We start from the raw sequence: 57,671 nt of genomic DNA, 5'->3' as shown, positions 1-57,671 counted from the left end.
AGGCGACGATGGATCGGCAGTTGGCCGTCTATGACGCCACCGCCCATCGGCTCTACGATCCGCGCACGGCGATCCCCGTTCGGGTCACCGTCGGCGACGGCACGACGTTGCCGTATCTGACCGAGGCGCTCACCCGGGCCCTGCTCGACACCGACGACGCGCGCGGCGCGTATCTGATCGCGCAACTGCCCGGCCGCTATCTGCACGCGGTGCGCGGCGCCCGCGGTGGCTGGGATCTGGAATCCCGGGCGGAGGGGGACCCGGAGTCCGTCGGGGGATACGAGGCGCTTCCCGAGGCGGACAGCCGGGTGGCTTCGGTGGACGGTGTCGAGGCGGCGAGCGCGGCGGTCTGGCAGTGGGTTTGCGACGGCGACTGGCGGTCGGTGGCCGACTGGCAGAGCGTCGACTCCGCGGAGTGACACGGCCGAGGGTGACTCCCCCGGGAGTGACACTTCCGGGGGCTGCAGCGCCGGGAGTGACACATTCGGCAGGCGCACGGACCCGCGTGGCGCGGCCGGGAGCGGCACGGCCGGGGGTCGGGGACGGCGGCGCGCGCGATTCGCTGCCCGCTGGTCGCCGACCGGGTACCGCATACTCGGCAGCGACACTCGAGCGGATGGCGGACGGGAGACCACGGTGACGGATCGGGCCGATCGAAAGCGGTCGGACCGAATACTGACCGTGCCGAATGTGCTGTCGGCTATCCGGCTGCTCGGCGTGCCGCTGTTCGCCTACCTGCTGCTGGTGGTGCACGCCGATGGCTGGGCGCTGATCGTCCTGGTCGTCGGGGGCGCGACCGACTGGCTCGACGGCAAGCTCGCCCGCCTGCTCGACCAGTACTCGACCCTCGGGGCGATCCTCGACCCGCTGATCGACCGCATCTACCTGGTCTCGGTGCTGCTCTGCTTCGCGGCGCGAGAACTGTTGCCCTGGTGGCTGGTTGTCCTGCTGCTGGCCCGCGAGGCGCTGCTGGCGATCTCCCTGGGCGCCTACCGGCGACGCGGCCTCGCGCCGCCCGAGGTGATCTACATCGGCAAGGCGGCGACCTTCGCGTTGATGGCGGCCCTGCCGATGCTGCTGTTCGCCACCCTCGATCCGGTTGTCCGGAATATGCCGGAATTCGGCGGAATCGGCCTGGTCGAGGCGGTGGCACTGGCGTTGGTGTGGTGGGGGACCGCGCTCTATCTGTGGTCCGGCGGGCTCTATCTCTGGCAGGCGATTCGGGTGGCGCGCGGCGCACCGGTGCCCTAACGCTTGCCGCTGCCCCGGGCGAGGCAATACGCTCGCCCCGTCCTGCCATATCCGGGTTCGAGAGGATCGATTCGACGGTGAGCGACACACATATTCCGGAAGACCTGCGATATACGGCCGAGCACGAGTGGGTCCGCGTGGTCGAGACGACCACGATCCGGCTCGGTATCACCGATTTCGCCCAGGAGCAGTTGGGCGACATCGTCTTTGTCGATCTTCCGGACGTGGAGGACACCCTGGCGGCCGGCGACAGCTTCGCCGAGGTCGAGTCCACCAAGAGCGTCTCGGACATCTACGCCCCCGTCGCCGGACGCGTCGTGGCGATCAACGATGCGCTCGGCGAAAACCCCGAGCTGGTGAACTCCGACCCGTATGGTCAGGGGTGGTTGATCGAGATCGCCGTGGACGACCAGGCGGCGCTGGCCGAGGGTGAGGGTTTGCTCGACGCGGACGAGTACCTGGCGGTCGTCGAGAGCGCCTGAGCGGCCGCCGGACGGCCGTTCGGGAGGATCGGTGGATGAGGCGCGCCGGGAGGGGCGTCGATTCGCCGACCGTGAACGGGTAGGTTGTGCATCCGTGGCGCCTAGGCCACCGATGGAGCATGTGGGGCGGCCGACGGGCGCACTGCGGGCGTTCAATGTCCGCCAGTGGGTGCACGAGCGGCGCGCCGCAAGGTACGGTCGAATTGGCTCGGTATGGGCAGTTCCGCAGGCCGATCGGTCGGATGATCGTCTCGGAATGTCACGGGCGGGATATTGCTCGCCGACCCGTCGCGGCTCCGGCCGGACGTCGCGTGGCGGGCGAAGGATCCAGGAGGAGAAAAACGTGAGCGACAACGGCAACGACGGCGGATTCGGGGAGTCCCCGGTGGAGACCACTTCGGTCTTTCGCGCGGATTTCCTGAGTGAGCTGGACACCCCGACCAGCGGGCGCCATGCGGACGCCCAGGTCTCCGGTGTCGAAGGTTTGCCTGCCGGCTCCGCATTGCTGGTGGTCAAGCGCGGCCCGAATGCCGGATCGCGCTTCCTGCTCGACCAGCCCACGACGTCCGCCGGCCGGCACCCGGACAGCGACATCTTTCTCGACGACGTGACCGTCAGCCGCCGGCATGCCGAATTCCGGCAGAGCGAGGACGACTTCCAGGTCGTCGACGTGGGCAGCCTCAACGGCACCTATGTCAACCGTGAGCCCGTCGACGCGGCGGTGCTCAGCAACGGTGACGAGGTACAGATCGGCAAGTTCCGGCTCGTCTTCCTGACCGGCCCGCGGGCGGCGTCCGGCGGTGCGCAGGTGGGTGACGCGGCGGGTGCCGGTGGCCAGTGAGCACCGGTAGGGCATGACGGCAGGTAGGCCATGACGGCGGTCGGGCAGCCGGCGCACGGTGCCGGTATGTCCATCGGGACGGTCCTCGATCGGCTGCGCCCGGATTTCCCCGATGTCACCATCTCCAAGATCCGCTTTCTCGAGGCCGAGGGTTTGATTCGGCCGCAGCGGACGGCATCGGGGTACCGGCGTTTCACGATCGCGGACTACGAGCGGTTGCGCTTCGTGCTGACCGCACAGCGCGATCAGTACCTGCCGCTGAAGGTGATCAAGGAACAGCTCGAGGCGGTCGACCGGGGCGCCGCGACGGTGGGTCGCATCGACGGCGCGTCGCGACCCCGCCCGATGGCGGTCGCGCCCGGCGCGGTGTCGCCGGACGAGTTCCGGTCGGATCCCCAGGTGCGGTTGGCGCGGGCGGACGTCTGCGAGCAGGCGGAGATCGACGACGCCTTCCTGACCGAGCTGACCAAGGCCGGACTGATCGTGGCCGGCGCGGCCGGATTCTTCGATCCGGACGCGGTCACGATCGCCCGCACCGCCAAGGCGATGACGTCGTTCGGGCTGGAGGTGCGGCATCTGCGGGCCTTCAAACTCGCCGCCGACCGGGAGGCCGGTCTGATCGGTCAGATCGTCGGACCGGTCGCCAAGAGCCGCGACGCCGGTGCCCGCGACCGGGCGGAGGAACTGGTGCGCGAACTCGCGGCATTGTCGGTAACCCTGCACACCGCGCTGGTGAAGGCGTCGGTGCGCGGTTCGATGGATCGATGATCCGCTCGATCGGTTGTTCGGTCGGTGTCGGATATGTGGGACCGTGAGTCGACTCGAGGATCGCTGACTCGGACGAGTAAGGGGCCGCAGTCACAAACCTCAAATAGACTCGAACGGGTGAGACCTCGGCCTGCTGCCGGGGTGCGGGTCGGCTCGGTCGTTTGGGAGGCATCATGAGCGAGATGCGGGTGATCGGGATCCGAATCGAACAGCGCAATCAGCCGGTGCTGCTGCTCCGGGAAGCCGATGGTGGCCGCTATCTGCCGATTTGGATCGGTCAGACCGAGGCCACCGCCATCGCCCTGGAACAGCAGGGCTTTCAAGCGCCGCGGCCGTTGACCCACGACCTGTTCAAGGACGTGCTCGCCGCACTGGGACATACCCTCGTCGAGGTGCGCATCGTCGATCTGCGCGAGGGCACCTTCTACGCGGACCTGGTGTTCGATCAGAACGTCCGGGTATCCGCCCGCCCCTCCGATTCGGTGGCGATCGCACTGCGCGTCGGCGTGCCGATCTACGCGGAGGAACGCGTCCTCGCCGAGGCCGGGCTCGTGATGCCCGACGAGAGCGAGGACGAGGTCGAGAAGTTCAAGGAGTTTCTCGAGTCGGTCTCGCCGGACGATTTCCGCGCGACCGACGGATAAACCTGACCCTGAAGTTGAGGTTGAGGCTTTTGGGCGTGGCGCGTTGACCACGCCCCGTTCGACTCATAGCGTTCGTCCCGACGGAACAACACGTCGGCGGGAACGGCACGCGGTGGTGGGGATCGGCGTATCCTCATAACCGGTGACTACCCCGTGACGTGCAGGCAGTCGCCCGACCAGGGGACATGCGCACCGAAACGGTCGAGAGGATATGGCAGTGGCCGATGAGCCGCGGGGACCGGAACCCATTCAGCCCGGGCTCTTTCCGGACGACACGCTGCCCGATGACCTGATGGGCTACCGCGGTCCGGGTGCCTGCCAGATCGCCGGCATCACCTACCGCCAGCTCGACTACTGGGCCCGCACCGGTCTCGTCGTTCCCTCGATTCGCGGCGCCGCCGGTTCCGGCAGCCAGCGGCTGTACTCCTTCAAGGACGTCCTGGTCCTCAAGATCGTCAAGCGTCTCCTCGACACCGGTATCTCCCTGCAGAACATCCGCGTCGCCGTCGATCACCTGCGCGGGCGCGGGGTGGAGAACCTCGCCGGCATCACCCTCGCCTCCGACGGCACCACCGTCTACGAATGCACCTCCGCCGAGGAGATGGTCGACCTGCTGCAGGGCGGCCAGGGGGTCTTCGCCATCGCGATCAGCGGCGCCATGCGCGAGCTGACCGGATCGATCTCCCAGTTCCCCGCCGAGCGCGCCGACGGCGGCCGCAGCGAGGACGCGCCGGAGGACGAATTGGCCTCCCGCCGCCGCAACCGCGTGCGGCGCACGGGATAATTCGCCCGAACGGCTCACGGGCCGCATCGAGCGCCGTACGGCACGCCCGGAAGCGGGCGGACGAGCGCACCGATCGCCCTGCGCCTAATATGGGCACCGCGTCGACGTCGTGCGGGAGAGCTTCGTAGCGATCGTCCGGTTACCGCCGGAGGTCGCCTCGAGCGCCGAAGGAGCAACACCTCTCCGTCAAACTCTCAGGCACCCGGACCGTACGAGCACCGACGCCTCTGAAAAGCGGTGCCGCGGCCGAGAGCGTGCTCGACCGGATCCGGCGCCCGCCCAAGGGGAAATGTGGACCCCACCCGGTCCGCGGAATCTCTCAGGCGCCCTGCGTTTCGGGCAACGACAGAGGGGGAGGGCCACTTCGGCGCGCCCGCGGCGCACCGCCGTCACCCGATGGAGATTGTCGTGTCCCACGAGTACACCTTTGCCGATCGTCATATCGGTCCGTCCGAGGACCAGACCCGACGCCTGCTCGAGGTGATCGGGGTCGCCGACCTCGACGCCCTTGCTCGCGCGGCAGTCCCGGCGGGGATCCTCGACGATCCGGCCGATCCCGCCGACCCGGCCGAGGCGCTGCCGCCGGCGATCGGCGAGGCGGAGGCGCTCGCCGAACTGGCCGCCCTGGCGGCGCGCAATACGGTGCGCACCTCGATGATCGGGCTCGGCTATCACGACACGATCGTCCCGTCGGTCATCCTGCGCAATGTCTTCGAGAACCCGGCCTGGTACACCGCCTACACCCCGTACCAGCCGGAGATCAGCCAGGGACGCCTCGAGGCGCTGCTGAACTTCCAGACGATGGTCGCCGACCTGACCGGCCTGCCGGTCGCCAACGCGTCATTGCTCGACGAGGCGACCGCCGCGGCCGAGGCGATGGCCCTGCTGCGCCGCGCCGGCAAGTCGAAGTCCGATGTGTTGCTGATCGACGCCGACCTGCTGCCGCAGACCAAGGCGGTCGTCGCGACCCGGGCGCAGCCGCTCGGCGTCGAACTGGTCGAGTTCGACGCGGCCGGCCCGCTGCCCGATATCGCCTACTTCGGCGTCCTGCTGCAGTACCCGGGCGCGTCGGGCCGGATCGTCGATCCCGGCCCGATCATCGAGCAGGCGCACGCCGCGGGCGCCCTGGTCGCCGTCGGCGCCGACATCCTCGCGCTGACCGTACTGACCCCGCCCGGCGCGCTCGGCGCCGACGCCTGCTTCGGCACCACCCAGCGATTCGGAACCCCGATGGGCTTCGGAGGTCCGCACGCCGGCTACCTGTCGGTCGGTGACAAGGCCTCCCGCCAGCTGCCCGGGCGGTTGGTCGGCGTCTCGGTCGACGCGGACGGCTCGGTCGCCTACCGGCTCGCCCTGCAGACCCGCGAGCAGCACATCCGCCGGGAGAAGGCCACCAGCAATATCTGTACCGCCCAGGTGCTGCCGGCGATCCTCTCGGCGATGTACGCGACGTACCACGGCCCGGACGGTCTGCGCGCGATCGCCGAACGCGTCGCCGGACACGCGGCCCGCCTGGCCCGCGAACTGCCCGCGGTCGGCGCGACCGTCGTGCACGACCGCTTCTTCGACACCGTGTTCGCCGCCGCGCCCGGCCGCGCCGACGCCGTGGTCGCCGCCGCGCGCGCCCGCAATATCCTGCTGCGGCCCGTGGACGCCGATCACGTCGGCATCGCCTGCGACGAGGTGACCGCCGCCGCGGATATCGACGCGGTGCTGGCCGCCTTCGCCGAGTCCGCCGACACTGCCCCGGCGGCCGGCGCCGACCCTGCGGGCGAGGTCGGCCTGCCCGCGGCGCTGGTGCGCGGCGACGACTACCTGACCCACCCGGTCTTCCACCGCCATCGCACTGAGACGACGATGATGCGCTATCTGCGTGCCCTCGCCGACAAGGACATCGCGTTGGACCGCAGCATGATTCCGCTCGGCTCCTGCACGATGAAGCTCAACGCCGCCACCGAGATGGAGCCGGTCACCTGGCCCGGATTCTCCCGGCTGCATCCGCTGGCCCCCGCGGAGGACACCGCGGGCATCCGGGCGCTGATCGCCGACCTCGAGCGGTACCTGGCGATCATCACCGGCTACGACGCGGTCAGCCTGCAGCCCAACGCGGGCAGCCAGGGCGAGCTGGCCGGCCTGATGGCGATCGCCGCCTACCACCGCGGTCGCGGCGACACCGCACGCGACGTCTGCCTGATCCCGTCGAGCGCGCACGGCACCAACGCCGCCTCCGCCGTCATGGCCGGCATGCGGGTCGTCGTGGTCGCCTGCCGCCCCGACGGTGATGTCGACCCCGACGACCTCGCCGCGAAGATCGAGGCGAACCGGGACCGCCTGTCGGCGCTGATGGTCACCTACCCGTCGACCCACGGGGTCTACGAGGAAGCGATCGGCGAGGTCTGCGCGGCGGTCCACGACGCCGGCGGCCAGGTGTACATCGACGGGGCGAACCTCAATGCCCTGGTAGGGCTGGCGCGGCCGGGTCGCTTCGGCGGCGATGTCAGCCACCTCAACCTGCACAAGACCTTCTGCATCCCGCACGGTGGCGGCGGCCCCGGCGTCGGGCCGGTCGCGGTGCGCGAACACCTGCGCGCCTACCTGCCGGGCGATCCGATGGCCGACGACGGCACCGGGGTCGGCCCGGTGGCCGGCGCCCGCTGGGGCAGCGCCTCGATCCTGCCGATCACCTGGGCGTACATCCGGATGATGGGCGCGGACGGTCTGCGGCGGGCCACGCTTACCGCGATCGCGTCGGCCAACTACATCGCCCGCCGGCTCGACGAGCACTACCCGGTGCTCTACACCGGCCCCGGCGGCATGGTCGCCCACGAGTGCATCATCGACGTGCGGCCGCTGACCAAGGCGACCGGCGTGACGGTCGACGACATCGCGAAGCGCTTGGCCGACTACGGTTTCCACGCGCCGACGATGAGCTTCCCGGTCGCCGGGACGCTGATGATCGAGCCGACCGAGAGCGAGGACCTCGCCGAGATCGACGCGTTCTGCGATGCGCTGATCGCCATCCGCCGCGAGGTCGACCGGGTGGCGGCCGGCGACTGGCCGATCGAGGACAGCCCGCTGCGCAATGCCCCGCATACCGCGCATTGCCTCGTCGAGGAGTGGACGTACCCCTACGACCGGGCGACCGCGGTCTACCCGGGCGGAACCGGGCGCCCCAAGATCTGGCCGTCCGTGCGGCGCATCGACGGCGCCCGCGGCGACCGGAACCTGATGTGCTCCTGCCCGCCGATCGAGTCGTTCGCCTGAACCGGGCGCGGTGCGCCGGTCGCCCCGGCGCACCGCCCGCGGGCTCAGAACATCGTGGTGAGCAGATTGGGTAGCTCGAAACCGGCTGCGGTGCCGAGCTGTTCGGTGCGGCCACCGGTCGCGGCGGTCAGTCGACCCCACTCCGCGGTGTCGGGCCCGGAGCCGATCAGGATCGCGTCAACCTGAACCGGTTCAGCCGGATCGATCGCCGCCGCCAACTGGGTGGTCGCGGTGGTCGGTGACAGCGTGCCGTCGGCGTTGGGGGCCACGGAGATCACGACGACCCGATTCGGCATATCGGCCACCCGATCGGCGACCGCCGTGCGGTACCGGTTGATCAGGGTGGCGTAGGCATCGGCGGTGGTCGTGATCCCCGTATCGGACGATCCGGTCTGCGGCCACGCTTCCAGGGCGGTGAGGATGCGGTCGCGGTGGGTTGCCGAACCCTCGGTGCCCGGCGAGGACAGCGTGGCGGCCGGGATGGTCAGCTGATACGGCAGCGGGGTGGCGTCGGTGCGCCCGAAGGTGACCAGCCCGACCCGGGTGCCGTCCGGGAGCCGTTGCAGCACATCGCCGATCGCGGCGCCGACTGCATCCCGAATCGTGTCGGTGCCCGCGGCGCCCGTTCCGGAGACCGCTGCGGCGGTCGGCGGGGAGATGTCGACCAGCAGGGTGGTCGTCGAGACGCCGATCGGTTGGGCGAACGCGGAGGCGACCAGATCGGCCACCGCGGGCGAGTCGGCGGCCCGCGCACCGGGGATCTCCTCCACCGGTACGAAGCCCGCCGAGCGGATCGTGTCCGCTCCGGTGTCGCGCGCGTAGTTGAGCAGTTCCCCGGCGATCGCGATCACGGAATCGTCGGCGCCGGAGGGGGTCTGGAGAACGACCGCCGGATAGTCGGCGACCGGAGCGGCCCCGACCGGGGTGATCGCCTCGAGGTCGGGCCGCAGGCCGATCTGCTGGGCGGTGGCGAAGGTGGCGAAGGTGACGGCGGTCGGCGAGCCGGCCACCGCGTCGAGGGCCGCGGCGGTATCCGCCGGGGCGGGGGAGTCGCCGCGCACCGACGCCGCACCGATATTCGCCAGGACCCGCACCGCCGCCGGCGAGGTCATGTCGGTCTCCGCCGGGGCCGCCGCCCCCAGGCCGAGGGCGTCGGCGACCATCGCCGAACCGGCGGCGGTGGTCGCCGCCCCGACCGGCAGCAGCGGGATGGGCGCGTCGGCCTGGCCCAACAGGCCGGGCAGCGCGCCCCACGTCGGATTGGCGGCGCGCAGCGCGTCCGCGGCCGCACCGCTCGCCGCCACGACCACCGGACTGGCCGCAAACGATCGCGGCGTCGACGCGGCCCGGTCGGCGACCCGCGCGGCGGCGGCCGAGTCCGGGGCGATCCACAGATCGGGGGCCGCCGCCGGGTCGACACCGGTGATCGCCGCGGTGGCCGTCGCCGCGTCCACGGCGTCGACCTGCACCCGCACGCACCGATCCCGGATCACCGGATCGGTCGCGTCGAAGCTGTCGGCAATCTGTCGCACGGTATCGGCGATCGTCGGATCGGCGGCGACGCGCAGCGTCGTGTCACCCTCGACACAACGCTGCGCGGCCTCGGTGCCCTGCTCGGCGGAGGCGTCGCGCAGACGCATCCAGCCGAAGACGAGCACCACCAGCACCACCACCGATACCGCGGCGATCAGTACGCCGCGGCTGACACCGCGCGGCCCCGCCTGCGCGCGGCGGTGTGTCCCCATGCGGCTCGCCGCCTCTCGATCGGTCGGGTTCGATCAGGCGCCGGCGGAGGCCGCAGCCTTCTGCTTGAACTCGCGACGACGACGGTGCAGGATCGGCTCGGTATAGCCGTTCGGCTGCTCGCCGCCCAGCAGGACCAGATCCTTCGCGGCCTGCCAGGCGATGTTGGTGTCGAAATCCGGTGCCATCGGGCGGTATTCCGGGTCGCCGGCGTTCTGCGCGTCGACGACGGGCGCCATCCGCTCCAGAGCCTCGATGACCTGCTCCTCGGTGATGATCCCGTGCCGCAACCAGTTCGCGAGCAGCTGGCTCGAGATCCGCAGCGTCGCACGGTCCTCCATCAGCGCGACATCGTGGATGTCCGGCACCTTGGAACAGCCGACGCCGTGGTCGATCCAGCGGACCACGTAGCCGAGGATCGACTGGCTGTTGTTGTCCAGCTCGGACTTGATGTCCTCCTCCGACCAGGTCGCCGTCGGATCGAGCGGGATCTCGAGGATGTCGCCGAGGGTGTCCTTCGCCTCGGTCGCCAGCTCCTTCTGCCGCGCGAAGACATCCACCTCGTGGTAGTGCAGCGCGTGCAGGGTGGCGGCGGTCGGCGAGGGGACCCAGGCGGTGTTCGCGCCGGCCCGCGGATGGACGATCTTCTGCTCGAGCATGTCGTGCATCAGATCCGGCATCGCCCACATGCCCTTGCCGATCTGGGCGTGGCCGCTGAAGCCGGCCGCCAGACCGTCGTCGACGTTGTGGGTCTCGTAGGCGGGCAGCCAGCGCTGCGCCTTCATCGCGCCCTTGCGGACCATCGGCCCGGCGACCATCGAGGTGTGGATCTCGTCGCCGGTGCGGTCGAGGAAGCCGGTGTTGATGAACACGACCCGCTCGGCGGCATTGCGGATCGAGCGGGCCAGGTTGACCGTGGTGCGCCGCTCCTCGTCCATGATGCCGACCTTGAGCGTATTGGCGGGCAGGCCGAGGACCTGCTCGACGCGGGCGAAGAGGTCGACGGTGAAGGCGACCTCGTCGGGGCCGTGCATCTTCGGCTTGACGATGTACATCGAGCCGGTCCGGCTGTTGCGCAGCGCGCCCAGCTCACGGATGTCGTGCAGCGAGCCCAGGCCGGTGACGAAGGCGTCGAGGATGCCCTCGGGGATCTCGTTGCCGTCGGCGTCGAGCACCGCGTCGGTGGTCATCAGGTGGCCGACATTGCGGATGAACAGCAGCGAGCGGCCCGGCAGCACCAGCGTGGAGCCGTCGACGGCGGTGTACTCCCGATCCGGGTTCATCGTGCGGGTGAAGGTGCGCCCGCCCTTGCTGACCTCCTCGGTCAGGTCGCCGCGCATCAGGCCGAGCCAGTTGCCGTAGCCGAGGACCTTGTCCTCCGCGTCGACGGCGGCGACCGAGTCCTCGAGGTCCATGATCGTGGTGACGGCGGACTCGAGCAGCACGTCCTGAACGCCGGCCGAGTCGGACGAGCCGATGGCGCCGGCGCGATCGATCTGGATCTCCAGATGCAGGCCGTTCTGGACCAGCAGCACCGCGGACGGCTCGGCGGGATCACCGATGTAGCCGACGAGGGCGGCGGGATCGGCGAGTCCGGTCGCGGTACCCCCCTTGAGGGTGGCGGTCAGGGCGCCGTCGGCGATCGCGTAGGCGGTGACGTCGGCGTGCGAGCCGCCGGCGAGCGGGACCGTCTTGTCGAGGAAGTCCTTGGCGAAGGTGATCACCTTGTCGCCGCGGACGCTGTTGTAGCCGGGGCCCTTCTCGGCGCCGTCGGTCTCGGGGATCGCGTCCGTGCCGTAGAGGGCGTCGTAGAGCGATCCCCAGCGGGCGTTGACGGCGTTGATCGCGAACCGGGCGTTGAGGATCGGCACCACCAGCTGTGGGCCCGCGATCGTCGCGATCTCCGGATCGACGTTCTCGGTCGCGATCGTGAACGCCTCGGGGGCGTCCTGCAGGTAGCCGATCTCCCGCAGGTACTTGCGGTACTCCGCGCGGTCGTAGCCGGTGCCGGGGTGCTCGGCGTGCCAGGCGTCGAGCTTGCCCTGCAACTCGTCGCGCTCGGCGAGCAACTCCTTGTTGCGCGGCGCGAGGTCGCTCAGGGCGTCGGCGAGTCCGGTCCAGAACTGCTCCGGTTCCACCCCGGTCCCGGGTGCGGCCTTCTCGGCGACGAAATCGACGAGTAGCGGATCGATTTGAAGACCGGCAATCCGGACGCGCTCTGTCATCGGTGTCCAACTCCCTCTCTGGAATGCGCTGCTCAGCGTCGAGCCCGCGGGGCGACCTCGACCACAATCGATGTTACCGATTGGTAGTTGTCGGCTCGCGCAGGTATACGCCGGCGGACCGATCCGCCCGCCCGCGTGCCCCTGCTCGTCGCCTATCAGTCTCCGTTGCGATGCATGCCGTCACGGACGGTTCCGACAAATTCCTCGACCACGTCCTCGAGCGCGACGATGCCGACGGTGACCGGCGGACCGGGCTGCGAGGTGTCGACCACCTCACCGAGATGGCTGCGCCGGCGCCGCAGGATCGTCAGGGCGGTATCGAGCGGCATCGTGACGTTCACCCGCGGCAGGGTGCGCACCTCGGTGAGCGGGATGACCTGCTCGGGGCCGGTGTCGTCGTCCGCGATCAGCGGCAAAACGTCCTTGACGTGCAGATATCCCACCAGGGCCCCATGGTCGTTGCGCACCGGGTAGCGCGAATACCCCGTCTCGGCCACCGCCTCCTCGATCGAGCCGAGCGTGGGGCCGGCAGCGCCCGCCGGGACCGAGCGCATCTGATCGATCGGGATCAGCACGTCGGCGACGTTGCGGTCGCCGGTCTCGAGCGCCTGGGTCAGCCGGCGCTGCTCGTCCTCGTCGATCAAGCCCTCGGACCGCGACTCGACGATCATCGCGGAGATCTCGTCGGCGGAGAAGGCGGTGTCGAGCTCGTCCTTCGGTTCGATCCGCAACATGCGCATCAGCACATTGGCGCACCAGTTGTAGAACCAGATCAACGGCTTGGCGATGCGCAACCACACCAGGTGGATCGGCACCAGGATCATGCCGGTGCGCTCCGGACCGGCCAACGCGATGTTCTTGGGGACCATCTCGCCGATCAGGATGTGCAGCACGACGACCAGGCTCAGCGCGATCGCGAAGGAGATCGGGTGCAGCAGCGATTCCGGGATGCCGATCGCCTCGAACGGGACCTCCAGCAGGTGGGCCACCGCGGGTTCGCCGACCCGGCCGAGCAGGATCGAACAGATCGTGATGCCCAATTGGGCCGCGGCGAGCATCAACGACAGGTGTCGCCCGGCCTCGATGACGGTCTGCGCGCGCCGCCGTCCCTGGGCGACCAGCGCCTCGAGCCGGTCGCGGCGGGCGGAGATCAGGGCGAACTCGGCGCCCACGAAGAAGGCGTTCGCCAGCAGCAGCACCACGGTCAGCAGGGCGCCGAAGAGATCACCGCTCATCGCTTCACCCGCCGATGCGAAAGATCGACCGGGGGCAGCGGCGCTTCCTCGGGCAGATCGCCGTCGGCCGCGTGCGGGCCCTCGTCGGCGTCCAGCCGATCCCGTTGGCGCTCCATCCGATCGATCAGATACGGCGGCATCGAGATCAGGTGGACCCGGTCGATCCGCCGACCGTCCATCGCCTCGACCCGGGCGAGCCACCCGCTGCCGACCGTCGTCTCGATGTCGCCGGAGTGATCCGGCAGTCGAGCCCAGTCACCGGGGTCCGGGATGCGACCCAGCAATTCGAGGACCAGGCCACCGATGGTCTCGTAGTCGCCCTCCGGGGCGTGGTAGCCGGTCGCGCTGTCGATCTCGTCGATCCGCAGCAGGCCCGAGCAGAGCCAACCCTCCTCGGTGCGCTCGACGTCGACCGACCCCCGGTCGTGTTCGTCGCGCACGTCGCCGACGATCTCCTCGATCAAATCCTCCATGGTGACCAGGCCCGCGGTGCCGCCGTACTCGTCGACCACCAGCGCGATCTGCATGCCGTCGGTGCGGATGCGCTCGAGGACGTCGTCGCCGTCCAGGCTGGCGGGGACGATCGGGACGGTACGGGCCAGGGTGCGCACCGAGGTGGTCGACCGCTCGGCCGCGGGCACCAACAGCGCGTCCTTGACGTGCGCGACCCCGACGGTGTCGTCGAGGTCCCCGTCGACGACCGGGAACCGGGAGAAGCCGGTCTCGACGGCGGTCGCGATCAGGTCGGCGACCGTGTCGTCGACGTCGAGCTGGGCGATCGTCGATCGCGGGGTCATCAGGTCCTCCGCGGTGCGGTCACCGAACGCCAGAGACCGGCCGACCAGGGTGGCGGTCGCCTGGTCGAGGGAGCCGCTCTCCGCCGACGAGCGCACCAGCGCGCCGAGTTCGCTGGGGGAGCGCGCCGACCGCAATTCCTCGGTCGGCTCGACCCCCAGTCGGCGCACCATCCAGTTCGCGCTGCCGTTGAGGCCGTTGATCAGCCAGCGGAAGACGATCGCGAAGACCATCTGCAGCGGCGCGGCGGCGCGCGCGGTCGCCCACGGATGGGCGATCGCGATGTTCTTGGGCAGCAGCTCGCCGAAGACCATCGACAGCGAGGTCGCGATGAACAGCGCCGCCGCCAGCGACCACCAGGTCGCCGCGCTCTCGCCGACACCGATGCCGGTCAGCAGCGGCATCATGAACTGCGCGAGAACGGGTTCGGCGATGTAACCGGTCAGCAACGTCGTGATCGTGATGCCGAGCTGGGCGGCCGACAGCTGGAACGACAGCGTGCGATGCGCGTCGAGAACCAGCCGGGAGCGGCGGTCGCCCTCGCGGGCGCGGGACTCGACGGTGCTGCGCTCCAGGGCGGTCAGGGAGAACTCGGCCGCGACGAAGACCGCGGTACCGGCGGTCAGCGCCACGAAGCCGAGCAGGCCGAGAAGGGGTCCGACCACGCTCATCGAGAGCCCTCCCGATCGGAGGCGGGTCGGCGCGGTCCGAGGGGGCCGGGTCGCGGACCCGGCCCCGGTTGAGACCCGTCGGGGGAGCCGTCGCCGTCGGTTTCGCCGGATGTCGCGATCACCGTCGGCGTCGGCGAGTGGGGTGCCTCGGGCACCGGTATGACTACGGGTGCCGTCGGCACCGGGATCCCTCCTGGTAGGTCCGCCGGAGGATCAACGATCACCCACCCGACGGGAAAGACGCTCGAACCCCGGCATCCTCGCCGGGTTCGTTATGAACCGAAACTGTACCGGCGCAACGGCGCGTCGGCGATGTGACGCCCGTTTGGCGGACGCCGCGCCGGGTCACCACCCGGCGGGCAGCGGCCGTCCCTCGGCGAAGCCGGCAGGCGACTGGATCCCGAGCACCGCCTTGGCGTGCAGTTCCGCCGGGGTACGTGCGCCGGCATAGCTACAGGTGGACCGCACACCGCCGCAGATGTGGTCGATCAGGTCCTCGACGCCGGGACGTTCCGGGTCCAGCCGCATCCGCGAGCTCGAGATGCCCTCCTCGAAGAGGCCCTTGCGGGCGCGGTCGAAGGGGTTGTCGCCGGCGACCCGCGCGGCGACCGCCCGCTTGGAGGCCATGCCGAAGCTCTCCTTGTAGCGGTTGCCGGCGGCGTCGACGTGCAGATCGCCGGGCGACTCGTAGGTGCCGGCGAACCAGGAGCCGATCATGACGTTCGCCGCGCCGGCGGCGAGTGCGAGCGCGACATCGCGCGGATGCCGGACGCCGCCGTCGGCCCAGACGTGCTTGCCGAGGGCGCGGGCGGCGGCGGAACACTCCGCGACCGCCGAGAACTGCGGCCGGCCGACGCCGGTCATCATCCGGGTGGTGCACATCGCACCCGGTCCGACACCGACCTTGACGATGTCGGCGCCCGCCTCGATCAGGTCCCGGGTGCCCTCGGCGGAGACGACATTGCCCGCGGCGATCGGCACGCCGAGGTCGAGAGCGGCGATCGCGCGCAGCGCCTCGAGCATCTTGGTCTGATGGCCGTGCGCGGTGTCGACCACCAACATGTCCGCGCCGAGCCGGACGATCTCCTTGGCCTTGCCCTCGACGTCGCCGTTGATGCCGACCGCCGCCGCGACGCGCAACCGGCCGTCGGCGTCGAGCGCCGGACGGTACAGGCCCGCGCGCAGCGCGCCGGTGCGGGTGAGCACCCCGGCGAGCGAGCCGTCCGGGTGGGTGAGGACCGCGAGCTGCTCGTGCCGCTCGGTCAGCAGATCGAAGACCTCGCGGGGGCCGGTTTCCACCGGCGCGCTGACGAACTCGTCATCGGCGACATCGGTCACCCGGGCGAAGCGGTCGACCCCGACGCAGTCGTTCTCGGTGACCAGGCCGATCGGCTTGCCGTCGCGCACCACCACCGCGGCGCCGTGCGCCCGCTTCGGGATCAACGCGAGCGCATCGGTGACCGACGCGTCCGGGTCGAGGATCACCGGGGTCTCGGCGACGAGGTGACGACTCTTGACGAAGGCGACGGTCTCACCGACCACCGATGTCGGCAGGTCCTGGGGGATGACCACCAGGCCGCCGCGTCGGGCCACCGTCTCGGCCATCCGCCGACCGGCGACCGCGGTCATATTGGCCACCACGATCGGGATCGTCGTGCCCGAGGCGTCCTCGGTGGTCAGATCGACGTCGAACCGCGAGGAGACATCGGTCCGATTCGGGACGAGGAAGACGTCGTCGTACGTCAGGTCGTATGCGGGTCCCTCGGAACCCCCGTGACCCGGGAGAAAACGCACCCGCTCATACCTCCACTTCGGTGCGGTCGCCGCTCCACAGGGTGTGGAAGTGGCCCGAGCGGTCCACCCGCTCGTAGGTGTGCGCACCGAAGTAGTCCCGAAGACCCTGGATGAGGGCCGCGGGCAGACGTTCGGTCCGCAACCCGTCATAGTAGGACAAGCTGGACGCGAACGCCGGGATCGGGATTCCCCTGCAGGTGGCGGCCACGACGACCCGACGCCAGGCCTCGACGGAGCGCTCGACCTCGCCGCGGAAGTACGGGTCGAGAACCAGCGACGGCAGGTCCGGATCGGCGGCGTAGGCGTCCTTGATGCGGTCGAGGAAACGCGCCCGGATGATGCACCCGCCGCGCCAGATCGTCGCGAGCGCACCGGGCTGGACATCCCAGCCGTATTCGTCGCTGCCGGCGGAGATCTGGTCGAAGCCCTGCGCGTAGGCGATCACCTTGGACGCGTAGAGGGCGCTGCGGACGTCCTCGATGAAGGCGGTCCGATCGACCGGCGGAGCCTCGATGGTGCCGGCGACCAGTCCCTGCGCGGCCGCGCGCTGATCGCGGGCCCCGGAGAGCGCCCGGGCGAAGACCGCCTCGCCGATGCCGGTGACCGGCACCCCGAGATCGAGCGCCGACTTGACCGTCCAGCGGCCGGTGCCCTTCTGCTCGGCCGAGTCGACGATTACGTCGACCAGCGGCTTGCCGGTCTCCGCGTCGACCTGCGCGAGGACCTCGGCGGTGATCTCGACCAGGTAGGACTCGAGGTCGCCGGCGTTCCACTCGCGGAAGACGTCGGCGATCTCGGCGGGCTCGAGGCCCAGGACCGTGCGCAGGAGCTGGTACGCCTCCGCGATCAGCTGCATATCGGCGTACTCGATGCCGTTGTGCACCATCTTGACGAAGTGTCCGGACCCATCGGGGCCGATGTGCGTACAGCAGGGGGTGCCGTCGACCTGGGCGGAGATCTTCTCGAGCATCGGGCCGAGGGCCCGGTAGGACTCGGCGGGGCCGCCGGGCATGATCGCCGGGCCGTTGAGCGCACCCTCCTCGCCGCCGGAGATGCCGGCGCCGACGAAGTGCAGTCCGCGCTTGGCGAGGGCGGCCTCGCGGCGGATGGTGTCGGTGTACAGGGCGTTGCCACCGTCGATGATGATGTCGCCCGGATCCATGGCGGCGGCGAGTTCCTCGATGACCGCGTCGGTCGCCTCGCCCGCCTTGACCATGATCAGCACGCGGCGGGGAGACTCGAGCGCCTCGATGAACTCGGGAACGGTCTCGGTGCGGATGAATTCTCCCTCGCCACCGTGTTCGGCGAGCAGGGCGTCGGTCCGGCCGACCGATCTGTTGTGCAGCGCGACGACGAACCCGTTGCGGGCGAAGTTGCGCGCGATATTCGATCCCATGACCGCAAGGCCGGTGACGCCGATCTGTGCCTTGGCGGCGGACGTATTGCTCGTCGAAGAAGTCACCCGTACAGCTTCCCCTACCGGGGCGCCCCGGGGAAGCGCTCGAGGGCAGAAGCAGCCGGGGGATAGGCGGTCGGGGTCGGTGCCGTGAGGGCGATCAGTGCAGACGCTGCAGTTCGTGCAGCCAGGGGATCGCGACGTAGACGGTCGGCAGGACCAGGATGGCGGCGGCGGCGATCAGGGTGGTGATCGCGACGGTGCGCGACCGTTGCGTCTCGCCGAGGCGCCGGACCCGTGCGAGGGTCCCGGTGGCGCCGGCGGCGAGCGCACCCTTCGGGGCATGTGAGCCGGAACAGTGCACCAGGGCGCGGGCGAGGGGGAGCGGCCCGGTCACCCGTACGGCCGAATCGTCGGCGACCATCTCGACCAGCAGGGCGACCGCGCCCAGGGCCGAGCCGCTGCGCACCACGCGCGGAAACGCCTCGTAGACGGCGGTGAAGGCCTCGATCAACAGGTCGTGGCGCGCCCGCAGGTGGCTGCGTTCGTGGCGGAGGATCGCGTCGACCTCTTCGGCGGTCAAGGCGTGCAGGGTGCCCTCGCTGACGACGACCCGGCGGCGCAGGCCCGGCAGGCAGTAGGCCATCGGCTCGCCGGTCTCGATCACCCGCAGGTCGTGCGGCAGATCGTCGGTGCGATAGGTGCACTTGCCGTCGAGCAGGTCGACCAGGTCACGGTGATGGGCGCGCCGGCGGCGGGTCCGTACGACCACCCGGCAGGTGCTGAAGATCAGCCGGGCGCCGATCAGCAGGGTGACCGCGAAGACGGTGACCGCCGCGTACCAGAGCGGGGCGGGGATGTCCGCGGGCGTACTGGGTATCCGTCGGCCGTCGCGGGTGGTCATCAGGACGCTGGCGATCGCCAGCCCGCAGCTGAATGCGGAAAGCACGGCGGCGAGGGCGATCGATTGCCAGAGCACGAGAGCGGCGGCGGGGGCGCGGAAGGTCCAGCGGGCGTTCGCGAGAACGGCGGGCACCGGGCCGGCCAGGAGCAGAGCGACAACGCCGAATACGAGTGCGGTGATGGCAGATCACGTCCCCTCGGCATCGATGCCCGTCAGTCGTCGCGAGCGGCCTCTCCGTCGGCCTCGCGAGATTCCAGGGCTGCGAGGGCCTCACGCAGAGCTGCGGCCTCATCGGGTCCCACTCGTTCGACGAAGTGGACCAATGCCGCCGCCCGGCCCTCGGACCGGTCCGCTTGCTTCAGCGCGTCGACCATCAAGGAAGCGACAAGTTCTTCACGCTGATGTACGGGAGTGTACCGATGCGCGCGATCGTCGCGCTGCTGAACCACCAGACGTTTCTTGGCCAGGCGCTGCAGTACCGTCATCACCGTCGTGTACGCCAACTCCCGTTCACGTGAGAGTGCGTCGTGTACCTGACGAACGGTCTGAGGCTCGGTGGAGGACCACAGGTGCTCCATTACCGCACGTTCGAGTTCTCCAAGGCCTGCCATCCCACCGATTCTACGTCGGGTCCGACAATGAAGCGTACTACTCGTTGTAGTATATGAGGGTGACCTACGCCACTACCCGTTCGGGTGGTCTTGGCGGGGGTCGGCCCCGATCCGGGCCGGTGATTCGGGCCGTTGGTCCGCCTCGTTCCGGAGACCCGGGACACGCGGCCCGTCCGGTAGTGGCGTCCACGGCGGCGATTACTACAGTGACGTCCGTGCGGGTCACAAGGTCACTCGACCGAGCTGCGGAATCCGAAACGATCGCCCACGAATCGCCGCGGGGATCGGCCGCGGCGAAGGAAGCGGCAGGTCAGCGATGACACGGCTGGCGGAACTCGGCCTCCTGAGTGGCTGGCTGCCGTGGACGCTGATCGCGCTCGCGGTCCTCGCCGGACTCTGGCTGCTCGTCGTGCGGGATCGCCGTTTCCTGCTCCGGGTGCTGCCGATCGCGCTTGCGGTGACGATCGTGCTGATCGCGGCGAGCTATGTGCTGATCGAATACGTCCTGCGGCCGTTCCCGGACCACACGTCGGTGTGGATCTACGTCCTGGTCGGTGTGGGCATCCTCACGCTCCTGCTGGCGATCATGCGGGTGGTGCGGTCCGAGCACCGGCTGCGCACGATCCCGGTTGCGCTGATCGCCGTTGTCCTCGTGGTGCTGGCGGTCGGCAATTCGATCAACGGGCTGTTCGCCTTCTATCCGACGGTCGGGACCGCGGTCGGTGTCAAGGACTACCGCGAGATCGACCTGGCCGATGTGCCGGGATCGCAGGCCTCGCCGGTGACCGGAAGTCCGCTCAGTTCGGTCTGGCGGGCGCCGAGCGGGATGCCGAGTGACGGGGTGATCACCACGGCGACGATTCCGGGCACCGCGTCGAACTTCACGACGCGACCGGCCGAGATATACCTGCCGCCGGCCTACTTCGCCGATCCGCGGCCGTTGTTGCCGGTGCTGGTGCTGCTGGCCGGGCAGCCGGGCGCGCCGATCGACTGGGTGGTCGGCGGCAAGCTCGCCGAGACGGCGAACGCCTGGGCGGCTCAGCACAACGGCCTGGCCCCGGTGATCGTCGTCGCCGATGGCACCGGCTCGGCGGTGGCCAATCCGCTGTGCGTCGACTCGCCCAAGGGGAACGCCGCGACCTACCTGACGGTGGACGTCCCGACCTGGATCAAGCAGAACCTGCAGGTGTCGGCGGATCCGAAGCAGTGGGCGATCGGGGGCTTGTCCTACGGCGGGACCTGCGCTCTGCAGTTGGCGACCACGCATCCGGAACTCTTCCCGTCCTTCCTGGACTTCTCCGGACAGCTCGAGCCGACCGCGGGCCATGCGGATACGACCCTGCAGGACTACTTCAACGGTGACGCCGCGGCGTTTGCCGCGATCAACCCGCTCGACATCATGGCGGCGCGCCAATTCCCGAACACCGCCGGCCGATTTGTTGTCGGCGCCGACGACCGGGCCTACCGCGACGATCTCTACAAGGTTTTCCAGGCCGCCCAAGCCGCCGGGATGAACGTCACCTTCGACGAGGTGCCCGGCTCGCACTCCTACCAGGTCTGGTCGGTGGCGTTGCGGGAGAACATGGACTGGCTGGGCACTCGACTGGGGCTGACACCGTGACCGACATACAGAGCATCGAAGCCCGCGAGCGGGCCGGGATCCGTCGCGGGCTCGCCGTCCTGCGCGGCTGGTCGCGGGCGCTGCCCACCGGCGCCGCGCGCGCCCCGGTTACCGCGGCGCTGACGCTGATCATGCTGAGCTTCGGCGCGCTGACGCATACCGGGGTACTCACCGACGACCCGCTGCGCGCCTTCGGGCTCGGCGTCCGGTCGATCCCCGACGGACATTGGTGGGCCGTTCTGACCTCGGGTCTGCTCGAGGGCAATGTCATCGGCTACGTGATCGCCGCGGTGCTCCTGGCGGCGGTGGCGGTCCCGGTCGAGAACCGGCTCGGTTCGCGACGATTCCTGATCGCCTTCCTGGTCTGCCAAATCGCGGGCGCCTTGATAGCGGTCGGTATCGCCTCGCTGTTGGCCGGGTTCGACAGCGCCTGGGGCGCGCACCTGCACGTCGGTATCGCGCTGGGCATCGGCCCGTGGGTCTGTGGCGTGCTGATGGTCGCGACCGCGCGGATGTCGACCCTGTGGCGTCGCCGCATCCGGGTGACCCTGCTGACCCTGCTGCTGGTGCTCGCCCTCTTCAGTGGCCATCTCCAGGATCTCGAACGACTGGTCGCCGCCGTGGTCGGCGTCTTCCTCGGCCCGGTGCTGATCGGCAGATCGCCGCGCGGCGCCCGGCTGACCGGGACCCGCCGCGAGTCGCGGGTCCTCGTGGCGCTGGTCGTCGTCGCGGCGTCGATCGGCCCGGTCCTGGCGGCGATGTCGCCCACCGCGGTCGGGCCCCTGGCGATCCTGCGGGATCTGGTGGTCGACCACGTCTCGGTGGACGAGGTCCGCGACCTGTGCGCCGTCGACTCCAACTCGTCGGAATGCCGCCGCGGGTTGATCGAACTGCGGCTCGGTGGTGTCGGGCCGCTGCTGCTGTCGTTGATGCCGACGCTGCTGCTGCTTGCGCTCGCGGACGGGTTGCGGCGGGGGAGACGTTTCGCCTGGTGGGCGACGGTCGTGGTGCAGATCGTGCTGCTGGTGGTCGGGCTGGCCGAATTCGTCGAGCGGATCGGCCACGAGACCAATCTGTTCTCGATCACCCGTCAGGTCGCGCCCTTCCTGCTGCCGGCGATGGTGCTGATCATGCTGATGTGGTTCCGGCGGTCCTTCGCCGTCGAGGCGCCACCGGGCACCTACCGGCGCAGCGGGCGGCAGATCACGCTCGCGGCCCTGGTCGCGATGGCGGTCTACGTGGTCGGCGGATTGATCGTCCGCAATGGCTTCGAGCCGCCCGCGCGGGCGGTCGACCTGCTGGTCGACGCCCCGCAGCGGTTGGTACCGCCGATGGTCCTGCAATGGTCGGTCCCGCGGATCGTGCCGGACTCCGCCGCGGCGACCCTGCTCTACGAATGGGTCGGCATCGCGTTCTGGCTCTTTGTCGTGGTCGTCGTCCACCGCACCTTCCTGCGCCCGGCGCTCGGCCCGGAGACCGCGGCGGCCGAGCGGGCGCGCCGGATGCTGATCACCGGAACCGGTGGACCGCTGTCCTGGATGACCACCTGGCGCGGCAACCGGTACTGGTTCACACCGGACGGCCGCGGCTACGTCGCCTTCCGCGTCATCGGTGGTGTCGCGCTGACCGCCGGAGATCCGGTCGGACCTCCCGAACGGCTGCGCGAGTCGCTGGTGCAGTTCGCGGAGTACGCTGCGGGCCACGGCTGGACGCCCTGCTTCTACAGCGTCGCCGAGGAATCGGCGCGGATCGCCGAGGACGTCGGTTGGACGGCGATCCGGGTGGCCGAGGAGACCGTCCTGGAATTGGGCTCGCTCGCCTTCACCGGCAAGAAGTTCCAGGACATCCGGACCGCGCTCAACCGCGCCGCCAAGAGCAACATCACCGCCGAATGGGTCCGCTTCGGGGAGGCCTCGCCGGAGTTGCGCAACCAGATCGTCGTGCTCTCCGAGGAGTGGGTGGCCGACAAGGGGCTGCCCGAGATGGGTTTCACACTCGGCGGACTCGAACAACTCGACGATCCCGAGGTGCGCTGCCTGGTCGCGATCGACGCCGAGGGTGGTGTTCACGGCGTCACCTCGTGGCTGCCGGTCTTCCGGGACGGGCAGGTGATCGGGTGGACGCTCGACTTCATGCGTCGCAGCTCGGAGGGGTTCCGATCGTCGATGGAATTCCTGATCGCCTCGGCGGCCCGGGATCTGGAGGCCGAGGGCTGCGAATTCGTCAGCCTCTCCGGCGCGCCGCTGGCCACCGCGGTCTCCGACGACGCCCCGGAACGGGAACGGCAATTCGTCGCGACCGTCGGGCGGCTGCTCGACGTGGTCGGCCGCACCCTCGAACCGGTCTACGGGTTCCGCTCACTGCTGGCGTTCAAGGCCAAGTTCCAGCCGGACTATCGCCCGATGTTCCTGATCTTCCCCGATGAGGCCGCCCTGCCGAGTATCGGCAACGCGGTCTCTCGTGCCTACCTGCCGGAGGTGACGGCCCGCCAGGGTCTGGGCTTCCTGCGCGCGATGCTCGCCGCCCGGCGGAAATAACCGGAGCCGATACCGACGGAGGGCAACGACACGGGAGGGGAACGACACGAGGGCACCCTTATCGCCGTGGTGCCTTAGTTAGGTTATCCTACCCATATGCTCACACAGGTCACTCGGCGATGACGGCGGCAGCATCGGCGATCCACGAGATTCCGACGGACGCCCTGCTGCGGGCCGACCCGATCCTGCGGGCCGGCCGGCGGGATACCTTCGCCGACGTCATGGAGCGGTTGCGCCGACTCGATCTCGACCATCCGCGCGTCTATGCGATCGCCGATATGGCCGGACAGGGACGTCGGCGCTGGTGGGCACTCGGCGGTCCGCGGGCCTCGGAACGGATCGAGGCGATGATCGACCGGGCCGAAGAGGACCATCCGGATCGCCGGGTGGCCGCCCAGCAGGTGGCCGGGGCCTGTGTCCACGCGATCGTCGGACGGGTGGCGACCTCGGTCGTGCTCGACGGCGTCGCCTGGGATCCGGGCATCGACAACCTGTGGATGCACTTCGACAGCGATGTGGCGATCGACTGGGTCGGCGTGGCCGATCCGACGTTGCGGGTCGTCTCCGGCGGGCGTTACCGGCCGCGGCCGGGGGAGTACCCATCGTCGGGCGGCGAAGGACGTCGGGTGGTCGAGCTGCCCTGTGAGCGGGCCCTGATGCTCTGGACCGCCCAGCGCTGCCTCACCTCGTTGTCGGCGACCTTCGCCGCGGTGCCCGGTGTCGATCGGGCGCGCTTCTGGTCGATCGTGGCGGACAGCGTCGTCGGTACCGCCTGCCTCGCACCGATCCTCGGCGACCGGGACGCGGGCCTGTCGGGTCGGCGCAGTCGCGGCCCGGCGTGGCGACGGGGGCAGGCCTTGCTGGACGCGTTCGTCGAGCTCGGCGCGCCGGTTCGCGGACGCACGCGAGCGGGTGTTGACAAAGTAGGTAAGCCTCGCCTAATCTGTAACCAGACCACATTCCGGATCGGAACGTTCTGAGGGCTGCAGAACTCCGGTCCATACCCCGACGGGCCCCGCTGCGAATCTTCGCGCGGGGCCCGTCGACATTTCTGTTGCCGGGTGCCGTCGTAGGGTGCGGGGAGCGAATCTTCCGATCGACGACCAAAAGGATGTGCCCATGACCGACTCGCCCGTGAGCGACTCGACCACTGTGACCGACGCCTCCTCGGCCGGCGGGCCGGCGAGTGGAGCCTCGCCGGAGTCTGTCGCGACGTCGCCGGAGGTGGGGGCGGGGTCGCCGGGCGCGGCGGCGATCAACGGGACGTTCACCGGCGGCTTCACCACGCTGCTGGGCCTCGAGTTCGTCGAGGTGGGCCCGGACCGCGTGGTCGGTCGCTGGACGATCCGGCCCGAGCTGTGGCAGCCGTACGGGATCGTTCACGGCGGGGTCTACTGCGGGGTCATCGAATCGATGGCCAGCGTCGCCGGCGCCGTATGGCTCGGAGACCGCGGCCAGGTGGTCGGCGTCAACAACACCACCGACTTCCTGCGCGCGGTGCGCACCGGCGATCTGCGGGCCGAGGCGACGCCGCTGCACCGCGGCCGCAGCCAGCAGCTCTGGCAGGTGTTGATCACCGACGAGCAGGATCGGCTGATCGCCCGCGGTCAGGTGCGTTTGCAGAACCTGACGTCCACCCCTTCCGGCGCGTAGCCGCCGCAGTGGGCGCCGGCGCGTAGTCGCCGCGGTGGGCGCCGGCGCGTAGCCGCCGCGATGGGCGCCGGCGCGCAGTCGGCGGGCGTTCGGCTCCGGAAACGCCGACGGCCGCGTTCGGGGGTGATTCCCGAACGCGGCCGTGACCGGATCGACAGTGGCGCAGCCCGGCGGTCAGCCGGCCTTTTTGCTCCCCGGCGGTCAGCCGGCTTTTTGCTCCGACTCCGCGAGCTTCTTCTCCCGCTGCTGTTCCTGGAGTTTCTCGAGCGCGAGTCGACCGAAGACCTGCTGCTCGGTCGAGGCCATCTGCGCGCGGTTGCGGCCGAGGAAGGTGAAGAACCAGCTCAGCGCGGTCTGCAGGCGGCGGCGGTAGCCCACCAGGAACATCAGGTGCAGGCCGAGCCACATCAGCCAGGCGATGAAGCCGCCGAACTCGAGCTTGCCGACCTGCGCGACGGCCGAGAACCGCGACACCGTCGCCATCGAGCCCTTGTCGAAGTATTTGAACGGCTCGCGCTGGGCCGGGTCCTTGCCCACCAGGCTGTTCTTGATCTGCTTGGCGGCGTACTGGGCGCCCTGGATCGCGCCCTGGGCCATACCCGGGACGTTCGGGACCGACATCATGTCGCCGACGACGAAGATATTCGGATGGCCCTTGATCGACAGGTCCGGCTCGACGATGACGCGTCCGGCGCGGTCGGTCTGGGTGCCGTCCGACTGCTCGGCGAGCTGCTTGCCCAGCGGGCTGGCCTGGACGCCGGCCGACCAGACCTTGCACTGCGCCTCGATCCGGCGCTCGGTACCGTCCTTCTCCTTGACGGTCAAGCCGTCCTGGTCGACGCCGGTCACCATCGCGTTGAGCTGGATCTCCACCCCGAGCTTCTCGAGCCGGTGGGCGGCCTTGGCGCCGAGCTTGGGGCCCATGGGCGGAAGCACGGCGGGTGCGGCGTCCAGCAGGATGACGCGGGCATCCTTCGGGTCGATATTGCGGAACGAGCCGTCGAGGGTGCGGTCGGCGAGTTCGGCGATCTGTCCGGCCAGTTCGACACCGGTCGGGCCCGCGCCGACGACCACGAAGGTCATCAGGCGATCGCGCTCCTCGCGGTCGGTCGCCAGCTCGGCCTGCTCGAAGGCGCCGAGGATGCGGGCCCGGATCTCGAGCGCGTCGTCGATCGTCTTCATGCCGGGGGCGTAGGTGGCGAACTGGTCGTTGCCGAAGTAGGACTGCTGGGCACCGGCCGCGACGATCAGGCTGTCGAAGTGCGTGACGGTGGGCCTGCCGAGCAGGACCGAGGTCACGGTCTTCGCCTCGAGATCGATCGTTTCGACGTCACCCATCAACACCTGGGCGTTCTTCTGATCGCGCAGGACCAGGCGGGTGGTCGGCGCGATATCGCCGACCGAGAGGATGCCGGTGGCAACCTGGTACAGCAACGGCTGGAAGAGGTGGTGGGTCGTCTTGGCGATGAGGGTGACATCGACGTCGGCGTTCTTGAGCGCTCGGGTGCCATAAAGGCCACCGAAGCCCGAACCGATGACGACTACGTGATGCCGCGCGTTCTCGACGGGCTGGACGGTCATGAAATCTGCTCCTCGCTGGTCGCGTGTCACCCACAACGGTAATACCCCGATGCCCGTTTGGTCGCGACGACCGGCCCGTTGAGCACCGGTCCCATCGGGCGGTTGTACATCACGACCGGCCGCGGTCGACCAACAGCCGTCGGGAATTGTCCAGGTGTTCACGTACCGCCTCGGCGCCCCGGCCGCGGACCGCGTCGAGGTAGGCGGCATGTTCGACGACGAGGGCGGCGGCGTCGTAGTGCGGGCGGAGCTGTCCGACCAGCAGGAGTACCTCGTCCTCGAGATCGCGGTAGGCGTCGGTGATGCGGCCGCAGCCGGCGTCGTCGACCACCCCGAGATGCAGCTTGAAGTGCGCACGCTCGACGGCGACCCAATCGTCGGGCTCCCGACGCGCCACCTCCCGCAGGGCGTCGAGGCCCTTCCCGGCGGCGGTCAACGGACGCGCACCGATCAGTCGGACCGCCTCGCCCTCGAGGGCGCAGCGCAATTGTTGGAGCCCGTCGATGCGGTCGGGGCCGAAGTCGATCACCCGGTGGCCGCGATACGGCTCGGCCACCGTCAGTCGGCGGCGGTTCGTCTCGGCGAGCGCACCGCGCAGTGTGTGACGAGAGACACCGAACCGTAGCGACAACTCGTCCTCCCGCAGCGCCGAGCCGGGGGCGTGGACGCCGGACAGGATGTCCTCGACGATCGCGTCGACGACCCGTTGCAGGGCGGTCGGTCCGGTCGGCGTCATCGGCGGACCTCTTCGGTCGTGCTGATCGGCGCGGCCGGCATCGGCGCGGCGGATGTCGGGCCGGCGGTCGATTCGGCGGCTATCGGCGTCGCGGTGGCGGTCGGCCGGGTGCCGGGATCGCGGCGGCGGACGGTGTCGACCACCAGGATCGCCAGGCCGCATCCGATCAGCGCGACGCCGGCCCAGGCCCCGAACGAGGGGTGCTCGCCGAGCAGTACCACCCCGAGGATGGTCGCGGCGACCGGTTCGGCCATGGTCAGGGTCGCGGCGGTGGCGGCGGACATCGTGCGCAGCCCGCGGGCGTAGAGCACATAGGCGACGGTCACGGTGATCACCCCGAGCCACAGCGCCAGAGCCCATCCGCCGGGGGCGAGCACCCAGGAGACATCGATCGTCGCCGTCCCGGGCAGGGCTGCGGCCGCGGCGACCGCGATCAGGGCGACGACAGCGGCGCCGCCGAACATCGCTCCCATCGTCGTGACCGGGGTCCAGTCCCGATCGAGCAGGGCCTTCGCCGCGGAGGCGTAGACCGCGTACCCGAACCCCGCGGCCAGGCAGGCGCCCGCGCCGACGATCGAGACCGACGCGCCGTCGGTGCGGCCGGAGGCGACCAGGACGACGAGTCCGATGATCGCGACCGTCGTCGACAGGTACCAGGCGCGGCCCGGCCGGTTGCGGCGGACCAGCGAGTCGAGGATCCCGGTGAACACCGGGGCGCTGCCCAATGCGAGCACCGTGCCGACCGCGACCCCGGTCAGCCGGGTGCCCGCGAAGAACATCGGCTGATACAGCAGGACACCGGCCGCGCCGATCGTCACCAATGCCGCCGGGCGTCCGGTGAGCGGCGTACGACCGGCGACTCGCCGGCGCACCAGCAGGGCGACCAGACCCAGGGCGACGCCGCCGACAATCACCCGGACCGCGCCGACCGAGAGGTCGTCCGCGGTGGGCCCGAGCGCCCTGCTGGTCCCGGTGGTCGCGAAGAGCAGGGCGGAGAGAAGTACCAGCACCCGAGAATTGTTACACAAAATACGATCTTTGTTGAACAATCCAACGCCCGCCCCTGCCTGCCCGCACCACACCGCGCACTCCAGCCTCGTCCGACCCGGGGATCCAGCCTTTGGGGAGCCTCGAAGCCGCCCCGTGGATGCGAAACTCCCCAAAGGGCCCGAGTGGCCGGGGGTGAACGACGACCGGCGCCGGGAGGCCCGGCGCCGGTCGTGGTGCGGAGTAGCTGGTGGTGCGGAGTAGCTGGTGGTGCGGAGTAGCTGGTGGTGCGGAAGATCTGCTGGTGGGGGAGCTAGAGGTGGACCGTCTTCGCCGCGACGACCTCGGTCAGCACGATGATCACGACACCGAGGAAGCCGTGGATCAGGCCGGTGCCGAGGGCGGACTGCCAGGGGGTGACCGCCAGGAAGGGCAGAACCACCGCGGCGATCGCGATCAGCGAGGCGATCCACGAATAGAAGGTGGTCGGCGAGGGGACGCCCTGCACCATCACCCACATCAGGGTGCCGGACGCCAGCGCGGCCACCGCGCCGGTGAACGCGGCGGTCCAGGGGTCGGCCATGCCGTAGAGCCAGAGCGTTCCCCACTCGAACCGGGAATAGAGCGCCTGGAAGATCGCCGTCAGCACCCATCCGGCGATCGCCGCGACCAGCGCGGTCGCTCCGAGGCCGGCGAAGAAGGGTCCATTGTCGACCCGCGGCGAGGAATCCTCGTCGCCGTGATCGACCGGGCCCTGGGGATGGTGCGGACCGGAGTTGATCGGTCCGTTCACCGGTCCGGACGGTTGGTTGGCTGCGTATCCTTCGGAGTAGCCACCGCGATAGGGCTCGCCGTATCCACCGGGATTGGAACCACGGTAATTCGGGGTGTCACCGTAGGCCCCTCGCTGTTCCTCGCCGTAGGGATAGTTCATGATCCTCGCCTCAATCGATCGGTGTATCCAGGACTCTACCCAGCGCAGCAGGCCGCAACGTTAACCGTGCCTGTGCATCGCCGGTGACACCGCTTCCGGGGACGGCGTGTCGGGCTTCCCGCGCCGCCTCCTCCGGGACCGCCTGCGGTCCGGGAGTTCAGCCCCGTCGGTACTATGCGAGATTGCTCGCTATCGGCGACAATGCCGACCTTTGCGCTCGTCCGCCTGCAATTTTCGCACCGGTGGGGCGGCGGGGGGAAGTATGCGGAAGGAGACCACCTGTGAGTGTCGAGGAGCTCGAATTTCAGGCGGAGGCCCGCCAGTTACTCGATCTGATGATCCACTCGATCTACTCCAACAAGGACAGCTTCCTGCGGGAGTTGATCTCGAACGCGTCGGACGCGCTGGACAAGCTCAAGATGGAGGCGTACCGCGACAAGGATCTTGCCGTCGAGACCTCCGATCTGCACATCGAGATCGACATCGACAAGCAGGGCCGCACCCTGACCGTTCGCGACAACGGTATCGGCATGTCGCGCGACGAGGTGGTCGGCTTGATCGGCACCCTCGCGAAGTCGGGAACCGCCGAACTGCGCGCGAAGCTCGCCGAGGCCGGTTCGGGGTCGAAGGCCTCCGGTAACGCGGAGTCCCCCGAGGATCTGATCGGCCAGTTCGGGATCGGCTTCTACTCGACCTTCATGGTGGCCGACACCGTCGAGCTGCTCACGCGCAAGGCGGGGGAGTCGACCGGCACGCGCTGGGAGTCCGCCGGCGGTGCGACGTACACGATCGAGTCCGCCGACGACGCCCCGCAGGGCACCTCGGTGACGTTGCGGCTCAAGCCGGCCGACGAGGAGGACCACCTCCACGACTACACCGACGAGCGGACCATCCGGAACCTGGTCAAGAAGTACTCCGACTTCATCTCGTGGCCGATCCGCATGCAGATCGAGACGGTGACGCAGGTCCCGGGCGTCGACGGCGCGGAGGACACCGACGAGATCGTCGTCGAGACCGAAACGCTCAACTCGACCAAGGCGCTGTGGACGCGCCCGAAGTCCGAGGTCTCCGAGGAGGAGTACGCCGAGTTCTATCGGCACGTCTCGCACGCCTGGGACGAGCCGCTCGAGGTCATCGCGCTCAAGGCCGAGGGCACCTTCGAGTACCAGGCGCTTTTGTTCATCCCCTCGATGGCGCCGTTCGACCTGTACACCCGCGAGCACAAGCCGCGCGTGCAGCTCTACGTCAAGCGCGTCTTCATCATGGACGACGCGGAGGACCTGCTGCCGGAGTACCTGCGGTTCGTCTCCGGTGTCGTCGACGCGGCCGATCTGTCGCTGAACGTCTCGCGCGAGATCCTCCAGCAGGACCGTCAGGTACGCGCGATCCGTCGCCGACTGACCAAGAAGGTCCTCTCGACGATCAAGGATCTGCAGGCCAACGACGCCGACAAGTACCGCACCCTGTGGCAGCAGTTCGGGCGCGCCCTCAAGGAGGGGCTGATCTCCGATTCCGACAACCGGGAGATCCTGCTCGAGATCAGTTCCTTCCCCTCGACGCACAGCGAGGAGGAGCAGACCACGCTGCGGCAGTACGTCGAGCGGATGAAGGACGGTCAGGACTCGATCTACTACATGACCGGCGAATCGCGGCATCAGATCGAGAGTTCCCCGCATATGGAGGCCTTCCGCGCCCGCGGGCTCGAGGTCCTGCTGTTGACCGATCCGGTCGACGAGGTGTGGACCAACTCGGTCACCGAGTTCGACGGCAAACCCCTGCAGTCGATCGCCAAGGGCGAGGTCGATCTCGATACCGAGGAGGAGAAGAAGGAGGCCGAGGACAAGCGGGCCGAGCAGGAGCAGGACTACGCCGACCTGCTGGCCTGGCTGGGCACGACGCTCGAGGAGAACATCAAGCAGGCGCGCCTGTCGAGTCGACTGACCACGTCACCCGCGGTGATCGTCGGCGATACGTTCGGCTTCTCGCCGGCGTTGGAGAAGATGTACCGGGCGGCCGGCCAGCCGGTACCGCATACCAAGCGCATCCTCGAGCTCAACCCGGACCATCCGCTGGTCACCGCACTGCGGACCGCTTTCGCCGAGCGCGGTGCCGAGGATCCGACCCTCGCGGAGACCGCCGAACTGCTCTACGGCACCGCGCTGCTCGCCGAGGGTGGCGATCTGGACGATCCGGCGAAGTTCAGCCAGCTGCTGGCGGATCGACTGGCCCGCACCGTCTGATCCGAACGTCGTACGACACGAGGGAGGGGCCCGGTTCGGAGCCCCTCCCTCGTCGCGTGGCGGGTGTTACTGCGCGTAGGTGTAGTCGCTGAGCGGGAAGGTCCGGGCGTCCTTGAGGCCGGCGCGGGTGGAGGTCGGCCGCAGCAGCACCGCCTCGCCGTGCTGGTTGAAGTAGTAGCTGTTCGATCCGGAGCAGTCGCCCGCGTAGAAGACCGAGGTGCTCAGGTTCTCGGTCATCCGGTCGAGGAACCGCTGATTGGCCTCCTCGGTGACCTCGAAGCCGGTCACCCCGCGACGGCGCATCTCGCCGAAGAGCCGCTCGATATGCCGCATCTGACCCTCGATGGTCGTGAAGTAGGACAGCCCGTTGTACGAATAGGGGCTGTTGAGGCTCAGGAAGTTCGGGAACTTCGGCACCGTGATGCCCTGGTAGGCCTGGAAACGGTTGTCCCGCCACCACTTTCCGAGGTCGCGACCCTCCCGGCCGATGATCTCGAAGGCGGGGAAGTTGGTGTCCCAGAGGTTGAACCCGGTCGCGAGGACCACCGTGTCGATCGGATAGGCGGTGCCGTCCGCGGCGACGAGGGCGTTCGACCGGAAGTGGTCGATCCCGGAGGTCTCGAGCGCGGTATTGCTGCGGTTGTAGACCTTGAAGTACTGGTTGGAGAACGTCGGGCGCTTGCAGCCGAAGTCGTAGTCCGGGGTCAGCTGCTTGCGGGTCTTCCGATCGCGGACCTGGGTGCGCATGAACAGCTTCGAGGCGGCGGCGACCGCACGGTTGAGGATGCGCTGGCGGCCGTACTGCAGGACGCCGACCACCATGACGCCCTCGAGGATCGTGTTGTTGACCGACCGCAGCGCGCGCTGCGTGGCCGGGACCCGCTCGAAGAGTCGGCGCACCGGCGCCGGAATCGGGGTATCGACCTTGGGGATCACCCAGATCGGGGTGCGCTGGAAGACCGTGAGGCTGCGGGCGCGCTCGGCGAGCTTCGGGATCAACTGCACCGCGGTCGCCCCGGTGCCGATCACCGCGATCGAGCGGTCGGTGGGATCGAAGCTGTTGTCCCAGTCGGCGGTGTGCAGGATGTCGCCGGTGAACGTTTCGATGCCGGGGAACGGCGGCGTATACGGCTGCGACAGGAAGCCGGTGGCCGCGACCAGGTAGCGGGCGGTGATCGGCTCGCGGCCTTCGATCGAGACCCGCCACAGGCCGCTCTCGTCGTCGTGGACGGCGCCGGTGACGGTCGTGTCGAACTGCATATGGCGCTCGAGGTCGTAGGTCGCCACGACGTGGTGGGCGTACTTCTCGAGCTCCTCACCCGGCGCGTACATCCGCGACCAGTGCGGATTCGGCGCGAAGGAGTACGAGTAGGTGACCGAGGCGATATCGACCGACAGGCCGGGGTAGTGGTTGACGTGCCAGGTGCCGCCGAGATTCGATTCGCGCTCGAGGATCGCCAGGTTGTTCAGCCCTTGCTTGCGCAGCGCGATGGCGGCCCCGATCCCACCGAATCCCGCACCGACGATGATCGCGTCGTAATCGGGCTCCATGTCGTACTCCCTCTCCCCGGCGAAAAGTGTTACCGATCGTCATAGTAACCGGTCCGCGGGGTGGGGTCGACGATGTTCAGGCCCGATCGAGCACCTGTGGCCGCGTACCGCCGCGCAACATGCCCCGCCGTCGGAGCAGATCCTCGATCGCGGCCGCGGGCAACGGCGCGGAGAACAGGTAGCCCTGACCGGAGGTGCATCCGAGTCGCAACAGGGCCGCGCGATGTTCGGGTCCCTCGACGCCCTCGGCGACGACGTTGAGGCCCAGCGACCGTCCGATCGCCAGCACGCCGACCACGACGCTGCGGTCGATATCGTCGGAGGGTGCCCCGGCGACGAAGGAGCGGTCGATCTTGATCGAGTCCAGCGGGAACCATTTGAGCCGGCTCAGGCTGGCGTGCGAGGTTCCGAAATCGTCCAGGGCGAATCGGATGCCGGCTCGATGCAGGATGTCGACGGCGCGGTAGACGTCGGTGCGCAGGTAGCCGTACTCGGTGACCTCCAGGCAGATCAGCCGCGGATCGACGCCGTTGCTGAGCACCGCGTCGAGCAGCCGCTCGTCGACGTAGGGCTCGTCGAGCTGGACCGGGGAGAGGTTGACGTTCATCGTCAGCGGCGGATAGCCGTCCGGCCGGGTCCACTGCGCGAGGCGACGGCAGGCCTGCCCGAGAACCCACTGCCCGATCTCGACGATCGCGCCGGACTGTTCGGCCAACGGGATGAAGACGTCCGGCGGCACCCATCCGCGCACGGGGTGCAGCCAGCGGGCGAGCGCCTCGAAGCCGGTGATCTCGCCGGTCTGCAGATCGCAGATCGGCTGGTAGTGCACCTGCAGTTCGCCGCGTTCGAGCGCGGTGCTCAACTCGTAGCGCAGGTCGAGGCGGTCGAGCGAACGGTAGGAGGCGTCGTCGTCGAAGACGGTGACCAGACCGCCGCCGTCGGCCTTGGCGGTGTACATCGCCGCATCGGCGTCGCGCAGCATCGAGGACATCGTCGCCGAGCCGGGGGCGCCCTGCACCCCGCCGACACTCGCGGTCACCCGCACCCAGTCGTTGCCGAGCAGGAACGGTTCGCGCAGGACGGCGGCCAGCCGCCGGGCCATGTCGTTGACGTCGTCGAGATGGGCGACGCGGTCGATCACCACCACGAATTCGTCGCCGCCGAAACGGCCGAGCAGATCGCGCGGGCTCAGCGGGCTGCGCAGGCGGCGGGCGACCTGGACGAGCAATTGGTCGCCCGCCTCGTGCCCGAGGCGGTCGTTGATCGCCTTGAAGTCGTCGAGATCGCAGAACAGCAGGCCGATCGCGTGCTGCGGCCGCCGGGTGGCGAGCTTGTGGGTGACCTCCTGGGCGATCAGGGCGCGGTTCGCCAGGCCGGTCAGCGGGTCGTGGGTGGCCCGCTGGACCAGCTCGCGTTCGAGCTGCTTGCGATCGTCGATCACGCGGGTCGACACGACGACGGCGTTGGTCTGGCTGGGGGTCGTGCGGATCGCGCTCTCCACCCAGGCCCAGCGCGAACCGCCCATGTGCACCCGGTACTCGACCTTCGCCTCCCGCGCGTCACGGGGCGCCTCGTCGCCGCCGGGACAGCGCAGGACCCGCTCGAGCGCCTCCTCCAACCCGCGGCGTTCGTCGGGGTGGGCCAGGGCGCTGATCGGACTGCCGATCAGGCGCTCGGGGTCGCGTTCGAGGCCCCGCAGGAACGACGGCGACGCGTAGAGGAAGCAGCCGTTGGAGTCGATCATCGCGACCATATCGCTGATCGCCTCGGTGATCAGGCGCAATCGGTTCTCGCTCGCGCCGAGCGCGCGGTAGAGCTCGGCGTTCTCGAGCGCCGCGGACAGGTGGCCGGCGAAGACCGAGGCGACCACGCCGATATTGCCCGGGAAGGGGCGGCCCTCGCGCGCGGCGTAGAGCATCGCGACCGCGTTGTCGCCGCGGCGCACCGGCACGGTCAGCACATGTTCGCTGCCCCGCTTGGAGACCACCGGACGACCGCCGCGCATCATCGAGAACCAGCCGGGCGGGATCGGACCGTGATAGTCGCGGGCGGGCTCGCCGCCGGTGCCCATGTGCAGCTCGGCGGGCAGGTGGTCGCGGCCGACGGTGAACAGCCACGCGCCGTCCGCCCGGGCGAGCGTGCGCAGGATCTCGACACCCTCGTCCAGCAGGGCGGAGGGGTCGAGCTGGCGGACCAGCCGGTGGCTCGACTGCGCCAGGTGCGTCATCGTGTCGGCGTAGTCGGCCAGATCGAGCGACGAGCGCAGCCGGTCGGCGACCGACTCGACAACCTGGCGATCGATCTGGCCGAAAGGTTCGCCCTCGGCGCGGCAGAGGATGACGATGTCCTGGCCCGCGCTGTCCTCGGTGGACAGCGGCGCCCAGACCGCGCTGCCGCCGAGACCGACCAGGGCGCTGGGCATCGAGGAGGTCGGCGTCCGGTCGTCGACACCGATGCCCGACTGGCCGAACGCGGAGCGCGACTGCCGGTCGAGGGGTAGACCGTTGATCAGGCGGGGATCGTGTTCGGCGAAACCGCAGGCCTGCTGGATCACCAGGCGATCCGCTGTCATGCGGCCCACCAGGGTGATCGCCGCTCCGAAGACCTCGGAGAGCACGGAGAGCATGTGCTCGACGACCTCGTCCGGAGACGAACCGAGCCGCGCGGCGGCGAGCAGCCGAATCATCCGGGTGGTCGAGTGATAGGCGGTGCGGGCGGCGGCGGTCGCCTCTTCGAGCAGGGGGCGCAGATCGTCGTCGGGCGGTTCGGGGAGCCGGATGTCGGCCATCTGATCGGTCATCGCGGCCTACAGCGCCAGCGCCACGATGGTGGCGTTGTGGTAGCCGGTCACGCTCGAGATCCGCGCGAATTCCCCGTAGGTGAACAGTCCGAACGTATGCGCCCCGGCGCTGCCGCGACGGATGCGCTCGGGCTCCTCGGCCGCGCGGTCGCCGAGGACGGCCAGCCGGTCGACGCAGCTGACCGCGAAGACCAGACCGGCCGGTCGCGCCGCGACGGCGCGTCGCGCGGTCTGTTGGGCCGCGTCCAGGAGGGCTTCCGGGTCGCTGGTGACCACCTGGATCGCCGAGTACTGCGGCAGCGGGGTCAGCGAGTGCAGGGTTCGGAATCGGTCCAGATAGATCACCCGCACCAGCTGGGAGCCGTCCGGTTCGATCAGGCCGAGCGCGAAGCTGCGGTCGACGTCGATCGTGTCCGGGCCGTCGCCGCGAATATGTCGATCGGCCCCGCCGTCGGGCAGATAGCGGGCGAGGACCTCCAGCGGGTCGCGCCCCTCGATCTCGAGGATCGCGGTGCCCTCGGAGTGGGTCACCAGGCAGGGCAGCCCGACCGGCGTCCAGCCGTGGCTTACGGTCACCTGGAGGGGATACGGTGCCGCGATCCAGATGATGAGGATGCCCGATGCGATGACGGTGTCGTTGTGCAGCAGAACGGTCTGGTCGAGGCGTCGCGAATCGCCCGCGGCGCCCCCGATCAACGGGACCGCCGAACCCGCGACGCGGTGGATGCCCGCGAGGGTGTCCTGATGGCGATGGACGTGCCGATCGCCGTAGACGATCGCCGCGGCGTACGGCAGCGCGGACCGGGCGTTGTCCCGGGCGGTGCGGGCGGTCGCGGCCGCGGCCTGGAAGGTCCCCGCCGTCGGGTCGACAACGGTCGAGGCGACCCCGAAACGGTAGGGGCCACGGGTCAGCACCGCGACCATGACACCTCCACTCGGCGGGTTGAGGACGCCGTCGGCGAACGCGCGATCACAGCTCGCCCCGGCCACCTCCGCGGCGCCGGTACGCGCGCGCACGGCGGCGACGACCTCGCGCAGATCGTGCTCGCGGGATGCGTGCACGATCACGAGGTCGGGTGCGGCTCCGCCGAGAGCCGACAGCGCGACGTCGACCGCCTGCGCCCCGGCCGCCCGGGAGTCGGAAAGGGTACTGCTACCGGTCCCGGACACCACAGACGGAACCGGAAGAGGTTTCTGCCCGGTTTGTTCCACGTGCCATTCTCGTATCGGTCCCGACCCGATTGATTTCCGACTCAGACTACCGCCCTGGTGGGCGGTTTGTGGCGACCATTCGGGTTGGGTCGCGTTTGCCGGACGAAGGTATGTGGGACGCGCTCTAAGGAGGGACGAATGCGGATTGCGGTCCTGGACGACTATCAGGGAGCTTTCGGCGCGTTGGACGCCGCACGTCGGCTCGGGGATCACGAGGTCGTGGTGTTCCGCGACTCGGTGCGCGGGGCCGCGCTGATCGAGCGATTGCACGGCTGCGAGGCCGCGATCCTGCTGCAGCAGCGCACCGCGCTGCCGCGGGAGGTGGTCGAGTGCCTCGACACCCTGCGGATGATCGCCCAGACCGGCCGGCATACCGCGCACCTCGATCTGCGCGCGCTCGCCGAGCGCGGCATCGTCGTCAGCGCCGTCGGGTCGGGGACCCCGGCGGTGACCGCCGAGTTGACCTGGGGGTTGATCCTGGCGGCGCTGCGCGGGCTGCCGGACGAGGTCGCTCGACTGCGCGCCGGGTCCTGGCAGGGCAGTGTCGGCACCCGGCTGATCGGCACGACGCTCGGGGTCCTCGGACTCGGGGGCATCGGCGGCCGAGTGGCGGCCGTCGGGGCCGCCTTCGGGATGGAGGTGCTGGTCGGTGGGCGGGCCGGCTCGGCCGACCGGGCCGCCGCGGCCGGTTACGCGGTCGCCGCCGACACCGCAGACCTGTTCACCCGCAGCGACGTGCTCACCGTTCATCTGCCGCTCAACGCGTCGACCGCGGGCATCGTGACGGCGGACCACCTGGCCCGGATGAAACCCGGCGCACTGTTCGTCAACACCTCGCGGGCCGGGCTGGTCGCTCCGGGCGCCCTGGCGGCGGCGCTCGCCGCGGGGCGCCCCGGCCGTGCGGCGATCGACGTCTTCGACGACGAACCCGTCCTCGGGGCCACCGACCCCCTGATCGCGCTGCCGCAGGTCACCGCGACCCCGCACCTCGGATACGTCGAGTGGGGGGTGCTCGAGACCCTCTACGGGTCGGCCGCGGACGCGATCCTGGCCTACGCCGCGGGGGAGCCGACCGGGGTGGTGACCCCACCCGACGAGCCGCTCGCCGGGCGGTGAGCTACAGCCGGGTGTGGGCGCCGCGCATCTCGCGCGGCACGGTGAAGTCGATCTGCCGAGCCGCGTTCGACACCGCGATCACCATCCCGTTGCCGAAGGCGCCGTCCCGGTCGTAGAGCGTGGTGGTGCTGACCGCGATTCCGTCCGCGCCGACCTGGCTGTCGGCCTCGATCCCGATCTCGGCGCCCACCGGCAGCCGGGCCAGGCCCAGGCTCAGGTCGGCGTTGATGAAGCCGATACCCTCGCTGCCCCAGTTGGTCAGCAGGCTGGTCGACTCGGCCGCCGCCGCCGCGCGGATCAGTGGGGTCGCGGGCTCGCCGGCGACCGCGGCGATATGGCGCGCCCAGAGCCGCTTGCGGCTGGCGTTCTGGTGGTCGGCGATGCTGCGGGTCCATCCGGCGGCGTCACTGCCGTACCAGGGGCGCTCGGTCGGGGCGGCCGCATCGGCCTCCGGCGGTGGGCTCGGCCGGTAGGGGCGCTGCCAGATCTCGCCGACCGGATGGGCGGACCGGCGCAGGAAGACACCGGTGGCCCGGGCGACGACGCCGCCGAGTTGGTGGACCGTCACGTCGACCACCCGGATGCGATTGCCGTCGCGGACGACCTCGGTGCGGGTCTCGAGCGGCTCCGCGCGCACGGCGCGGAAGAGGTCGACGGTCACCCGGGCGGGTACGAAGACCGCCGGCTCCGCATCGCCGGCAGGGTCGCCCGTCGGGTCTGTGCCGGGCATGTCGAGGACAACGGGCATGTCGAGGACAAGGTGGGGGTCGAGGGCGCGGCCGACCACCGCGCAGACCGCGGCGCCGTGGACGTCGCGGGGAGACCAGGCGCTCAGCGCCGGCGGCAACGGGACGAGTCGATCGCCGTCCCGTTCGTAGTAGGCCGGTGTTCCGGATGTCACGGTCATCTCGACGCTCCTGTCCGCCCGCTCGTTCGGCGCTGGACGTTACCGGCACCGACGGTCGGCCGGCAGCGATCGGCGGTTCGCGCGGCCGCCCCGCCGTGGCAGGCGCCCATACGATGGAGGAATGTCCGCTTCGCAGCCACCGGTTCGCGCTGCCCGCCGCCGAATCCCTCGACCATTGATCGGGGTGGCGGTGGTGCTGGCGCTCGCCGTTGTCGCCGGCGGTTTGTTGGTACCTCGATTGGTGCCGGAACGGTACGTCCCGTGGAATACCGTCGCCTTTCCGGAGGTCGATCGCAGCGCTCTGACGCCGTTGCAGGGCCGCGTCCTCGACGAGCTCGAGCAGCAGTATCGGGACCCGCAATCGGGGCCGTTCTATTCGGAGGGTGTCACCCAGGCCTGGTGTGCCAACTTCGTCAGTTGGATCATGTCCCGCGCCGGCGCGCCCTACGTCAACCCGAACTCCGGGCATTGGCGCATCCCCGGCGTCTGGACGCTGCACGACTACTTCGTCGGAGAGCAGCGCTTCGTCCCGGCCGACACCGGGTACGTGCCGCGCACCGGCGACGTCGTCCTCTACATCTCACCGTTCGGCAGCGAGCACACCAATATGGTCGTGTCCGCGGATCCGCAGACGGGCACCGCGATCACCCTCGGCGGCAACGAGACGGGGGCGGTCCGGCTGCATCGGCTGCGCTGGGAGGACGACGGGGCGGTCATCGGCTTCGGGCAGCTGCCGGAGGGCCCCGCGATCGCCGGATGATCGCCGGGCCCGATCCACAATGCCGGAGTTTCGGCCGGGCGTCGGAGTAGAGTCCGGCGGTGAGGCGGGTACCGGGGGAGGGAGCGCGGAGCACCGTGGTCACCAAGCAGGTCGCCAAGCAGACGGTCGCCGGGCAGACCGAGGCGACGTCGACACCCGAGCGCAGCAAGCGTCGGGCGCACAAGTTCGAGGTGCGCCGCGAGGAGTTGGCCGATGTCGCCCTCGCCACGCTGGCCGAGCGCGGGTATGCGCAGACCAGCCTCCGCGATATCGCCGAGAACTCCGACTTCACCCACGGCGTGCTGCACTACTACTTCCACGACAAGTCCGAGCTGATCACCTACTGCGTGCGGCGGTACAAGCAGCGCTGCGTGATGCGGTACGAGGGCGCGGTCCTGCCGAGCGCCACCGTCGAGGACTTGCGGCGTACCTTCGCCGATGCGATGGTCTCCACCCTGATCGACGACGCCCACATGCAGCGGCTCTGGTACGACCTGCGCAGTCAGGCGATGTTCGAGCGGTCGCTCGCGGCCGACGTGGCGGAGTTGGACGCCGGGATCGGCGATCTGATGCTGCGGATCGTGACGCGCTATGCGGCGCTCTCGCAGCGACGACTGGTCGTCGAACCCGAGCTGTTGTACGCCCTGCTCGACGGGTTGTTCCAGCACACCCTCATCCGGCAGTTGCGCGGCGACGAGCCGGCGGCCGATCTGCGTCGGGGATTGGACTTCCTGCTCGATACGGTCACCTCGCCCGCATCCGGATAATCTCAGCATTCTCACAGAATTCCGGCATATCGCGTCGGAATTGTCGTCGTATTCCGGGTCGGCCCGTTCGATTCTGTTGAAAGTCCGTGAATTCTGTAACGATGCGGCTCGCATTGCCGACAAACCCTATGGCGGAACCGGTAGGCGCAGGTCAGGCCGGGTACTACCGGTCGTCGCACGATCGATGGACAGACCCGTGTCGGCGGGATTGGTCCGTGTAACGAACCTCTATTCGCATACGACAGACCCACCGGTGAATGCGTCGGGGTAATCGCGGCGTCAGGCGCGACCCGGAACATCGAGGAGTCTGTACATGGATTTTCAGGAATCGACGTCGGTGGACACACCGCCCGCCGAGCGGCGGCGGTGGTGGCGGCGCTCCGACGGCAAGCGGGTGGTGGCCATCGGAGCGATCGGCGTGCTGGCGGTGGTCGGCAGCGCATTGGCGATCAACCCGTCGTTGCCCTCGACGATCGGCACCGCGCTGACCGCGACCGGTGACACGATGCCGTGCTACGACATGGTCAGCATCTCGATCGCCGGACGCAACGACGTCGCCGGTGCCGACAAGCCCCGCCTGATCGACGCCAACGGCAACCCGATGCCCGCGGTCGATTCCTCGAACTACAGCAGCCGCTGGCTCGACCCGGTGGTCAACCAGCCGAAGGGCGCGGTCGATCCGGACTCCTATGCGGCGATCTACATCGACTACCCGGCGAACATGTCCTCCTACGAGGACGCGGTCGACACCGGCGTGACGAACACCAAGTCGGTGATCAACTCGATCCGACAGAACTGCCCCAACACCCAGTTCGCCATCGTCGGCTACAGCGAGGGCGCGGATGTCGCCCGCCGGGTCGCCATGGACGTGGGGAACCAGGAAGCCGGCTCGGACGGCTCCTACGACATCGTCGATCCGAACAACGTCGTCGGCGTCGTGGTCTTCGCCGACGCCGGCCGCGCGCCGGGCGAGGGCGCCTTCCCCGGCTCGAGCAGCGCGACCCACCCCGACGGTTACACCACCGACTACCGCACGGGCGCGGTCTCGGCGTCCGGTGGCGGTGCCATGCCGGACACCGGCGGCAGCTTCGGCGCCCTCGACGGCAAGGTGGCCTCCTTCTGCGTCCAGGGCGATCTGACCTGCGACGCGCCGGAGAGCATCGCGCTGCTGCAGCTGGCGGTCAACGTCGGTCGACAGATGGACGTCGACGCCTACGAGCGCGACGGGCTGACCGTGCCGACGGCGCTCGACATGGCCGGCGTGATCGGCCACATCTCGATGCTGGCCTTCGCGGAGATCGGTTCCCAGGAGAACTGGATGGCGAGCGATCAGACCTTCCTCGACGTCCTGGTCAAGGTGTCCGCGCCGGACTACCAGCCGGCGATGCCGCTCGAGGACGTGCAGCCGGTGGCGATCGCGTTCAACCAGCTGCAGAACATCAGCTACCTGCCCAAGAAGGTGCGCGACGAGGTCGTCGGCTTCGTGGCCGACAACCAGAACACGATCCCGGTCGCGATGAGCGACCCCTACGGCCAGACCCTGGGACCGGACGGCAAGCACTTCGACTACTGGTCGGACGCCGATCCGGCGAACGGTCAGCCGGTCAGCTCGGGGCAGTACGCGGCGGACTGGCTCACCCAGCTCGCCCGCGAAGCGGACAACCGGGATACCCGCACCCTCGCGGCGGCGAGCGCACGGACGGCGGCGGCGTCCTCGGCGGCGTCGACCACCACGACCACCTCCACCGGCTCGACCACGAGCGGGACCACCACCGGTGGCACGACGTCGAGTGAGGCGGCGTCCGGTTCGACGACTCCGGGCGCATCGAGCAGCTCCGCCGCGTCCTCGTCGGCCGGCTCGAGCTCGTCCACCCCGGCCGGTACCCCCGCGCCGGCCGTTACCCCCGCACCCACCGCGGCCCTCGAGCAGCAGGCGGCCGCCCCGGTCGAGACCCCGTCGGTCGCGTCGACCCCGACCGGTGAGGCGACGACCGCGTCGAGCACCGCGCCGGACGGATCGGTGCCCCCGACGCTGCCGACCCTGACGACCACCACCCCGGTGCCGATCCCGTAACGGAACGGTCCGGATCTCCACCACGACACAGGGCCGCGCCACCGATATCGGTGGCGCGGCCCTGTGCCTTGTCGTGTGGCGTGCGCCCATCCTCCTCAGGGCGTGGCCGAGGAGATTATCGTCTCGGCGCTGCGCTGAGGAAGACCCACGCACAGGTTCCCGGCCGCGGGGACCGATCGGCAGGTGCGCGCGGGTCAGACGGTCGAGTCGGGGAAGGCGATCACCGACAGGAAACGGATCGGGAGCTCGACCAGGTCCGCCGGACCGTGCGCGCCCTCGCCGTCCATCTGCAACGAGTCACCCGGGTGCAGGCGGAATACCGACCGGCTGTGCTGGTAGTCCATGATGCCGTCGAGCATGTAGATGAACTCGGTACCCGGATGCTGGAACATCGGATAGGTCTCGCTGCGCTCCGAGAGGGTGACCTCGAGGCATTCGAGGCGCTTGTGCTCGCCCCGCAGCGAGCCCAGCATCTGGTACTCGTGTCCCTCCTTGGTGCCCTCGCGGGCGATGCGCGCCCCCTGCCCGGCCTTGACGAACGACGCCGGTCGCTCGCCCTCCGCCCCGCCGAACAGCGACGTCACCGGCACGTCGAGCCCGCGGGCGAGCAGCGACAGCGTGCTGAGGCTGCAGGAGGTCTGGGCGTTCTCGATCTTGGAGAGCATCGCCTTGGAGATGCCGACCCGCGCTGCCATATCCCCGACCGACAGGCCCATCTGATGCCGGAGCCGTCGAACATTCCGGGCGATCGCCGTCTCGAGCTCGAGCTCCTCGACCGGGTCACGGGGATCGCGGAACCGGGCGGTTCCGGATTGGTTGCGCAGCAGCGGGGTCTCGTCGGGCACCTGACGTACTGTACGGGCACTGTCCACTATGGGGAAACGCTGACCCCGGTGGTTACCGCATCTCGCCGGCGCCGACGTACGGAAAAGCCGTGGTCAGCGGATCGTTCTCGGCGAACCGCTCGAAGCGGAAGTCCCGCTCCGGGATACGCGGATCGCGGGAGCGCCCCTCGACGACCAGGTCGGCGATCAGGCGTCCGACCGCGGGCGAGATCTTGAACCCGTGCCCGGAGAAGCCGGCCGCGAGCACCAGCCCGTCGAGCGGCATCCGCGAGATGATCGGATTCCAGTCGGGCGTCACGTCGTAGCAGCCGGCGTAACCCCCGCTGATCGCCGCCTCGGTCAGATCCGGGAATCGGGTGCCGATCTTGTCGACCGCGATATCCCGAATCGTCTCGGTCAGCCGGTTGGAGTAGCCGTCCGGATCCGCGTCCTCGATCTGCTGCAGATCGCTGTTGCCGAACAGGATGTCCCCACCGACCTCCGGGCGCACGTACTGCAGCGACACCAGATCGGAGAAGACCGGTACCGGGCCGAGGTCGGCGCCCGGGGCGACCATGACGATCTCCTCGCGGTGGACCCGGATCGGGATGTCGAATCCGAACGGCGCCAGGAACCCTCGCGTCCACGCGCCGGTCGCGACGACCACGGTGTTCGCGGAGATCGTCGAGCCGTCCGCGAGCCGCACCCCGGTCACCCGGTCGCCCTCGACCAGCAGATCGACGACCGGGGATTGCTGGCGCAGCCGCACCCCGGCGGCGCGGGCCCCACCGGCGAAGGCCTGGGCGGTCATATAGGCGTCGCCGTAGCCGCCGCGCTTCTCGTAGGCGAAGGCGGCGAAGTCGGACAGGTCCGCCTGCGGCCAGAGATCGGCCACCGCGCCGGCGTCGACCTCCTCGGTCAGCACACCGACCGCCTGCTGGGCGGCGAGGCTGGCGCGGAACGGTTCGACATTCGGCGACCCGACCCCGACGACGTAGCCGATCTGCCGAAAGCCGATGTCCGCGCCGAAGATCTCCTCGGCGTTCTCGAAGGTGTCCAGGCTGTCGGTGGCCATCGCGGCCAGGGACGGTACGCCGTAGTGGCACCGCACGATGCCGCTCGACTTCGCGGTCATGCCGGATCCGACGGTGCCGCGTTCGACGATGACCACATCGGTGATGCCCAACTGCGACAGCGCATAGGCCGCGGAACTGCCCTCGAGGCCACCGCCGACGATGACGACGTCGGCGGTCTCGGTGCTCACCAGCCCGCCCCGGGCCGGCCCGGGACCCAGTCGGTTCCGGCGAGCGGGACACGGGCCATCGCGGCGGCCTCGATGGTCAGGGCCACCAGATCCTCCGGCTCGAGGTGGGTGACGTGCGCCTTGCCGCAGGCGCGGGCGATCGTCTGCGCCTCCATCGTCAGCACCCGCAGGAAGTTCGCCACCCGCCGACCGGCGGCGACCGGGTCGAGCCGCTTCGCCAGCTCGGGATCCTGGGTGGAGATGCCCGCCGGGTCGCGCCCGTCCTGGTAGTCGTCGTAGTACCCGGCGGCCGAGCCGATCTTGCGGTATTCCTCGTCGAGGCGGGGATCGTTGTCGCCCAGGGCGATCAGGGCGGCGGTGCCGATCGACACCGCGTCCGCGCCGAGGGCGAGGGCCTTGGCGACGTCCGCGCCGTGCCGGATACCTCCGGAGACGATCAGCTGGACGCCGTCCTTGCCCGCCCGGTGTACACCGAGTTCCCGAAGCGCTTGCGCCGCCTGGGGAATCGCCGCCAGGGTGGGGATGCCGACGTGTTCGATGAAGACGTCCTGGGTGGCGGCGGTACCGCCCTGCATCCCGTCGACCACCACGACATCCGCGCCGGCGTGGACGGCGAGCTTGACGTCGTAGTAGGTGCGCGAGGCTCCGACCTTGACGTAGATGGGCTTCTCCCAGTCGGTGATCTCACGCAGCTCGTTGATCTTGATGGTGAGGTCGTCCGGGCCGGTCCAGTCGGGATGGCGGCAGGCGCTGCGCTGGTCGATACCCTCGGGCAAGGTGCGCATTCCGGCGACCCGCTCGCTGATCTTCTGGCCGAGCAGCATGCCGCCGCCACCGGGCTTGGCACCCTGGCCCAGCACGATCTCGATCGCGTCCGCGGCCCGCAGGTCGTCGGGGTTCATCCCGTAGCGGCTCGGCAGGTACTGGTAGACCAGGTGCTTGGACTGGCCCCGCTCCTCGGGCGTCATGCCGCCGTCACCGGTGGTCGTCGACGTGCCGACCTCGGAGGCGCCGCGGCCGAGGGCTTCCTTCGCCTGGCCGGACAGCGCGCCGAAGCTCATCCCGGCGATCGTCACCGGGATATCGAGGTGCAGCGGGAAGCGGGCATTGCGGGTGCCCAATTCCACGTCGGTACCGCAGGTTTCGCGGTAGCCCTCCAGCGGGTAGCGCGACATGCTGGCACCGAGGAAGAGCAGATCGTCGAAGTGGGGGAGCGCCCGCTTGGCGCCGCCGCCACGAATGTCGTAGATGCCGGTGGTCGCGGCCCGCTGGATCGCGTGCACGGTCGCCGGATCGAAGGTTGCCGAGGGGCGCAGCCCGCGGTGCGCGAGATCGTCGTTCATGGTCGCTCCTGCATGGATGTCGGGTGGGCGTCGACGCGGTCCGGCCCGGCGGGTGCCCGGGCCGGACGGGCCGTCAGTAGGTGTTGTCCGAGTGGAAGTGGTACAGCGTGCGCGCCGAGCCGTACCGCGTATAGGCCGACAGGTCGTCGTCCTCGAAGCCGGCCGCCTTGAGCAGGTGGGCCAGCTCCTCGCGGTGCTCCTCGCGCATCGGCTTGGCGATGCAGTCCGCCCCGAGGGAGGCGACCGAACCGCGCACGTAGAGGCGGGCCTCGTAGATCGAGTCGCCCAGTGCCTCACCGGCATCGCCGCGCACCACCAGTCGACCGGCCTGCGCCATGAAGGCGCTCATGTGGCCGACCGACCCGCCGACGACGATGTCGACACCCTTCATCGAGATCCCGCACCGCGCCGAGGCGTCGCCCTCGATCACCAGCAACCCACCGTGTGCGGTGGCACCGGCGGACTGGGAGGCGTTGCCCTTCACGGTGACCGAGCCGCTCATCATGTTCTCGCCGACGCCGACACCGGCGTTGCCGGTGATCACGACATCGGCGGCCTTGTTCATCCCGGCCGCGTAGTAGCCGACGTGTCCGGCGATCTCCACCCGACGGGGGGAGTCGAGACCGACCGCCAGCGCGTGGGCGCCGCGCGGATTGCGGATCGTGACTGCATCGGTTTCGGCCAATGGGGCGAGATCGTCGGTCGGTCGGCCGTGCAGCCAGGTGTTGATCGAGCGCAGCGGGGTGACGGCCAGGTCGACCTCGCGCACCGCTCCGGCGACCTCCGTCAGCGGGTCCGTGCTCAGCGCGTCCATACGTAGATCCTTTCGGGCTCGGGCTCGTAGATACGGGCGGTGTCGATTCCGGGAAGCCCCACCAGGGCGCGGTACTCGGAGGCCATCGCCACCCAGTCGTCGGTCTCGGCGATCACCGCGGGCTTGCAGGCGATCGCGTCGCGGACCACCGCGAAGGAGGAGGCGTTCGAGACCAGCAGCGTGTAGAAGCCGTCGAACGATGCGCACAGTTCCTTGAGCGCGACCTCGACGTCGGCGCCGGCGGCGAGCCGGTCGGCGACGAAGCGGGCACCGACCTCGGTGTCGTTCTCGGAGTCGAATTCCGCGCCGCGGGCGAGCAGATCGCGGCGGATCGTCGCGTGGTTGGAGAACGATCCGTTGTGCACGAGGCACTGGTCGGGGCCGACCGCGTAGGGATGGCAGCCGCCGGCGGTGACCGCCGACTCGGTGGCCATCCGGGTATGTCCGACCCCCTGCCAGCCCTGCGCCGACGGCAGGTCGTAGGCATCGGCCAGGACGCGGGGATGCCCGACGCCCTTGAGCACCGCGACCGACTCGCCGAATCCGGCGATCAGTGCGTCCGGGTAGGTTTCCAGAACCGCGGCGCGCAGGGCGGCCACGGTGGCCGCGGCGTCGTCGCCGATCGGGGTATGAGCGACCAGGGTCGGCCCGGCGTCGACGACCGTCACCTCGGCGCCCAGCAGCGCGGTCAGCGTGGCGGCGACCTCGGCGGCGGGGGCCGGCGCGACGATCGACGTCGACGCCGGATCGGGCACGAAGGATACGGTGACCGTTCCCGCCGGCGACCAGCGCGGATCACCGTAGACCGCGACGCCCGCGGAATCGGGCCCCCGGTCCTGCATTTCGACCAGCATGCCGGTCAACAGCTCACCGAGCCGCGGGTGAAGATCAGGGTTGCGCAGGTGCAACCCGACGATTCCGCACATGAGATTCCTTTCCCGAAGAGGTGCGTTCCGAAGGGATGGGCAGGGCGATCAGTACGCGGTCAGGTACCGGTCGAGCTCCCAGGAGCCGACCGTCGAGTGCCAGGAGAAGAACTCCTCGCGCTTGATCCGGCTGAAGTAGTCGGCCACCGACTTGGTCTCCTCCGGCTCGACCGTCGCCGCGTCGAGGGCGCCGCGGATGACCGGGTCGGCGTCGAGGGCGTCGACCGCGTGCAGCAGGGTCTGCGGCAGCGCGGCGCGCGAGGTGCCGTTGTCACCGCCGACCGTGCCGGGATCGAGCGAGCGGGTGATCCCGTCGAGGCCGGCCGCGACCGAGGCGGCGATCGCCAGGTAGGGGTTGGCCGACCCGTCGCCGCCGCGCAGCTCGATGCGGTGGCCGTCGGGGATGCGGATGAAGTGGGTCCGGTCGTTGCCGCCGTAGGTGGGGAAGCGCGGCGCCCAGGAGGCGCCGGAGGTCGTGCTGACCGCACCGGTGCGCTTGTAGGAGTTCACCGACGGTCCGAGGATCGCCTGCAGGGCTCCGGCGTGCTCGAGGATGCCGGCGGTGAACTCGTAGGCCACCTCGGACAGTCCCAGTCCGCGCTCGTCGGCGGCGTCGGGGAAGGCCGAAGCGCCGTCGCGCCACAGCGACAGGTGCAGGTGCAGCCCGGATCCGGTCCGATCGGCGAAGGGCTTGGGCATGAAGGTCGCGATCATGTCGCGTTCCTCGGCGATCATCGACAGCAGGTAGCGCAGCGTGATCACCCGGTCGGCGGTGGTCATCGCGTCGGCGTAGGCGAAGTTCTGCTCGAACTGGCCGTTGCCGTCCTCGTGGTCGTTGGCGTAGTTCTCCCAGCCGAGCGTGTTCATCGCCCGCGAGACCGCGGCGAGGTGCTCGTACATGCGGGTGACGCCGCGGGCGTCGTAACAGGGCTGGGCGGCGTTGTCGCCGGGATCGGCGGTGACCAGCTTCCCACTGGCATCCCGGCGCACCAGGAAGTACTCGACCTCGGCGCCGGCGTAGGCCTCGAGGCCCTGCTCGGTCCGCAGACGATCGAGGACATTGCGCAGGATCACGCGCGGCGCGTACGGCCACGGCGTGCCGTTGACGTGGGGATCGCAGTGCACGATCGCCAGGCCCTCCCGCACGAAGGGGATCGGAGTGAACGACGACGGATCCGGCAGGGCGATCAGATCGGGATCCTTCGGTTCCTGGCCCATCGCGCCGACGGCATAGCCGGCGAAGCCGACACCATCGTTCTGCAATTCCTCGACCGCCTCGACCGGCACCAGCTTGGCGCAGGGCTTGCCGTTGAGATCGACGAAGAGCGCGAGGATGAAGGTGGTCCCGGAAGCATGGGCCAGCGCGGCGAGGTCATCGGGGCGGGCCACGGCGGTGGGGTCGGCGTCGACCCGACCGTTCGTGGTGCTGTCGGCGGTCACTCGGGTCATCGGTATCGCCTTCCGTGGTTGGTCTGCGGGGGCAGCGCATCGGGTGGACTGCGGGGCAGTGGATGCCGGTGATCGGGTGTCGACCACCATGTTAACTGATAGGAATCGTTGTCTACGACCAGTAGACCGCTCTCGTGTTTCGGGAGCTTTACGGACGCGTCACGTTCTCCCCGGATCCGGGAAACACGGCCGAACATGAACGACGCCGCCCTGCCGATGGCGGCGGGGCGGCGTCGTGCCGAGATGTGGGAAGAGCCGAAGGGCCGGGCGATCAGTAGGCCTGCGGTTCGCCTTCGACGGCGGGACCGGGCTCCACGGGCTCGTGGGCGAGCATCGCGGCGTAGGCGTGATTCTCGTGACGGGTCATCATCGCCAGGAATCCGATCACGGATGCGATGGCCAGGATGACGAACAGGACGGTCATGAAGCTGCCCGGTCCGAAGGTGTAGACCCAGGTCGCGCCGTCGTACGTGTCGATATGGCTCATGCCGATACCTCCTTGGTTGCCACGGCTCCGTTGCTGGAGACGCCGTTGGAGCTGCCGTTCGAGGAACCGTTCATCGCGGTCACCGGGATGCCCTCGGGGTACGGGGTGGCCGGGACCTCGCTCAGGTCGAGGCCGATCTCCTCGATCTCCGCCGGGATGCGCAACACCTTGAGGCGCTTGAGCAGCAGCGAGAGCAGGTAGCCGGGGATGAAGCCGAGGGCGGCCATCACGACCATGCCGCCGATCTGGCCGAGCGGGTTGATATCCGGGGGAGTGCCGAAGCCCTCCAGCTCGACGTTCGGGATACCCCACAGCACGAATCCGGAGACGACCAGACCGTAGATCGCGCAGCCGCCGTGGACGGCCACCGCGCCGACCACGTCGTCGAGCTGGAAGCGCTCGAGCAGCTTGCCGATGAACGGAACGATGAAGCCGCCGACGAGCGCGATGATGAAGGTGACCGCCGGGTGGTACAGGTCCATACCGGGGGCGACGGAGATGACGCCGGCCAGGCCGCCGGAGATCGTCCAGAACGGCTCACCGCGCGAGCTCATGTACGAGCCGATGATGCCGCCGGCCAGACCCATCAGGGTGCTGAAGGCGACCGCGGAGAGCGAGGTGGGCGAGCCGAAGATCGTGAAGTAGCCGGTGTTGGTGTAGACGACGCAGCCCATCAGGAAGCCGAAGAAGCCCACGAAGATCAGCATCAGGCCGAGCATGGTCAGCGGCAGGTTGTGCGGGCGGATGGTGACCGCCTTGCCGTTGACGAAGCGTCCGATGCGCGGCCCGAGGTTGATCAGCACGCCGAGGGTGAAGGCGCCGGCGATCAGGTGCACCGCGCCGGCGGCGCCGAAGTCGTGCCAGCCCCATTCGGTCAACAGCCAGCCCGAGCCGTGCCAGGCCCAGGAGGCGCCGATGATCCACACGACCGCGCCGAGCACGGTCGACAGGATCAGGAAGGCGCTGGTGCGGATACGTTCCAGAACCGCGCCGGACATGATCGAGCCGGTGGTCGCGGCGAACAGGGCGAAGGCGGCCCAGAAGATGCCGGTGACCGAGGTGATGTTCGGTCCCATGTCCTCGCTCCACGGCAGGGCCGCGGTCGCGGGGTCGATCGCATCGACGGGGAAGCGGTAGAAGGCGTTGTAGAACCACCACCCGACAAAGAAGAAGGCGGCGATCGTGACCGCGAAGGTCAGCAGGTTCTTCATCGCCGTCGCCAGCACGTTCTTCGAGCGCGATGCGCCCATCTCGTAGGCGAGGAAGCCGGCGTGAATCAAGATCATCAGAGCGGTGGAGACCCAGTAGAAGAAGTCGGTCAGGACCGACTCCATGGCCACCAGGGCGTCGTCGGGTGTCACTAATGCCTCCAGGACGAGAATGCGATCGACACGATCGCCTACAGGGACACGGTGATCACCAACGGTGCTGATCGCCGGAGAAAGAAATGATCAAGAGAATGGACTTTGTCTACTGGGATGAAAACGGACGACGGTTTCGTGATGAGACCGGAACGGTTACACCGTCGTTGCGCGACCGGACATTTCGGCCCGAAGAGTCCGACAAGTCAGGCGCCGGGCGCCGCTCTGAGCCATTCGGCTGCTCGTCCGCGAAACTTGATGATCCCTTTGTAGTCGGCCATATCCTCCGGCAACTCCTCCAAAATATCGGCCGTTCGGTTTTTCCACGGTTCGATCCGGGCGAGATCGGCGAAGGGCAACATGTACGTCCGGATGAGGAACATGATCGCGCCGGACTCCGCCAGGCGGATCAGATGCTGGACCTCGACGCGCAAATGCACCAGACGCCCGAAGGTTTCGTCGTCGACGGTCTGGATCATCTCCCGGTCGGGTCCCCATTCGTGGTAGACCTCGGTCGACACGTCCAGGCGCCGCCCGACCGTCAGCGTCCAGTTGGTGCGGCGGTAGCACTGGCCGGGCTGCAGGCGCAGCAGGAATTCGTGGGCCCGGGTGATCACGCCCTCGCTGTGCAGACGCGGTACCGGGCCGTGGATTTCGAGGAAGGTCATGCCGACGTCGAAGCCGAAGGACCAGTCGGCCGCGAAGGTGACCACGCCCGCATCGCCGTAGAGCACCCCGTCGCGCTGATCGAGCAGCACGATATCCTCCTGCACCTGGCTGGTGATCCAGGCGAGAGGTTCGGCGGGCAGGGTGCTCGGATCGCCGAGGGTGAAGGTGTGGTCGATATCGAGAAGGGCGTTGCGCCAGTGGTATCGGGGTCGGGTACCCGACTCGAGCAGGGTCAGCTCGAAGTCCTCCGGATGGGTGGCGGCCAGCTCGCGCATCAGCACGAGCATCGCGTCCCAGGCGGCGACGTCCATATGGGGTAGCAGCGCGTAGCGGCTCGGATCCCGCCGCAGGACCTCCGCCCGCTCGGCCAGTTCGTGGAGGTATTCGGAGTCGACGTCGACCGCCGCCGCGCCCCACTGGCCGGCCGGGGTGGGTACCGCGGCGGGGGCGGGCTCGACATTGGTCGAGTAGCGGTAGATCTCGTTGGGGAACGGGAAGGGGAAACCCCGGACGAGATCCGGGGCGGACCGATAGCCCGCCGCGGCCGCGTCGTGGTCGGTGATCGTCATGGCTTGACCTCCAGATGTGCGCGCCCGTTCGCATCGGGCAGGGCTCGTGAGACGCAGGCCATCAGGCAGGACCCGGACGCCTTGTCCTCCTCGGACAGATACAGATCCCGGTGCAGCGGACCACCGTCGTCGGACGGCACCACCGTCACCCGGCATTCGCCGCAGACGCCCTGTCGGCAGAGATTCGGCACGGCGATCCCGTGGTCCTCGAGCGCCTCGAGCAGGCTGGTACCCGATGCCACCTCGAACGTCGGGCCGTCGGTGACGGTCACCGTGAACGGGTCGCCGGCATCGAGGGCGTCGATGCCGAAGTGTTCCAGATGAATTCGGCTATCCGGCCATCCGGTGTCGACCGCGATGTCGACGACGGTGTCCATGAAGCTCGCCGGCCCGCAGGTGTACACATGGGTACCGATCGGCTGCCCGCTCAGACGCTCGGGCAGCAGTTCCAGGAAGCTCGCGCGGTCGTGCACCACGGTGACGCGGTCACCGCCGAGCCGTGCCACCTCGTCGGCGTGCGCGCCCATGCCGTCCCGATAGAGGTAGATCACCTCGACCTCGTGCCCCCACCGGGCGTGCGAGCGCAGATGGGACAGCAGCGGGGTGATCCCGATCCCGGCGGCGACCAGCACGTGCTTGCGGGCGAAGCGGATCGGGGGGAAGGAGCTGCGCGGCGGCAGGACGGTGACCGGATCGCCCACCGCCAGTTCGTGAATCCACTCCGAGCCGCCCGCACCGCCGTCGGCGGTGGGGCAGCGCAGCACGGAGATCTCGTAGTCGACCGGCTCGCGCGGTTCGCCGGTCAACGAGTAGGCGTTCGCCAGGGTGCGCGCGCGGCCCCTGCCCGCCGGGATCTCGACCACGATGTGGCTGCCGGGGGTGAACGGCGGCAGGGCGCCGCCGTCCGCACGCCGCATGCGCACGTGCCGGATGCCCGGCGCCTCCTCGGAGACGGCCGCGACCACCAGGTCGAGCCGATCGCTTCCGACGCTCATGCCGATACCTCCGGCTGCTCGTAGGGCTGATCCTCGGCGTCGACCATGAAGCCGAGGTGGTGGCCCATGCGACGCGAGATATGCGGGTAGACCACCAGCTCCCGGCCGCAGCCGCTGCACGGCACGGTCGCCTCGATCTCGACGGTCGCCTCGGTCACCGCCCGGCAGTGCACGCACCAGACGCTGCGTTCGGCGACGGAGACCACCCCGAAGCGCAGTTCGTCGTCCGCCAGGCCGGCGGCGATCGCCGCCGCCCGCAGCGCCAGGCAGTCGCGGACCGGGCCGGCCACCGCGACGCGATGGCCCACGGTCGCCGCGCTCAGATCGTCGGTGAGCGCCGCCCGCGCGGCGTCGACGTCCGGGCAGTCGTGTCGGCGGATCTGCGCCCCGGTGTCGGCCAGGTCGGCCACCCAGGCGTCGGCGACGCCCAGCGCGTCGCCGCCCCCGATCGCCAATACGGTATGCGAGCGTCCGCGCCGATCGGCCGCCTCGACCGCGGCGGAGCGGGCCCAGCCGGGCACGCTGGTGTAGTTGGGCTTCACGAGGCGCTCCCGTCGGTCAACCAGGCCATGGCGTCTTGTCGGTAGTCGAGGAAACCCTTGTAGGCGGCCAGATCCTCCGGAAGCTCGAGGACGACGGTGGCGAGCTGATCGCGCCAGGCCGGGATGCGCTTGATCTCCTCGAGGGAGCTCATATGCGTGCGGATGTTGAAGGTGACCGCCCCGGTCATCGGCAGTCGGATGAAGTGTTCGACCTCGATCCGCAATTGCAGCCGGCCCCAATCCTTGTCCCGGACGAGTTCGGCGATGTCGGTACCCCACTCGGGCAGCTCCTCGAGGCTGACGTCGAGCTTGCGCGAGCCCGATGCCGACAACGTCCAGTTCACCCGGCGGTAGACCTGATCGGCCGGCAGATGGGAGAGGAACTGTTCGGCCCGCGCGGTGATCCGTTCGCGGTTCATCCGCGGGACGGGGCTGTGGATCTCGTACATGCTCATGCCGACGTCGAAGGACACCGACCACGCCGCCGCGAAGGTCACCAGCCCCGCGTCGAAGTGCAACTTGCCGTCGCGCTCCTTGACCAGCAGCAGATCGTCGGGGATCTCGCGGCCGAGGAAGGTCATCGGGTCGTAGGGCAGGCTGTCGAGGTCGCCGAGCACGAATGCCTGGTCGGTGCCCAGCGCCCGGTTGCGCCAATGGAATCGGTCGCCGTCCTCCTCCAGCGACATGATCGCCGGATAGGACAGCGACAGATCGCGCAGGTAGTAGAGCAACAGATCCCAGGCCGCCGGCATCATGCCGGGCATCATCTTGAGGCGCTGCGGGTCGGCGTCGAGGATGCGGCGCCGCTCGGCCATGATCGCCCCGTACTCCTCACCGCCGAGGTCGACGATGTGGGCGCCCCACTGCCCGGCGGCGGTCCGGTGCGGGCTGCGCCCGGGCTCGACGTTGACCGAATAACGGAATGCCGACAGATCGTCGGGGAAGGGCCAGGGCAGGCGGGCGGTATGCCCCTGGATCGGGGCCGCTTCGATGGGGGCGGGGACCGCCTCGGTCGCAACGGTTACAGCGGTCACAGGTCGACCTCCAATTCGACGTTCTCGACGCCGCGGGAGACGCAGCACAGCATGCGATCCCCAACGGCGCGCTCGTCTTCGGACAGAACGAAGTCACGGTGCTCGACCTCACCCGACCGGACGGGGATCAGACATTCGCCGCAGACCCCCTGTCGGCACAGATTCGGTACCGCGACCCCGGCTTCGAGCAGGGCGGTCAACAGGCTCACCCCGGGGGCGACGTCCACGCGCGTGCCGGTGGAGAGCACCGTCGCGGTGAAGGGGGCGCCGGGATCGAGCTCCGGTGCGGCGAACCGCTCCAGATGCATGCGGTCGGTGGGCCAGCCTGCGTCCCGACCCACCTGCTGATAGGTCTCGAGCAGACCCGCCGGGCCGCAGGCGTAGGCGTGCGTGCCGAGGGGCTGATCGGCGAACCGCGAGGTCATCAGGTCGAGCATCTCCGACTCGCCGGTGGCGAGATGCACGGTGATGCCCGGGGACCGGCCGAGTTCGGCCAGATCGTCGAGGTGCGCGCCGAATCCCTCGCGGTAGGCGTAGAGCACCTCGGCGGTGCCCGCCCAGCGCCGCAGCGCCCGGGCGTGCGACAGGATCGGGGTGATCCCGATGCCGCCGGCGACCAGCAGGGCGTGACGCTGATCGTGGCGTGGAGCGAAATGCGAACGCGGCCCCTCGATCTCGACGAGGTCGCCGACGCCCAGGGTGTGGACCCATTCCGAGCCACCCCGGCCGCCGTCCTCGGCGCTCTTGCGCAGCACCGAGATTCGATAGTCGCGGGGCAGGACGCCGTCCCCGGTCAGCGAGTAGGCGTTGCGGCTCTGCCGCTCGGTACCCGGATGGGTGGTGACCACGACGTGCGCGCCGGGCTCGTGCGAGGGCAGCGGGCGCCCGGTCGGATCGGTGAAGACCACCTGGCGGATGGTCGGGGTGAGGTCGGTGATCGCCGCCACGGTCAGCATCCGCGCCTCGATACGGTAGATGGGGTGCTGATGCAGCGAGGCGCGCGATTCGGTGGGTGCGCTCACCGGAGATCCCTCGCTTCCGCGTCGGAGGCCAGGAAGCTGCCGCGGGCCGCCGAGTGGTGCTCGTGCACCTCGAGCCGGCGCCCGCACCCCGGGCAGACGGCGCTACCGCCCGGGCTGGTGTGCATGCGATGGGTGGCCCGACAGTGCGCGCAGTACACCGGCAGGTCCACCGTGGGTGCTTCGGCGTCGATGACGAAGCACCGCAACTCGGCTTCACCCGCTCCCCGCGCGCGGGCGATCGCCAGGGTGGTCAGGACGTCGTATTGACCGCCCACCACCATGATGCGCACGCCCACGCGAGCCGCCTGCAGAGCGGTGACGATGTCGGCACGGCCGATGCCTGCCGAGTCATGGCCGGCAGCATCGGATTCGACGCCATCGGCCACGACGAGTCGGGTTGGCGCCCGGTGCTCCGCGGCGGCGACCCAGGAGCGGGCCACCTCCGCGGTCGCCGGGTCGGTCCCGATCGCGATGATCAGGTAGGTCGCCGCGGTGGGATCGACCGGTTCGGGCTCGATCGGCCAGACCGGAAGTCCGGGGGCCGGTTCGGTGGTCGTTTCGACACTCATGACCGCTCACCCTTTCCGAGTGGAGGTGGATCGACGGATCGGCGGAATCCGGTCGGCTCAGAGCGAGTCGCCGTTGCGGTCACCGGTGTAGAAGGCGAGCGCATAGGACGGCGTGGTGAACGCGATGCGCGAACCCTTCGGGAAGAAGATCGCGTCCTTGGCCTTGGCGACGGTCTTCTGGCCGGTGTCGATGTTCTCGAGCAGGAACTCGCCCTCGAGGACGACCTTCATCTCGTCGTAGGTGTACTCGTAGACCAGGGCCGGGTCGGTGTGGCGCAGTTCGAAGAAGCCCGAGCACATGGTGCTGCCGTCCGGATTGACGTAGACGTCGCCGATATATCCGTCGGTGCCGGGGTACTCCGCATCCGGCATCTTGGGCAGGTCCTTCCAGGCCTCGGCGGTCACCCGGAACGGCGTCGGGGTGGCGGCTTCGGTCCCGGGGGTGGTGGGGCTGGTCGTCATGATTCCTCCGATGGCTTACGAGGTGCGAAAACGCTGACGAATTCAGTCCACCAATCGTGCGTTACAGAGGTGTGACATGCGTGTTTATTATCGTGAATCGTTGTTTATCGGTAGTGGACACTCCGGTCGGCCGACACCGGCCGATCCTGCGGAAACGGTCGCGTCGAGCGACCGTCGGGGGCGGGTCCTAGTCGGTCGAATCCTCACCGAAAACGTCGGCGAGGGCACGGATGCGCCGGGCCCGCGCCAGCCGTGGCAGATCGCTGCCGTCGCGGACGTGCTCGCCGTCGATCCCCAGTGTCGCAATGACATCCGTCGCCCACGCGATGTCGTCGCGGGCGGGGCTGAAGGCGCGGTTGATGTCGGGGCATTGGGTGGCGCGCAGCGAGAGCTTGCCGGACAGGCCCATCGTCCGGGCGACCGCGAGATCGGCTGCGAGGACCGAACTGTCGGAGCT

At 69.5% G+C, this 57,671-nt stretch carries 49 protein-coding genes and 1 riboswitch (2 of these 50 running past the window's edge); of the genes, 17 read left to right on the top strand and 32 right to left on the bottom strand.

The genetic code is table 11. From position 1 onward, the window contains the following. The 8 genes from MB1_RS11165 to gcvP form a co-directional block, all read left to right on the top strand. Positions 1-419 carry the 3' portion of a hypothetical protein gene (locus MB1_RS11165; protein WP_066906724.1) on the top strand. Its footprint begins 256 nt before the window's first position, so the window shows 419 of its 675 coding nt (coding positions 257-675); the start codon falls outside the window, past its left edge; its stop codon occupies positions 417-419. Between the two features lie 271 nt (positions 420-690). Then, entirely contained in the window at positions 691-1,251 is a 561-nt protein-coding gene (locus MB1_RS11160) for a CDP-alcohol phosphatidyltransferase family protein (RefSeq protein ID WP_245650133.1), read from the top strand. A 77-nt stretch (positions 1,252-1,328) separates the two neighbouring features. Beyond that, on the top strand, positions 1,329-1,733 hold the full coding sequence (gene gcvH, locus MB1_RS11155; RefSeq protein ID WP_066906720.1) for a glycine cleavage system protein GcvH: 405 nt from the start codon (positions 1,329-1,331) through the stop codon (positions 1,731-1,733). Between the two features lie 343 nt (positions 1,734-2,076). After that, on the top strand, positions 2,077-2,574 hold the full coding sequence (gene garA, locus MB1_RS11150; RefSeq protein ID WP_066906718.1) for a glycogen accumulation regulator GarA: 498 nt from the start codon (positions 2,077-2,079) through the stop codon (positions 2,572-2,574). 30 nt (positions 2,575-2,604) lie between these two features. Then, positions 2,605-3,342, top strand: a complete 738-nt coding sequence (gene ftsR, locus MB1_RS11145) for a transcriptional regulator FtsR (protein ID WP_066906716.1) — start codon at positions 2,605-2,607, stop codon at positions 3,340-3,342. A gap of 173 nt (positions 3,343-3,515) precedes the next feature. Next, positions 3,516-3,986, top strand: coding sequence for a bifunctional nuclease family protein (locus MB1_RS11140; RefSeq protein WP_066906714.1), 471 nt, complete (start codon positions 3,516-3,518; stop codon positions 3,984-3,986). A gap of 211 nt (positions 3,987-4,197) precedes the next feature. Continuing rightward, positions 4,198-4,770 carry a MerR family transcriptional regulator gene (locus MB1_RS11135; protein ID WP_066906712.1) on the top strand — a complete coding sequence of 191 codons (573 nt, stop codon included), beginning with the start codon at positions 4,198-4,200 and terminating at the stop codon, positions 4,768-4,770. 102 nt (positions 4,771-4,872) lie between these two features. Next, a riboswitch (glycine riboswitch) is annotated at positions 4,873-4,990 on the top strand. A gap of 176 nt (positions 4,991-5,166) precedes the next feature. Continuing rightward, positions 5,167-8,034 (top strand): aminomethyl-transferring glycine dehydrogenase, encoded by a 2,868-nt coding sequence (gcvP, locus tag MB1_RS11130; RefSeq protein WP_084351475.1) that lies wholly within the window; start codon positions 5,167-5,169, stop codon positions 8,032-8,034. A gap of 44 nt (positions 8,035-8,078) precedes the next feature. On the opposite strand, the gene MB1_RS11125 is transcribed toward gcvP, so the two are convergent. The 8 genes from MB1_RS11125 to MB1_RS11090 all read right to left on the bottom strand — a co-directional run bounded on the left by MB1_RS11125 (position 8,079) and on the right by MB1_RS11090 (position 19,408). Further along, complete coding sequence (locus MB1_RS11125; RefSeq protein WP_066906710.1) at positions 8,079-9,779, bottom strand: vWA domain-containing protein; 1,701 nt, start codon at positions 9,777-9,779, stop codon at positions 8,079-8,081. 33 nt (positions 9,780-9,812) lie between these two features. Continuing rightward, entirely contained in the window at positions 9,813-12,002 is a 2,190-nt protein-coding gene (locus MB1_RS11120; RefSeq protein WP_066906708.1) for a malate synthase G, read from the bottom strand. Positions 12,003-12,157: 155 nt separating this feature from the next. Further along, entirely contained in the window at positions 12,158-13,237 is a 1,080-nt protein-coding gene (locus tag MB1_RS11115) for a hemolysin family protein (protein ID WP_066906706.1), read from the bottom strand. Continuing rightward, entirely contained in the window at positions 13,234-14,703 is a 1,470-nt protein-coding gene (locus MB1_RS11110; protein WP_084351472.1) for a hemolysin family protein, read from the bottom strand. Before MB1_RS11110 ends, MB1_RS11115 begins: the two co-directional genes overlap by 4 nt. A 345-nt stretch (positions 14,704-15,048) precedes the next feature. After that, positions 15,049-16,497 carry a GuaB1 family IMP dehydrogenase-related protein gene (locus MB1_RS11105; protein WP_066906704.1) on the bottom strand — a complete coding sequence of 483 codons (1,449 nt, stop codon included), beginning with the start codon at positions 16,495-16,497 and terminating at the stop codon, positions 15,049-15,051. Positions 16,498-16,501: 4 nt separating this feature from the next. Beyond that, positions 16,502-17,959 carry an NADP-dependent phosphogluconate dehydrogenase gene (gene gnd / locus MB1_RS11100; RefSeq protein ID WP_066906702.1) on the bottom strand — a complete coding sequence of 486 codons (1,458 nt, stop codon included), beginning with the start codon at positions 17,957-17,959 and terminating at the stop codon, positions 16,502-16,504. Between the two features lie 94 nt (positions 17,960-18,053). Further along, positions 18,054-18,929, bottom strand: a complete 876-nt coding sequence (locus MB1_RS11095; RefSeq protein ID WP_245650132.1) for a M56 family metallopeptidase — start codon at positions 18,927-18,929, stop codon at positions 18,054-18,056. A gap of 80 nt (positions 18,930-19,009) precedes the next feature. Then, on the bottom strand, positions 19,010-19,408 hold the full coding sequence (locus MB1_RS11090; protein WP_066906699.1) for a BlaI/MecI/CopY family transcriptional regulator: 399 nt from the start codon (positions 19,406-19,408) through the stop codon (positions 19,010-19,012). 316 nt (positions 19,409-19,724) lie between these two features. On the opposite strand from MB1_RS11090, the gene MB1_RS11085 reads away from it, so the two are divergent. From MB1_RS11085 to MB1_RS11070, 4 genes are all read left to right on the top strand, one after another. Further along, positions 19,725-21,029: an alpha/beta hydrolase gene (locus MB1_RS11085; protein ID WP_066906696.1), complete on the top strand. Its 1,305-nt coding sequence runs from the start codon at positions 19,725-19,727 to the stop codon at positions 21,027-21,029. Beyond that, positions 21,026-23,566, top strand: coding sequence for a DUF2156 domain-containing protein (locus MB1_RS11080; RefSeq protein WP_245650131.1), 2,541 nt, complete (start codon positions 21,026-21,028; stop codon positions 23,564-23,566). Before MB1_RS11085 ends, MB1_RS11080 begins: the two co-directional genes overlap by 4 nt. 119 nt (positions 23,567-23,685) lie before the next feature. After that, positions 23,686-24,546, top strand: a complete 861-nt coding sequence (locus MB1_RS11075; RefSeq protein WP_066906694.1) for a hypothetical protein — start codon at positions 23,686-23,688, stop codon at positions 24,544-24,546. Between the two features lie 139 nt (positions 24,547-24,685). Continuing rightward, positions 24,686-25,219 carry a PaaI family thioesterase gene (locus tag MB1_RS11070; protein ID WP_084351469.1) on the top strand — a complete coding sequence of 178 codons (534 nt, stop codon included), beginning with the start codon at positions 24,686-24,688 and terminating at the stop codon, positions 25,217-25,219. 201 nt (positions 25,220-25,420) lie between these two features. Here MB1_RS11070 and MB1_RS11065 read toward each other — a convergent pair whose 3' ends face one another. From MB1_RS11065 to MB1_RS25620, 4 genes are all read right to left on the bottom strand, one after another. After that, the gene (locus tag MB1_RS11065) at positions 25,421-26,800 is read right to left on the bottom strand and encodes an NAD(P)/FAD-dependent oxidoreductase (RefSeq protein WP_066906692.1); all 1,380 of its coding nucleotides are present in this window, start codon (positions 26,798-26,800) and stop codon (positions 25,421-25,423) included. Between the two features lie 109 nt (positions 26,801-26,909). Continuing rightward, complete coding sequence (locus MB1_RS11060; RefSeq protein ID WP_066906689.1) at positions 26,910-27,536, bottom strand: GntR family transcriptional regulator; 627 nt, start codon at positions 27,534-27,536, stop codon at positions 26,910-26,912. Further along, entirely contained in the window at positions 27,533-28,546 is a 1,014-nt protein-coding gene (locus MB1_RS25625) for a DMT family transporter (protein WP_218000226.1), read from the bottom strand. Before MB1_RS25625 ends, MB1_RS11060 begins: the two co-directional genes overlap by 4 nt. A 290-nt stretch (positions 28,547-28,836) precedes the next feature. Next, on the bottom strand, positions 28,837-29,457 hold the full coding sequence (locus MB1_RS25620) for a hypothetical protein (RefSeq protein WP_066906687.1): 621 nt from the start codon (positions 29,455-29,457) through the stop codon (positions 28,837-28,839). Between the two features lie 335 nt (positions 29,458-29,792). Between MB1_RS25620 and htpG the strand changes: the two genes are divergently transcribed. Further along, positions 29,793-31,697 carry a molecular chaperone HtpG gene (gene htpG, locus MB1_RS11045; RefSeq protein WP_066906893.1) on the top strand — a complete coding sequence of 635 codons (1,905 nt, stop codon included), beginning with the start codon at positions 29,793-29,795 and terminating at the stop codon, positions 31,695-31,697. A 66-nt stretch (positions 31,698-31,763) separates the two neighbouring features. On the opposite strand, the gene MB1_RS11040 is transcribed toward htpG, so the two are convergent. The 3 genes from MB1_RS11040 to MB1_RS25055 form a co-directional block, all read right to left on the bottom strand. Further along, on the bottom strand, positions 31,764-33,248 hold the full coding sequence (locus MB1_RS11040) for a flavin-containing monooxygenase (protein WP_066906685.1): 1,485 nt from the start codon (positions 33,246-33,248) through the stop codon (positions 31,764-31,766). 76 nt (positions 33,249-33,324) lie between these two features. Beyond that, positions 33,325-36,048: a putative bifunctional diguanylate cyclase/phosphodiesterase gene (locus MB1_RS11035; protein WP_066906683.1), complete on the bottom strand. Its 2,724-nt coding sequence runs from the start codon at positions 36,046-36,048 to the stop codon at positions 33,325-33,327. A 6-nt stretch (positions 36,049-36,054) separates the two neighbouring features. Further along, positions 36,055-37,221 (bottom strand): FIST signal transduction protein, encoded by a 1,167-nt coding sequence (locus MB1_RS25055; RefSeq protein ID WP_169801640.1) that lies wholly within the window; start codon positions 37,219-37,221, stop codon positions 36,055-36,057. A 177-nt stretch (positions 37,222-37,398) separates the two neighbouring features. Here MB1_RS25055 and MB1_RS11025 point away from each other — a divergent pair, with 177 nt between their 5' ends. Continuing rightward, positions 37,399-38,376 carry an NAD(P)-dependent oxidoreductase gene (locus MB1_RS11025; RefSeq protein WP_066906679.1) on the top strand — a complete coding sequence of 326 codons (978 nt, stop codon included), beginning with the start codon at positions 37,399-37,401 and terminating at the stop codon, positions 38,374-38,376. Position 38,377: 1 nt separating this feature from the next. On the opposite strand, the gene MB1_RS11020 is transcribed toward MB1_RS11025, so the two are convergent. Then, complete coding sequence (locus MB1_RS11020) at positions 38,378-39,283, bottom strand: acyl-CoA thioesterase domain-containing protein (protein ID WP_084351459.1); 906 nt, start codon at positions 39,281-39,283, stop codon at positions 38,378-38,380. Positions 39,284-39,404: 121 nt separating this feature from the next. Here MB1_RS11020 and MB1_RS11015 point away from each other — a divergent pair, with 121 nt between their 5' ends. The 3 genes from MB1_RS11015 to MB1_RS11005 all read left to right on the top strand — a co-directional run bounded on the left by MB1_RS11015 (position 39,405) and on the right by MB1_RS11005 (position 42,884). Next, positions 39,405-40,043 carry a CHAP domain-containing protein gene (locus MB1_RS11015; RefSeq protein WP_066906677.1) on the top strand — a complete coding sequence of 213 codons (639 nt, stop codon included), beginning with the start codon at positions 39,405-39,407 and terminating at the stop codon, positions 40,041-40,043. Positions 40,044-40,102: 59 nt separating this feature from the next. Further along, positions 40,103-40,810 (top strand): TetR/AcrR family transcriptional regulator, encoded by a 708-nt coding sequence (locus tag MB1_RS11010; protein WP_245650130.1) that lies wholly within the window; start codon positions 40,103-40,105, stop codon positions 40,808-40,810. A 313-nt stretch (positions 40,811-41,123) separates the two neighbouring features. Then, positions 41,124-42,884, top strand: a complete 1,761-nt coding sequence (locus MB1_RS11005) for a cutinase family protein (protein WP_084351456.1) — start codon at positions 41,124-41,126, stop codon at positions 42,882-42,884. A gap of 194 nt (positions 42,885-43,078) precedes the next feature. On the opposite strand, the gene MB1_RS11000 is transcribed toward MB1_RS11005, so the two are convergent. From MB1_RS11000 to MB1_RS10925, 16 genes are all read right to left on the bottom strand, one after another. After that, entirely contained in the window at positions 43,079-43,729 is a 651-nt protein-coding gene (locus MB1_RS11000) for a helix-turn-helix domain-containing protein (protein ID WP_066906675.1), read from the bottom strand. Positions 43,730-43,781: 52 nt separating this feature from the next. Continuing rightward, positions 43,782-44,972, bottom strand: coding sequence for an NAD(P)/FAD-dependent oxidoreductase (locus MB1_RS10995; RefSeq protein ID WP_066906673.1), 1,191 nt, complete (start codon positions 44,970-44,972; stop codon positions 43,782-43,784). Next, positions 44,969-46,315, bottom strand: a complete 1,347-nt coding sequence (locus tag MB1_RS10990; RefSeq protein WP_066906671.1) for an FMN-binding glutamate synthase family protein — start codon at positions 46,313-46,315, stop codon at positions 44,969-44,971. The genes MB1_RS10995 and MB1_RS10990 overlap by 4 nt, the downstream gene beginning before the upstream one ends. A gap of 73 nt (positions 46,316-46,388) precedes the next feature. Next, positions 46,389-47,129 carry a protein glxC gene (locus MB1_RS10985; RefSeq protein WP_066906669.1) on the bottom strand — a complete coding sequence of 247 codons (741 nt, stop codon included), beginning with the start codon at positions 47,127-47,129 and terminating at the stop codon, positions 46,389-46,391. Beyond that, positions 47,117-48,055, bottom strand: coding sequence for a class II glutamine amidotransferase domain-containing protein (locus tag MB1_RS10980; RefSeq protein ID WP_066906667.1), 939 nt, complete (start codon positions 48,053-48,055; stop codon positions 47,117-47,119). The genes MB1_RS10985 and MB1_RS10980 overlap by 13 nt, the downstream gene beginning before the upstream one ends. Before the next feature lie 48 nt (positions 48,056-48,103). Next, the gene (gene glnT, locus MB1_RS10975; RefSeq protein WP_084351454.1) at positions 48,104-49,504 is read right to left on the bottom strand and encodes a type III glutamate--ammonia ligase; all 1,401 of its coding nucleotides are present in this window, start codon (positions 49,502-49,504) and stop codon (positions 48,104-48,106) included. Positions 49,505-49,775: 271 nt separating this feature from the next. Then, the gene (locus tag MB1_RS10970; protein ID WP_066906665.1) at positions 49,776-49,991 is read right to left on the bottom strand and encodes a hypothetical protein; all 216 of its coding nucleotides are present in this window, start codon (positions 49,989-49,991) and stop codon (positions 49,776-49,778) included. Further along, positions 49,988-51,352 (bottom strand): ammonium transporter, encoded by a 1,365-nt coding sequence (locus tag MB1_RS10965; RefSeq protein ID WP_066906663.1) that lies wholly within the window; start codon positions 51,350-51,352, stop codon positions 49,988-49,990. Before MB1_RS10965 ends, MB1_RS10970 begins: the two co-directional genes overlap by 4 nt. Positions 51,353-51,558: 206 nt before the next feature. Next, positions 51,559-52,590, bottom strand: coding sequence for a heme-dependent oxidative N-demethylase family protein (locus tag MB1_RS10960; RefSeq protein ID WP_066906661.1), 1,032 nt, complete (start codon positions 52,588-52,590; stop codon positions 51,559-51,561). Beyond that, positions 52,587-53,585, bottom strand: coding sequence for a PDR/VanB family oxidoreductase (locus MB1_RS10955; protein ID WP_066906659.1), 999 nt, complete (start codon positions 53,583-53,585; stop codon positions 52,587-52,589). Before MB1_RS10955 ends, MB1_RS10960 begins: the two co-directional genes overlap by 4 nt. Then, complete coding sequence (locus tag MB1_RS10950) at positions 53,582-54,127, bottom strand: dimethylamine monooxygenase subunit DmmA family protein (protein WP_066906657.1); 546 nt, start codon at positions 54,125-54,127, stop codon at positions 53,582-53,584. Before MB1_RS10950 ends, MB1_RS10955 begins: the two co-directional genes overlap by 4 nt. Beyond that, on the bottom strand, positions 54,124-55,119 hold the full coding sequence (locus MB1_RS10945) for a heme-dependent oxidative N-demethylase family protein (protein WP_439646935.1): 996 nt from the start codon (positions 55,117-55,119) through the stop codon (positions 54,124-54,126). The genes MB1_RS10950 and MB1_RS10945 overlap by 4 nt, the downstream gene beginning before the upstream one ends. A 38-nt stretch (positions 55,120-55,157) precedes the next feature. Beyond that, on the bottom strand, positions 55,158-56,183 hold the full coding sequence (locus MB1_RS10940) for a PDR/VanB family oxidoreductase (protein ID WP_066906653.1): 1,026 nt from the start codon (positions 56,181-56,183) through the stop codon (positions 55,158-55,160). Continuing rightward, entirely contained in the window at positions 56,180-56,752 is a 573-nt protein-coding gene (locus tag MB1_RS10935) for a dimethylamine monooxygenase subunit DmmA family protein (RefSeq protein WP_066906651.1), read from the bottom strand. The genes MB1_RS10940 and MB1_RS10935 overlap by 4 nt, the downstream gene beginning before the upstream one ends. A gap of 57 nt (positions 56,753-56,809) precedes the next feature. After that, positions 56,810-57,214 carry a cupin domain-containing protein gene (locus tag MB1_RS10930; RefSeq protein WP_066906650.1) on the bottom strand — a complete coding sequence of 135 codons (405 nt, stop codon included), beginning with the start codon at positions 57,212-57,214 and terminating at the stop codon, positions 56,810-56,812. A 187-nt stretch (positions 57,215-57,401) separates the two neighbouring features. Then, positions 57,402-57,671, bottom strand: partial view of an HpcH/HpaI aldolase/citrate lyase family protein gene (locus MB1_RS10925; protein ID WP_066906648.1) — the final stretch only. Its footprint extends 579 nt past the window's final position; 270 of the gene's 849 nt are visible here — the last part of the coding sequence; its start codon lies beyond the right edge, outside the window; it ends in the stop codon at positions 57,402-57,404.

The sequence above is a fragment of the Millisia brevis NBRC 105863 genome (assembly GCF_001552615.1).
Lineage (GTDB): Bacteria > Actinomycetota > Actinomycetes > Mycobacteriales > Mycobacteriaceae > Millisia > Millisia brevis.
This window is presented reverse-complemented; position numbering and strand designations above follow the sequence as displayed.

Excerpts from the sequence above, each read along its gene's own strand:
- ftsR (WP_066906716.1), top strand. The coding sequence starts at position 2,605 with ATGACGGCGGTCGGGCAGCCGGCGCACGGTGCCGGTATGTCCATCGGG.
- MB1_RS11140 (WP_066906714.1), top strand. The coding sequence starts at position 3,516 with ATGAGCGAGATGCGGGTGATCGGGATCCGAATCGAACAGCGCAATCAG.
- MB1_RS11135 (WP_066906712.1), top strand. The coding sequence starts at position 4,198 with ATGGCAGTGGCCGATGAGCCGCGGGGACCGGAACCCATTCAGCCCGGG.
- gcvP (WP_084351475.1), top strand. The coding sequence starts at position 5,167 with ATGGAGATTGTCGTGTCCCACGAGTACACCTTTGCCGATCGTCATATC.
- MB1_RS11125 (WP_066906710.1), bottom strand. The coding sequence starts at position 9,779 with ATGGGGACACACCGCCGCGCGCAGGCGGGGCCGCGCGGTGTCAGCCGC.
- MB1_RS11120 (WP_066906708.1), bottom strand. The coding sequence starts at position 12,002 with ATGACAGAGCGCGTCCGGATTGCCGGTCTTCAAATCGATCCGCTACTC.
- MB1_RS11115 (WP_066906706.1), bottom strand. The coding sequence starts at position 13,237 with ATGAGCGGTGATCTCTTCGGCGCCCTGCTGACCGTGGTGCTGCTGCTG.
- MB1_RS11110 (WP_084351472.1), bottom strand. The coding sequence starts at position 14,703 with ATGAGCGTGGTCGGACCCCTTCTCGGCCTGCTCGGCTTCGTGGCGCTG.
- MB1_RS11090 (WP_066906699.1), bottom strand. The coding sequence starts at position 19,408 with ATGGCAGGCCTTGGAGAACTCGAACGTGCGGTAATGGAGCACCTGTGG.
- MB1_RS11085 (WP_066906696.1), top strand. The coding sequence starts at position 19,725 with ATGACACGGCTGGCGGAACTCGGCCTCCTGAGTGGCTGGCTGCCGTGG.
- MB1_RS11075 (WP_066906694.1), top strand. The coding sequence starts at position 23,686 with ATGACGGCGGCAGCATCGGCGATCCACGAGATTCCGACGGACGCCCTG.
- MB1_RS11070 (WP_084351469.1), top strand. The coding sequence starts at position 24,686 with ATGACCGACTCGCCCGTGAGCGACTCGACCACTGTGACCGACGCCTCC.
- MB1_RS11065 (WP_066906692.1), bottom strand. The coding sequence starts at position 26,800 with ATGACCGTCCAGCCCGTCGAGAACGCGCGGCATCACGTAGTCGTCATC.
- MB1_RS11060 (WP_066906689.1), bottom strand. The coding sequence starts at position 27,536 with ATGACGCCGACCGGACCGACCGCCCTGCAACGGGTCGTCGACGCGATC.
- MB1_RS25620 (WP_066906687.1), bottom strand. The coding sequence starts at position 29,457 with ATGAACTATCCCTACGGCGAGGAACAGCGAGGGGCCTACGGTGACACC.
- htpG (WP_066906893.1), top strand. The coding sequence starts at position 29,793 with ATGATCCACTCGATCTACTCCAACAAGGACAGCTTCCTGCGGGAGTTG.
- MB1_RS11040 (WP_066906685.1), bottom strand. The coding sequence starts at position 33,248 with ATGGAGCCCGATTACGACGCGATCATCGTCGGTGCGGGATTCGGTGGG.
- MB1_RS11035 (WP_066906683.1), bottom strand. The coding sequence starts at position 36,048 with ATGACCGATCAGATGGCCGACATCCGGCTCCCCGAACCGCCCGACGAC.
- MB1_RS11025 (WP_066906679.1), top strand. The coding sequence starts at position 37,399 with ATGCGGATTGCGGTCCTGGACGACTATCAGGGAGCTTTCGGCGCGTTG.
- MB1_RS11020 (WP_084351459.1), bottom strand. The coding sequence starts at position 39,283 with ATGACCGTGACATCCGGAACACCGGCCTACTACGAACGGGACGGCGAT.
- MB1_RS11015 (WP_066906677.1), top strand. The coding sequence starts at position 39,405 with ATGTCCGCTTCGCAGCCACCGGTTCGCGCTGCCCGCCGCCGAATCCCT.
- MB1_RS11005 (WP_084351456.1), top strand. The coding sequence starts at position 41,124 with ATGGATTTTCAGGAATCGACGTCGGTGGACACACCGCCCGCCGAGCGG.
- MB1_RS10990 (WP_066906671.1), bottom strand. The coding sequence starts at position 46,315 with ATGAACGACGATCTCGCGCACCGCGGGCTGCGCCCCTCGGCAACCTTC.
- MB1_RS10985 (WP_066906669.1), bottom strand. The coding sequence starts at position 47,129 with ATGGACGCGCTGAGCACGGACCCGCTGACGGAGGTCGCCGGAGCGGTG.
- MB1_RS10980 (WP_066906667.1), bottom strand. The coding sequence starts at position 48,055 with ATGTGCGGAATCGTCGGGTTGCACCTGCGCAACCCTGATCTTCACCCG.
- glnT (WP_084351454.1), bottom strand. The coding sequence starts at position 49,504 with ATGACCCGAGTGACCGCCGACAGCACCACGAACGGTCGGGTCGACGCC.
- MB1_RS10970 (WP_066906665.1), bottom strand. The coding sequence starts at position 49,991 with ATGAGCCATATCGACACGTACGACGGCGCGACCTGGGTCTACACCTTC.
- MB1_RS10960 (WP_066906661.1), bottom strand. The coding sequence starts at position 52,590 with ATGACGATCACCGACCACGACGCGGCCGCGGCGGGCTATCGGTCCGCC.
- MB1_RS10955 (WP_066906659.1), bottom strand. The coding sequence starts at position 53,585 with ATGAGCGTCGGAAGCGATCGGCTCGACCTGGTGGTCGCGGCCGTCTCC.
- MB1_RS10935 (WP_066906651.1), bottom strand. The coding sequence starts at position 56,752 with ATGAGTGTCGAAACGACCACCGAACCGGCCCCCGGACTTCCGGTCTGG.
- MB1_RS10930 (WP_066906650.1), bottom strand. The coding sequence starts at position 57,214 with ATGACGACCAGCCCCACCACCCCCGGGACCGAAGCCGCCACCCCGACG.